Origin of the sequence: Vibrio sp. PID17_43, assembly GCF_002608565.1 — a bacterium.
Lineage (GTDB): Bacteria > Pseudomonadota > Gammaproteobacteria > Enterobacterales > Vibrionaceae > Vibrio.
On sequence record NZ_LIXM01000008.1, the window covers coordinates 1 to 57,671 of the forward strand.

The window sequence follows — 57,671 nt, forward strand, 5'->3', positions numbered from 1 at the left end:
CTGATTGATCATAATCCGCCGCTTTGTCCATTTACGAACGGATAGTTTGCCTCAGGTGGGTCAATTTTAAATCGGTGTTAGTGGGTCATTTTTACATCGGCGCTGACAATCTGTGGTGTCGTGTTTGATTTATTCCACGCCTTACGATCTTTCATCATCACAAAACTCATAACAGCGAACCTCCGCATCATTAGTGTATCTGGCTCATCGGCATCTGTCGCGTAGCTAGAATAATGCACCCGTAACGTATTACGCCCCAACAGACTCGCTGCCATCTTACGTCTAGGTAAAGACGGGGCTTCTTCAAGAAGCGGAGCGTCAACAATATCAGGAGTGAGGCGGGTAACGTGAAGATGGTTTAGTGACGCCTGTGCCTGACTCAACCCAAAAGCCATCAGTGCAACAAAAAGCCCTAGTACACTAACGAGGCAAGAACGCACGACAATCACCTAAACTACAACGAAATGCTCTTTAACCCCATGCGTATAAATTTGCAATTCAAATTCTCAATCGAGAATAAAAAAGAAATGATTGAGAGCCTATCCCCACATTTTCTCAATGTTCTCGTGAGTTAGGGGGATATCTGGCATTGGCTAGATTGTATCTAAAAGGCTACTTTTTCCCCGTAAGGATAATTTTCAAACATCTTTGCGATCTCTTCGAATATCAGCGCTTCACGTTTCTTGGTGCTCATCGACTCCGTAAGCTTACGATTTGATACTCCCTTCCATACGACTTGGTTAGCTTTAGTATCAACGAGTTCAACCACCAACTTGCCATATTTTCTTTCTTTGTAACGTTCAGGGCTTGTGGTCAGCACACCAAAGCTATTGCGGCCATAACCGACGCTAAAAGAGGAACCAGTAGAAACCAACTCAGACTCTTTAATGATGTCATAGTGAACATACAAATCCCCACCACTGCTCACCCTCGATAGTCCATTTGACTCTAACTGAGCAGCAATCGCCTGCTCGATTCGTCTTGCATCTAAACTGGTTGGAAGATCGGATTGCTTCCCAAAATCAAAGGTCTTAAAGGATGAAAAATCAGCTTGGCTATCAACATCAGTTGTTATCGTTGTGCAAGCCGTGGTTACCATTACAAGTAATGCTGCCAGTAAGCCTCTCCACATACACCGTTCTCCTGTTTCACCGTTTGATGCCACCATCGTGTATTAATACGTTAGTGAGAAAGTATTAAATCATTTCAATATTGAGTTTCGACTATGAACGCTCAGTGTTCAAACTTGGTATTTCGAAGTTACAAATTGAACGATATAAGGTAGAAAAACGTGATCGAGGACAATCTATTTCAATCAAAATGCCATAAACGTACACTAAACAACCACTTGATCAAAAAAGACTTTTCTTTTTCAATTTATGTGGCATATTAGCTGTGCCTTCACGATAAAGCGTACTTCGTATAATGGCTATTACCTCAGCCTTCCAAGCTGATGATGCGGGTTCGATTCCCGCAGTACGCTCCAAATCTTCTCGCTATTTTTTTCTTAAACAATCTCTAATTTTCAAATTGTTAGCGAATCTCATTTTAATTTTTTAACATCAATTTCTTGTATCTTTTTGGCTTCATGGCTCATTTGGGGACCAAATAGAGACCACGAGTCATCACTCAAAAATTTTACTCGCCGCTACTAAGTATTCAAAATCACTAGCTCAACATAACTAAAGCGAATCAACTAGCATCGCTTTCCTTGCTCTCATCTGCATCATCAACAATCTCTAACAGATCTGAAATTTCACAGCCCAAATAGCGACACAGCCTTTCTAGCGTATCAAAGTCAATTCGGTTATTTGTTTCATGATACAAGCGAGTAATCGTATTTCTGTTAATTCCGGATACCCGTACAACATCTGAGATTTTTAAACGCCTCGCTCCCATTAAGGTAGATAGATGGCACTTGATCATTTTTCAACTCTGATAATTATTTTCCTCAATTATTGCTGATGTTGTTCCTTTAGTTCCAATCCCTTACGCTAACTTTCTAGCCAAAACCTTACCAAAATGAACCTCTATAGGTACAAATTGAACTTACAAGGGATTCTTGTGATACCTATATTGTACCTATAGAAGGTCATTAATATACCGGAGGGAGCACACGCCATTTTCGTACAACTATTTGATGTGCGCCCAAGCAAAATACTTCTGACATAATCTCCATTCCCTATCTGTTATCAATGCTCTCAAAGGAATTTTACGCCTAGCGTTAAACGACTTGTTGTTCCCAAACTGGTGGGGAAAACATAAAACCACAATTGGTCTGAAAACTCCACTTCAGTGTTTCTTGAGCATATTCATCACAAACGCATGAATAGTGCGATGTTTGGAGCTAGATAGCGATTACCAGTATAAATATTAGCTAGTTCCATGCTGACTACATCTCTCCAAATACTTTCTTACACTGACGGCACTATCATATACAACCATGCTTAAGGGGTTAGCTGTCCCTTTAAGCATGGTTCACATGGCTCAGCACGTGTTGCCTCACAGAAACATAAGACGATACGAGACTTACAGGCACTGGCAACATTCGCAATTAGGGAATTGAACTATACAATAAGCTGATACTTACCTAATCCAAAGGTGGTTTTTCCCCCGATATGAAGCAACTCCCCCACCTTAAGCAGTGGCACAATACCATAAACCTCGCCATAAAAGCTTAGTTGACCTTTAATACCGCCAAATGGCAAATGCGATTGATGTTTAAACGAAAAACGCTGCCAATCCTCCCAATAGCAATGTTCTGCCACTTGCTGCGTTCCTGTTAGCGCTTTATGCGCTTCAATATACATCGCATCAAACAAGGCATCGTCTTCTACTACCCAAAATCGGCTTAACCCAGTTAAACGGCGCATTATCTGTGTACACCAAAAGTCGAGATGCGGTACCGCATGATGGCAGACCTTTCCTTGATATTTCACTCGCACTGGAGTTTCAAAAAGTAGCGAAAATTCTTGCTCTATGATGCTCGCTTGTGGAAGTGTTGTTAACCATTCTCCAAGCTGGCTAACAATAATGTTCGGCCGCAAACCATAAGGTGTAACGCTCGCAACGGAGAGCAACTCAAAAGGGACATTGTGCTTCCCTAGGCCTAGGTGTTTGTGCGTGGCTGCCGTAGTTATTGCATCAACGACCGACTCCCCACATTGCACCGCTTCACCAAACAAGGAAAGTTCAAAGCTGAATAACTCACCTTGCTGCCACTCCTGCTTGTGATCCCCACTTGGGCAAATCACATAGGGTTTAGGCTGACGATTATCATGTACACCAAACAAAATATGGTAAAGACGGCCATCGTAGTTTTTGACTACTTGTCCAAACCAACCATGCAGCATAGAGCCTTTAAAAGCCGGAAAGCGTGCCGACCGGTTAAGCCTTACCGTGATATGTAGCTTAAGAACTGGGAAGTGATCTGTCAGTAATTTAAGAGCTTTCATTAAAGTTTTTCCAGATACTTGATGGCTTTTTTACATGCCTCTTTCGCAACTTCAAATCGTTTAAAAATTACTATGAGCTCTTGAACTTGTCCTAGCGTTATCTCCTGCTGTTTTAACTCCTTAACTACTGCCAAAATATCCCTTTTTAGTTTATCTTTCGCCGAGTTAGTGAGTTGATGTTGATTCACCAGTTTAGCTTTAAGAATTTGAGTTGTACGCTCAACATAAGGCAAGTCCCTGTTTAGTAAAGCTTGCTTCAACTCTTCTTGGAGGCAATGGTACTTATTTTCATTATCAAACAGTACTTTAAGCCGCCCGCTATTGAATGCTAGACTGCTACGAATTGGAGTCTCTTCCTCCTTTCGTGGCAATAATACGCCATCAAAAGAAATATCAGGTATTGATTGCTTTTTCTCTTTAACATCAGAAAACTCACTCAATTTCATGTAATTAAATGTGTTACCACGATCCACATTCTTATCAGTCAACGCGACTAAATATCGAATTTGAGGCGATTCTTGCCAGCCTTTAGGAGATTTGAAATGACTGTTCATATGCTCAACAAATTGCGTTTTTAAGCGCTGAAGATCGACTTTACTCGTTCGATCTTGATGAGTAAAAACCAGTGAGCGACTTTCATCTATCTCGATAGAAACCGCACCTGCGCCTAACGGTTTACCATGACCGATAGTGTGTCGTGCATTTTTATAATCACCTAACGAAATACCCCACAACAGTGCGCCCAATTCTATAGGGTGAAGGTTATGAAATACTACTTTACCTGAAAAAGAATGACCCGGGCGAAGCGTTTCTAATGAAGAACAGACATCTAGGTTTTTGCTCTCTGGCTCATGATGCTGATATTGACTTTTTACTGGATAGCGCTTCCATCCTTTTAACTGAGCTTGATCGTTATCATATGTTGAATATTTCCTAGGCAAAGGTTGCTCAAGATAGGCACCAAGAAAAGTTGCCTTAGGTGAATTTAAAACTGTCGGTTTTAAGCGCTGTACCGATGTGTTTTCATCAAATGCATCCTTGTCGATTGTTGCATCAGAAAATGACACCCGACTTTTAAGGCCAATCCCTCCATCTCTTAGCGTACCAAACATCAACTCAGCCATATCGAAATAGGCATTCTCAAAATGCGCATTACTGGTGTTGTAAATGATGTCGTGTATTGAGTTTTTATATGTCATACGAGGCATTTTGGCAAAGCCAAGAGAATGTACTTGCCCCCTGTCAAACAAAACAAAGACTGGAATACCATATTCTGGATGAGGTTTTTTACGTAACGTTAATACTAGGTCTTCGTTGTGGTTTGCAAACAAGCTATCCACGAGATTTTGATTCACCACATCTGTTTTAGTCCCCGGAGCAAAAAACAAATAACTAAAATTGAGGCGTGTATCGCGATATGTTTTGCTACCAAATCGATAATCTGTGAATACTAAGTTACCCGTTTCTTGGCCACTACCGATTCGGTGAGCGCACTCAACGGTCACCGGTTTTCCTTTAGTCCCTTCAATTTCTATACAGTACTCGTCAAAAGATAATTGAGATCTTGGCTGATTAAGTGGATACGCTTTGTACTTATGAGTGGCGGTTTGCCCTTCCATCCCCTTATCTTTATCCGTAGGTTGATTAATTATCTCAATATTGTTAGGAAACGCGTTATTTAGGTCTTTGTTGAATATAATCGTATGCTTGCATACTTTTAGCTCCCATTGGGATTTCTCTGGATTAAATTTTAACCAAGCTGACTTGGCTAAACTTTCGTACCAATTATTACTAAGCTTACGCGTCGCGATAGACTTGTATTTTTCATTTTTAAAGTCACGAAATGAGAATATCTGATCATCAACATTGCTGAACTTACCAAATGAACTGATTTCAACCACACTTCTTATCGCCCCTTTCATGGTCGATCCAGGAATAATTGGATAATGCAGAGGGTCACGCGCCATTTCCACCAATGTTGAAGCGCCTTTTTTCCTATCCTGCTCCGCCCCCACACACAGCGGCGTATGGTTAGTCAAAGTGTATTCCAACACGCCAGATAGGCCATCTTTAAAGGGGACATCGTGGCTAACCAAATGCGCCCAATCTGGCATGTACACCCATTTAGAAAGCGGAACAAAATGGTAAGGGGTATGAACTTTGGCATTCATAATACGCGCTCTCCTTTGCCATTGGTAAACCCTAGTAATTGCTGTGCATGCGCCAACCAACGGCCTTGTAGATCTCCCTCCTCTTGGTATTGATACCAAAAACGGTACAGTGCGCCTTGTGCTTGTACTTTAAGATCGTTACGCAACCAAATGACTTCATCACGATAACAGTCACCACCATCACTGTCTGATTGGGTAATCAACCGGGTTAGCTGATACGTATCATCACCAAGGTAGCGCACGACTATAGAGCCATCTGAGCAAACAAGCTCGGCCTCAATGAGATCGATTCGGCCGAGTGTTGATGTGATTAGCTCAACACCATCGCGATAACATGCCCACCCCGAAGCTATCGTGTGACTAGTGAGAGAGTCGATTAACGCTTTGCTTGTTACCCTTTTCGAGCATACCTTTAAGGTTCCTTTTTGCATGGTTGGTAACGCCATACCTAAAGTCATAGCGCGATCGCTGATCTGATCATCGTTCTTTATACGCAACGCATTATAATGCTCTAAACTCATGCACCGACCTCCTTATTCTCTGCACACCAACTCGATAAGTTAACCTGCCACTGTTTTTCGTTATCCCGGATCACTAAGCTGTTCCCACGACCGCTGCCCGCCCCCATAGGTAAAAGCCCCATTTCTATGTCTTTAATGGTATCTTTAAGCGCAAGAAAAACATTCGGATCGCTTTGCAATGCTTTTTGCTGCTGAGCTAGAGGATTCAACCAAATTCGCAAGGTAAATTTTGGTTGATAAAGTAATTCCTCACTATAAAGGGCACCTTTACGTACGCCACCGGTGAAACGGTCAATCGCATTATGGTGCCTAATCACCAAGTGCTCAGGATCAAACGACAATTCGCAGTCGTCCACTATCAACATGCCAGCAAAGCTATTAAGGTGATTCGCTTCATCGGCACGACCAAACAGCACTTCAATCCCTTCCGGTCTCGTTTGCCATTCTTCGTGACTCGCTTGTGCCATATCCTCTGCCCATTGTTTGTTTCGTTTACGGTAATGGAATGCAACACGGTGTGCTAACATACCTTTCACGCTACTACCACATAAAACGGGCACCGATTTTTGCCAACTTGCGCGATTATCACTCCACTGCCAACGCGGCTCTGAGTAGGTCAAAATAGCGACCTTTTGCTCGCTACTGTAATTCTTTGTGAGTAAATCTGTGCCGGTTCCGCAGCGCCAATTATCTAATGCTTGGAGCGGCAACTCTGCGAGCAACGCATTTGGAATATCTACTTGGTGACGCAACTCGTTTTGCTCTGGCACATGCTGTGCGTTAATGTACTGGCTAAGTGCCTCTCCACTCTTTTCACCTAACGCGAGATCGAACACCCGCTCTTGGGATGCGACTAGATTAATCTGTCCTAGCCCGTTACGTGTCGAAGAACCAAATGCCATCTGACGCAGATTCCATAACAATAGCACCTCATGAGGGTTCCTCGCATCTGCCGCCTCCCAACGAATAGTGATGGAAAAGCGTGCCCCCGTTGGTAGCACAATTTGATCAAACTTATGTTGATCAATAGCGACTCCTCGGTCGTTAATCGACACTCGCTCACGATGGTGGGGTCGTGCCAAAATACTGCGTTTAAGCACTTCGTCTTGCTCAAACGTTTTTGGGTCGATAAAACCAATAGCAGGACGGTTGTCTTGATCGTGCAATACACCATTAGAGATAGAAAAACGAGAGCTTACGCGAAGGACGGTTCCATCTTTATCTTGCGTTTGCTCTTTGTTGTTGGCCGCTTCGCCAAACCAAAAACGTTGACATGCTTTACCGTAAAATTGTTCCGTTAAATGGCTCCATACCCCTGCAATTGCCGTTGCCGGAATAGTGGGCAGGCCATTGGCATCACGCGCTAACGCGGTATCAAAGTTAGTTTCCCTTTGTCCGGAACTGATCGCCATAGGGCTTACCGTTTCCACCACCAATTTCACTACATGAATCACGCTCATAACGTTCTCTCCTCGACTGCTAGAAAGCGATTGTGTTTGGCAAAACGGTTTAAATCCTGGAATACCGACACGTCATAGCGGCATAAGCGCTCTATCATCAAACTCATTCGAGCTTTAGTAAGCTGCATCACTTTTGCGTTAAGATCAGGACGCGATTGAGTCACATCAACACTTACCTTTTGTTCGGTAGCAACATCATTACGACTTTCAATTAACGCATGACTAATCAGCCCGTTTAACTGTTCAGCAAAGGTGACAAATTCTTGCCCATTATCCCAAGCTAACCCCCAGCCCAAAGGATCATTTTCCTCCTTACAAATGGCGCTTTTCCCCTTGAATAGGGCTTTCATCCAATCTTGCTCGTCGTAGCGAAACAACTCAGCAACCCGGCGCCATTGATTGCTCGACGGTCCAGCCTGATGAGCGTTTAAAATGCGGTTGTATTGACGCGCCGATTTGTAGGCGACAAACAGAGTGTTGAGATCGCGTTTTACACCATCTTCAATTTTCTGAGCACCGCGTTGCTCTTTAGCTTGCTCACTTACCCACGCAATCAAACGGCTTGTTTCTGGTGTTGCGGGCTTGATTATCGCTTGCTCGCGTTGCGGCAAATCAAACTGATGGGCATCAAATAGAGTACTCACATTTAACTTACGCTGCTGTGCCCATGTTGGGTTCACTGCGACCCATCCTAAGCCTTGTTGTTGGTTAATCCCAATCCCCTTACTGGACAACGCCTCTAACTGAGTTTGCGTCAATGTAGCATCGTCATACACCAATACTGAGCCTTTGCTAATCAACCATTGTTCAGAATCTAGCCCACCTCGCTTTTGATTGAACAATGTCGTTGTGTGCGAACGAATAAAGCTTAACTGGGCATTAAGCATTGCAGAACCATGGTATTCACAACCACAATCAGCAAGTACGTTCGCTAACGTTGGCGTTAAAGTCGGTAAACCGAACTCATCGAAACATTGGCTATCGCTTAAACACCATAGTGTAAGCTGGTTAGAGGCACGGGGCGCTGATGCAGACTGCCCTGACAATAACGTGATTTCAACTCGACCAAATTCACTTCCACGCGAGCGACCTATACGATGCACACCTTGTAGCGCATTGATTAAAAGATCATAAAGTTCTGGTGTCTCACAGGTTACCCAACCAATAAAGGTCTGATCCTTTTCGATATAGGTGTACGAGAAAAGTTGACTATCTGCAACCGCACCCGTGTCGCGATTGAGTGCCGTTTTGGTTATCCGCCCCTGCTTTACTTCACCTTGTTTGCCGTTTGCGGTGATGTATCCGGTTCGGCATTGCTTATACTGAACCGTCTCATTGCGCTCACCTAAAACAGCGTGATTTTCAACGCATGCTTGCAAAACATGCGTTAGGTTTTGTGCTCCGCCTTGTTTTGTAAAGACCGCTTCGCCTTTTGGAAAATGCCAACTGGCTGGGATTGGTAGCGTCATTTGCTCGTCATGGGCAACATACGCCGGGCCATACTTAACTGCACTAGAATGAAACATCTTCCAGCTTTGATCCGGAGTCAGTTCGCTATAACACTGCGCCGCTACCATTCCCAATATCGCACTGCCTGGGATGCAATCCAGTCCTTGGTGATTGTTGGTCGTGGCCGTAGTTTGACTGAGAATGATCGGGTCTAGTGTGGTTAACGAATAATACAGCCTCATATTAGTTTCCTCCCGATGGCATTTCATTCACTGTCACCAGCACTTCACCTAACCCACGATGCCGCTTCGCCCCCAAAGACAATATTAGATTTGCGCAGGCTTTAAGCCACGCTTCGAGTTCATTAGCCTGAACGTATGAATCATCTAGGTTGATCACGCTAATTTGCCCATATAACACCATGGGTATCGCCACTTCTATTTGGCGCAAGCTTGCGTTTTTTGCCACACCCGTTTGGCTATCAATTGCAGTAAAAGCAAGGACTCGTGTTAGGTAGCGAGTCTGCTCTGCGTGTTGAATAAAATATGCCTGCTCTGATACAGGCAACACCGCGTTAGCAAAGTGTAATATCCCTTGAGTATCGAATCCCTGCCCTGATTGTCCAAACAAGTAATTGATTAGCATAGGCGTCAGTTTTTGCTCAAACCAACCGTTTTCTTGCGCTTGATTGAACGCTTCCCGATATAGTCCTTTTATCGACTTTCCCGGCACATAAGGAAGTTGCTTCGCATCACGCAAAATTAGGGCATCTGCGTACGCGCCACCTTCTTCACCCGAACCGATGTGCCAATCTCTTTTTATATCTAGCGTCATTTCATAACGGCTCATGCACTCACCTCCGGTGTTGACTGCGATTGTTTAGGGGCTAACTCGTTACCCGTAACCACCGCACGGAAGTGATCGTAAACCAACAAATCACTGACAAAGCTGCTGAGCGTATTACCATGTTGCCAATACCAGTCATACATCATGTCACACTGAGTAGGGAACAGTGCTTTGATACACTGTGAAAAATTCTGGATTTTCTTCTTGTCTGCGCAAAGAGACAGCGCACGCTGATATACATGCTCCGCTTCGGCAAAATCACGTTGCGAGATCAACGTTGCCATTTGACGCCACTTCGCCATTGGCATCACACCGTCATCTTTGCAAAGTGCCGCTAAGTTTTTTAGTTGATTGGTTGAGCGAGGATGCTCAATAATATTTCCGGTTTCTTTTTCCAACGCTAGACGCGTGTGTTCATCCATATTGACGAAGTAACTCGACATCATTAGCTCTGCAATCCGACCATCTGAGATAGGATAGGACTGCGCTTGTTCTAGCAAAGTCGTTAACTCGCTTTGGCTAGCATTACTGACACGGTAAAAAGCTAATGCGGCAGGTCCAACCTTTTTACTTTGAGTGCCATAGACGGTTTTAGTTAACGCTTTAGCATGATCACAGAGCTGTTCAACTAAATGATGTGATTGCGCAAAGGGGTGACCCCCTTTGTGATACAAAATCCCTCCGCTGGCGGTCAAAAATTCTTTGATGCCTGAGCCACGTAAACTCACTAACGTTTTCCCTGATTGGTCACCATGGCCACAATTTCTTTCTTCGACTAGCTTATGGTTTTCATCAAACAGTGATTTAAGGGCATGTTCGGACTCCACTTTAAACTGTTCGCAAAAGGTTTCAGCAAATTCCAACGCAATGTCTGCTCGGCAGAACAGCGTTAAATCGTCCCCACCTAGCACAATAGGACGCATCGGCATGACCACTTCTTCACGTTGCTCTGCCGCCGCGACTTGGTTGTACACTTTTAAGGTCGCTATTTTCGCAGCGGCCTCCGTCGCTTTAGCTAAGGTATCGGAAAAACGACGAAACGTAGTACGGAAGATTGCTTCATCTGTGTCATCGTTGTTATTAAATTGAGCCATCACCACTTTTAGCTGACGAAGCAAAATGCCCAAGCCATTCCCGTCAATATGGATCATCGCCATATTCTTCACGGCTTCGCCTTCAAAGCGGGTGAGTCTCGATTTGTCACCATGGTAAGGAAATTGAGTGTCGAAATTGAGCGGGTACCGAACCAAATGCAGCAAATGATCAGGCGTGAAACGCTTTAAAAGGGGTGATATATCCGCGTCATTAACCGTGGATTCCCCTTCGCTAATAACATCCGCCGAATGGGTCTGGTTTAACCCGAATAAATGGTAAGCTTGGCGATGCCTTTCTGTATCAACATCCACAACCAAGTTATTCCGTTCCGGTCCGCTGCCCTCTTTAGCAAATTGGCTTGCCAATATCTGTGCTTGGCCCGTACGCTCACTTCTTGCCATTATTGTGGTAGACAATGGCAACGTCAATTTAGGTAAATTGCGGTCTGCTTGTAGCTTCCCCATTGCTTCGCTAATGGTTGCTTGCAGATCATCACCTTCACTAAAAGCATCAGTATACTCAAGAGAAGGAAATAGCTGGCTCAATGTCAGTGACCAAGCAGAACGGAGCATTAGCAGTGGTTGCTTTGATTTCGCATAAGCGTAAAACGCACCACCTTTACAACGGATAAAATGCACATCCAACGCTGAACTTAATTCTGCTTCGTTCTCTTGCTCATCATCAATATCAGAGGATAAGCCCGCACTTTGCAGTACTTGCCCAAGCACACTATTGTGATTCGAATCAACCAATCTATCTAAACGCTCACTGGCAGCTATAACATCACGCAGTTTATTCGTTTTAAATAAGTAAGCCTGTATCGACTTGGCTTCGAATAGATAACAATAGTACATGCCAACTCCTTCTGACATTGAAATAAAAAGAATTAAATAAGCGTAGACTTAATTTCAAAGATCTGCGAAACCAATTCATAAATCTATTTGCCACAATCGGATAAAAACACTTTATTGTCTCCAATGCTAATTTAAATAAGTGCTGAAAATAAACAAAACAAACTCAATTTTTTAATGCCATTTTTCGCTATTTGCACTTTCCAACTCATGGGCTATTTTTACCTAACATATATCCAATAACTGAACGCTACATTCGTAAACACACACAGCACACATGTCCATCTGTGTTTTTAATTCAATGTAACATTTTCAGTCCCGTATAAAACGAATAAGAACCGAGCGTTCTTTACTCTATTTCAGCGAATTACTGAACCAGCATCCAAAATGTTCGGTAGGTGGCTCGCGACGTAAAAAACACTGTGCACTCTGTCAGATTTAAGCCCAATTGCTTTTCAACAAAACAAGAAGACATCGCCAAATAATACACAGGAGCCATTATGACGATTCCGTTAACGCTTGATGATTTGCAAGCCGGCTGGAAAAAGGTCGCGGCTAATAAAGGGGCTCCGGGTGTAGATGGTGTCAGCGTCCAGACTTACCAACAGGGGGTTGACTCTCGCTTGAAGCGCTTGCTTACCCAGTGGAATTCAGGTGACTTTGTCCCTCACCCTTACAAAGTCGTTACCATTCCTAAATCTGACAATCGCACACGTAAGCTCGCGATACCAACAGTTAGGGATCGCATCCTTCACACCGCTATCGCGACGCAACTGGTGCAGTATTTTGAACCCGAGTTCGAGTCCATCAGTTATGGCTATCGCCCCAATCGATCCTATACCCATGCTATCCGACATATAGAGCAGTTAAGAAACCAAGGTTATTACTTCGTGTTAGATGCCGATATTGAAGGCTACTTCGATAACATCTGCCATGACATCCTCAAACTGATCCTCAATAAATACCTTTCGAATACTTGGACGGATTCTCTGTTGAACTTACTCCTGACTCAGCAAGAAGAGCAATCACAACTCGCCTTCGGTAGAGAAAACGGTATTGGCATTCCACAGGGCTCTCCTATATCGCCTCTGCTTGCGAACTTATATCTTGATGGCTTTGATGAAGCATTGATCGACCGAGGTGAACAAATTATTCGCTACGCCGATGATTTTGTCGTCTTGGTGGCAGACGAGCAAAAAGCACAACGTTGCCTCAATTTTGTGACCCAATACTTAGCCAAATTAAAGTTAAATTTGAACGCTGAAAAAACGAGAGTTGTCTCTTTTGAGCAAGGATTTACCTTTCTTGGAGTCACGTTTCTAGACAATATGGTACTACCACTCAAAGCGCATACCGAAAAATCGCTGGTTAGCCTTGGCAAATATGAGTTTGAACTATCTGAAGATGAAGCAGAACTGATCCGCAGTGATGAAGATCAGAGTTTGAATGCCACACTTTGGCATGCAAGCCTGCCACCCGCGCTACGAAGCTTACAGGCAGCGATTTACGATGACGATAGTTTTGTTGCCACAGAACCGGATATCGAACGGATGAAGCGACTCGCTGTAAACCACATTGCTCGGCTAAAACTGGTCTACTTACATAAACAAGGAGCCGCCGTACACAAAAGTGGCAATCGGCTCAATATCTTTTTCAATGGCAAGCCGCTTTCTTCCATTCCCGCCAATACGATAGATATGATCCTCTGCTTTGGTAGTATTCATCTTACCCACGCTGTGCAACGGTTCTGCTTAACAAATGAAATCACGGTTATCTGGCTAACGCAATCAGGGCAATACTTAGGTTGCTTGGCTGCCCCATACCAAGGCGATCCCAAGTTAACTCAAGCACAAATATACAGCCAAGCCAATAGCGAAGTTAGAATTCAACTCAGTAAGTTTTTCGTACGGAGCAAAATCAATAATAGCCTAGGGGTCATGCGTCGCTTTGGAAGAAAACAACAAAGAGACAAAAGTAGTGAAAAGCAAATCGTAGCCATAAGAGACAGCCTCGACAAGAAAGGCACGCTGCCTAGCATTAGAGGCACTGAAGGCGCGGCTGCCCGAGCATACTTTAGCTGGTATAAGCAGCAGTTTGATGCCGAATGGAACTTTACAACACGCAATCGCCAACCACCTAAAGATCCGATCAACGCGATGCTCTCCTATGGCTATACCCTACTGTTTCATAACTTGAGAGCGTTGCTAGAGGCGCGAGGTCTTTTGCCACATATTGGTTATTTACATGGGGATCAACCCAACCAACCCTCTCTGGTTCTCGATTTAATGGAAGGCTATCGTCCTTGGTTAGTCGATGAACTCATATTACAACTTGCAAGCAAAAAACTTATTACACCAGAACAATTCGCCTACAATTCGTCTGGCTGTTGGCTTAACCGTGATGGGCGCCGAGTATTGATTCAATCATTTGAACAAAAGATGCTTTCAGAACATCAGCATCCCACATTGAAAATTAAGGCTGACGTAAGGCGATTGATGGACATTCAAATTCTTGAGTTTCGGCACCAATTACTCACAGGCCAATGGAGCTTAACTCAACAGAGGATTCGTTAATGAGCGGTGAGCATTTTGTAATTTGCTATGACATCAGTGACAGACGAGCTCGTTATCATGTAGAAAAAGAGCTGCTTGGCTACGGTGAGCGCGTTCAGTATAGCGTGTTTGAGTGTCGATTAAGCCAAGCCGAATTTTTGAGGCTTCGAGCGACCTTAGTGAGCTACATTGCTGATAGCGACAAAATCAATTACTACCGTCTTTGCTCCCACTGCCAGCGAAGACGCCTAACCCAAGGCTCTATGATTGCTTGGCAAAGTACCCCTTATGAATATATTGATGGGTAAGGCGCATAATGATCTGGCTAGTCAGTTTCGACATCAGTGATAATAAACGCCGCAGGCGAGCGGTTAAAACGATACTTGGCTATGGTAACCGAGTACAATACAGCGTATTTGAATGCTTGTTAAGACGGAAAGAACTGCGTCGTTTACAGCGCCAATTGAAGCACATCATCGAACCAACAGATCGAGTGCTGTACTACCCGCTGTGCGGAAAGGATGTATTAACGCGTTATGCTGATGGGCAGGGTGAAGTGCACTGGCCAGATGCATTACACATCATTGATGAATAATACGCTATTTTGAAGCACACCATGAAAAACAATACATTAGTTCATTTTGCACTAATCTAAAATCCACCCACATGATTTAATATGCTACAATGCAACATAATTAGTCAGACATTGACATTTTTGCAGCACAGCCCCCTCAGAGAGCTTGCAACATAAGGGCTGTAGCGACTAGACTATTAAGACTGCCCGGTTTAGACGGGATTAAGACCAGTTCCTCCTAGAACGAAAACCGTAAAGATCAGCTATTAAGACTGCCCGGTTTAGACGGGATTAAGACTTACGCTCGCAACCTGTTTTGACAGTTGTTTTTTCTATTAAGACTGCCCGGTTTAGACGGGATTAAGACCTTGAGTCCGCGTGTAGCACCATGGAGTTTGCAACCTATTAAGACTGCCCGGTTTAGACGGGATTAAGACCACTTCAATTGGGTAGGCTGGATCAAGCCAAACCTCTATTAAGACTGCCCGGTTTAGACGGGATTAAGACACTCAAAAATCAATTCAGAGTAGTGCTCAGGTAGCGGCTATTAAGACTGCCCGGTTTAGACGGGATTAAGACCTATTGCCATCGGACTAAATTCAAACTCAACTTCACTATTAAGACTGCCCGGTTTAGACGGGATTAAGACTATTGTGAAAGTACCGACTCTAATTGAGCAATCAGGCCTATTAAGACTGCCCGGTTTAGACGGGATTAAGACTCATAAAATCACGGTTACGGTAGTCAATGACGCCTATTAAGACTGCCCGGTTTAGACGGGATTAAGACAGATTTGCCGTTGATAGTTGCGTTAAGGATACGCTATTAAGACTGCCCGGTTTAGACGGGATTAAGACGAACGTGCCGTTTTTAATGGCCGTATCCATAGAGACTATTAAGACTGCCCGGTTTAGACGGGATTAAGACACATGGGCAATTGTACATTGTTCAAGTGCTGCCATCTATTAAGACTGCCCGGTTTAGACGGGATTAAGACTATCATAAGCATGTTGGATCTCCTCAGCTATGGAGCTATTAAGACTGCCCGGTTTAGACGGGATTAAGACAGATCTTTTGATGTAGTACAAGACAGATTCTGGCATCTATTAAGACTGCCCGGTTTAGACGGGATTAAGACTTACTATAAGCTTCCTCAAATTTTGTGATACCTCTCTATTAAGACTGCCCGGTTTAGACGGGATTAAGACTTACTGCCTCTGGCAGGTTAATTATCGTTTTCATGATTCTATTAAGACTGCCCGGTTTAGACGGGATTAAGACTGTTAGCAATCTGCTCACAAACCCTTTTCACAACATCTATTAAGACTGCCCGGTTTAGACGGGATTAAGACATACGTTTTTCAAGTTCTGAGTATGAACGCGCTGTTCTATTAAGACTGCCCGGTTTAGACGGGAGGAGGTGTACTAGCTCATCAAACCTTGTTTGCATTTTTCAATTTCTAGGCTAAATTTACTAAACTTATTTCATAAGAAAGCACGTTAAACTGGCCTCCTAGAGTCGGCGTCTAAGGGACGAGCAACAACAAAGGTTAGTGCAGTACAATTTAGGGGGAAGGTAGCAATGCGTTGGTTTGTTTCTCGCCATGTGGGGGCTATCAATTGGATTAAATCGACCAATACCTATATTGATCGCTTTGTTGATCATCTTGATATTGAAGACATCAATGCCGGAGATATTGTGTATGGCACTTTGCCCGTCCATCTTGCGGCAGAGGTCTGCAAGCGTGACGCTCGCTACTTTCATCTTATTCTAGACATGCCAGAACACTTACGAGGCCAAGAATTAGATGCAAAACAGTTGGAAAAAGCGCATGTGAGAATGCAGGAGTTCAATATTCAACCACTTTAAAGATAGGTCTCGAGCTTTGAATATTCTTATATCACCTTACCCCGCTTTAAAAGATAAGCTAGAAAAACAAGGGATCATTATTGACCATGTACACCATCGTTTTTCACCCGAGTCTTACACTAGGTCGGATGTTATTTACGGTCAGTTGAGAGTTGAAGACAGTAGAGTTTTGTCGGAAAAACGTATCCCTTACCTCCATATTACAGCCTCTATACCTAGCAATCTGTCCCCTGATGAAGTCACAATGAAGTACCTCGATGGTATCAATATTGATATCAGTGAGCATCAATTTCAGGATCACGGTATCCCTTTAAGAATCAATATGTTCAATAGGTATAAAGTAATGAAAAAAGTGATCCGGCAAAACTGGCAAAAATGGAAAACCTCTGCTTGGTTGATCTGGCTTTTAACCACTTTATCCTTGGCCTCTTTTGCGTGGTTAGGGGATCTCTTAGCTGGGGAATCTTTATTTCCCTGGTTACCCGAAAACCTAAAGCCAAGCCAAACAGAAACCATTGCAATAGCGCCAACGTTTATCCTATTCGCTGTATATGTCTTTTGTTCGTATTCTTTAATAAAGCTTGGACGCGCATTTTTACCATCACTCCGTAGAGTCAATGTCACCAACAATCCTAAGCCTAAGAAAATCTTGCTGCTGACGGTTTCAAAAATCGAGGGGCTTTCAATTGCGCACGGAGTGGCAATCTATCAAAATCGTCAAAACACGACTATTGAACTCACCGGCTCCATTGAGCAAGATATCACGCTTCTTGACGGCCAGCGTTGGAATGGTACCCAACTACTGAGAGGGTTGAGCAAACATCTTCCCAAGGTTAAGAAAATCATTCTGTTATCGACTGAAGATGTCGGAACCTCTGATGATACTCGAGGAACTCGGCATAAGCTCGATTCAATCACCGAATTCTTGAATCTCTACATCAATCCAGAACATTGCCAGATTAGCGCTTGCCACACGTACTTAGATCCTAATGATGTTGGAGAAACTTATTATCGACTTTCTGAGATACTTGACGATTTAGTCACTAATCAAGGCCTCTCAGAGAAAGATATATGCCTTGACATCACAGGTGGCACGTCCGCAATGAGTGCAGCAGCGGCGCTCGCAACCATACATCGCGATACGAAGTTTCAATATATTAGCACCATTGGTGAGAACGAAATCTATCAGCAAGATTTGCAACTAGCTGCGTCACCAGCTCGTTATAAATAAGGATAATCATGACGACACTCGTCACTTTTATTGGACGAAGCTTTCACAACAGTGATGGCTCTGGGTATAGGAAAACGTCTTACCAATTTCCTGATGGTAGTCTTTCTGAGCCTGTCTCTTACGTAGGTAGAGTTCTTATTGACAAACTTAAGCCTGAGAGAGTAGTCATTATTGGCACACCTGGCAGCATGTGGGATGAGATCTGCTTTAACGAAATCGGGGATGATTTTCATATTGAGCTGCTTGAACATTGCCAACAACATTGTGTCGATAGCAAATTACTGCATAAGTTAGAGTCTAAAATAAATCAACAAAGCTCGATTCCTTACTCGCTTATATTGGTGCCAGATGGTGCGACAGAACATGAACAAGCTGAATTTTTTGCCACATTTACTACGGCCGTGCATCCCAATGAGTCTATCGTTCTGGATGTGACACATGGTTTTCGCTTTATGCCTATTTTGGCATTTTCATCCTTACAATTTTTGCAATTTGTAAAACAGGTAAAAGTCCAAAATTTACTCTACGCGATGTATACCCCAAACCAAGATATCTCATTGATCTTTTCACTACAGCAAAGTATTGAATTGGATAGATGGGTGAATGCACTCAGTCAATACGATCACAGTGGCGACTTAGGCGTATTTACAGAATTGTTACAAGCTCAAGACTGGCCGAAAAGTAAGATAAATCAACTTAAAAAAGGCGCATTTTTTGAACGCACGACAAATTCCAGCATCGCTAAAGCTGCGTTGAGTGATGTTTTAAACGAACCATGGAAAACCACCATTGGTCAGCTTATGTCATCTGAATTCGCAACTAGAATTGAATGGGTGCGCAAAGATGACCGTTCTTCTCGTGAATGTCTGTTGGCCATTCAGTACCTAAAACGTCACGATTATTTACGTGCGGTTATTTATGGCTTCGAAGGACTTGTCAGTCGCCACGCCACTAGCAATGATTATGCAGACAGAGAATGGAGTAAAAATAGTTTAACTGGGCTCTATGGTAACGAGTATAAAGTATTACGTGCACTGCGTAACAATCTTGTTCATGGCGTGCGAACCAAGCCAACCAATACGATGGGCAAGCAAAACCGTGAAATTCATGAACAAGTAAACAAAGCGCTCACTGACAGCGAGATGTTACCAGCGTTGATTGCGTCTCTATTTAAGTCATTAGACATTGGGTAGTGAAAAGGTAATGAGTTAATCACATTGTTTATTGCTGCCACTCTCTAAATAGTGGGTCCTTGCTTTTTTTTTGCATTCTAGTCTTACATTTCAGGGGTTGTTTCGGCAAGAAACCGAATAAACAAGCATTCTCATTTTTAATCGACGACTTTAGACTTATTGCATTCTTGTCGATCATTAAGTGTGAGCGTCTTTTAGAAAACTAAAATTAGTGATAACCCCAACGCAATTGGTCGGGGTTATTCTATTTCTTGAAGCGCAATATCCTCCGTGCATCGCAATATGTTGCGCCACAAGTACTTTCAGCGACAACTCTATTCAGCGGTTAACTCTTTTACACCAATAGCGAAACCCTGCCCTACTTCCACACCATCTTGCATATTATTATATGCACATACGAACAAATCATGGCTGAGGTTAATCGCGCAGTAATCAAACTCGTCAACTGCCGCTATTTCATCCACTTCGATGAGCAACCCATCTTCATTTAGTCCAACTTTAGTTGTCCAAGCGCCATCCCCCATTTCACCTGTATCACTGATATGATCACCTTTAACATTACCTTCAGCATCGAAAACAAGTATATCTATGTGAAATGCAAATTTATTGGCATCCAAATTACCTTCTTGAGGCAACTCGACCGAATTAGCCGAATCAATACAAATCTATAATCGGTATAGGCCACATACAGCCTTAAAATACAAAACGCCCGATGAAGTACATCGAGCATTTTAACTAAAATGTGCTTCCCCATATCAGGACAAGTCACGGTGCTTAAGAACGGTTTTGTCCCCGCGCTGAGTGAACGTCAACCCCAGCTTTGCTTTCTAACCGTCACGAACCTCCTGATAAATGCCTTCCCCAATGGAATGAGGATGAACATCATAGGCTCATACTTTGTGCCGTTAAAAGAGAACTCATACCGTGAGATACTCCTTTATCAACTGATCGTTCAATTGTTTAATATCTCCCTCTGCAACCTGACGACCACGGTCAAGAATACAGAAACGATCGCCCACTTTGCGCGCAAATGGCAGTTTCTGCTCTACCAATAATACTGTCAGTCCCATCTTCTCATTGAGCATGCGAATAATGTCACCAATCTCTTGCACGATATTCGGTTGAATCCCTTCTGTCGGCTCATCAAGGATCAGCAATTTAGGGTTCACAACTAAGGCACGACCGATCGCGAGTTGCTGCTGTTGACCGCCCGACAAGTCACCACCTCGACGATGAAGCATCTCTTTTAACACGGGGAACAAGTCAAAAATAAACGCTGGGATTTTACGATCCCCTTTTGCTCGAATTGGCAATCCAACTTCTAAGTTCTCTTTCACGGTGAGCATAGGGAAGATTTGACGTCCTTGCGGTACATATCCAATCCCTTGTCGTGGACGCTCCTCCACATTCAACTTAAGCAGTGATTGTTCTCCCATCTTAATATCGCCACTTTTCACCTTAACCAAGCCCATAATGCACTGCAACAAAGTCGTTTTACCTACACCATTGCGCCCCATTAGCACGGTACACTTGCCTTCTGGAATGGTCATATCCAAGTCCCACAAGGTGTGGCTCTCGCCATAAAATTGGTTTAGTGATTTGATCTCTAACATCCTATTCTCCGAGATAAACTTGTTTAACTTCTGGATGAGACTGCACTTGTTCCATGCTACCTTCTGCCAGTACATGCCCTTGATGCAAGACCGTCACGTGACTGGCAATCGAACGGACAAAGTCCATATCGTGCTCCACCACTACCACAGAATACTTTCCTGCTAGTGAATTAAGCAGTTCAGAGGTACGATCCATCTCTTGATGTGTCATGCCTGCAACCGGTTCATCCACGAGTAAGAGCTTGGGGTTTTGCATCAAAAGCATACCGATCTCTAGCCACTGCTTTTGACCATGAGAGAGGTTTCCGGCACTGTTGGTCGCTTCATCTTTAAGGTGAATCAGCTCCAACACTGATTCCAACTTGACTCTCTGCTCACCGCTCATGCGGGCAGTGAACGTCCCCCAAACCGAGCGAACGCCCGACATGGAAAGCTCTAAGTTTTGCCACACACTCAAGCACTCAATCACTGTTGGTTTCTGGAACTTACGCCCGATACCCGCATTGGCGATTTCCGCTTCACTCATTTTTAGGAGGTTAATATTTGATCCTAGCCAAACCTTACCGTTGTCAGGCTTTGTTTTGCCAGTGATGATATCCATCATGGTGGTTTTGCCCGCGCCATTCGGCCCGATGACACAGCGTAACTCCCCTTCTCGTATATAGAGGTTAAGGTCATTGAGCGCTTTAAAACCATCAAAACTCTTGTTTACCCCTTCCACATAGAGCAGAACGTTATGCCGCGTATCAATTGCAGGATGAACATCAGGCTTTAGAAAAGAAAACACTTCATCGCGACGCGTGAAGGTCTGATAGCCGACTTTGAAATGCTGAATAGATTGCAGGGCGCTCATGCTGTCACCTCCTTAACTTCACCCTTTTTTGCCTCTTGGTGAGCTTTGGGTTTAGGGTGAAATCGCATACGAATCGCCGCTGTAAGGTCGCTAACGAAACCAATCACACCTTTCGGGAAATACATCGTAGAAAGAACAAAAATACCGCCAAGTGCAAACAACCATACTTCCGGGAATTCCACCGTGAACCAACTTTTGGTGTAGTTGATGATCAGCGCCCCAACAATGGCTCCAAACAAAGTTGCACGCCCCCCGAGAGCAACCCATACCACCACTTCTATCGAGTTGAGTGGGGCAAACTCTCCCGGGTTAATAATGCCCACTTGAGGAACATAAAGCGCCCCTGCAAGTCCGGCAATCACAGCAGAAAGCACAAATACCCAAAGTTTGATGCCATCAACGTCGTACCCCATAAAACGCGTCCGTGATTCGGAATCTCGGATCGCTAAAGCCACTCGACCTAGGCGGCTCGTCACAACCATTCGGCACACGATGTAACTGAGTATCAAGACCACACCAGTGATCACAAACAGAGCCAGTTTAGTGCTGTCACTTTGCAAGCTAAACCCAAGGATGTCTTTAAAGTCTGTAAGACCGTTATTCCCACCAAAGCCCATCTCATTGCGGAAAAATGCCAACATTAAGGCGTAAGTCAGTGCCTGAGTCATGATAGAAAGGTAAACCCCTGAAACACGTGAGCGGAAAGCTAGATAGCCAAAAAAGTACGCTAGTGCACCGGGAACTAACGCCACCATGGCACAGGCAAACCAGAACTGGTCGAAGCCTTGCCAAAACCACGGTAACTCTTGCCAGTTTAGAAACACCATGAAATCCGGCAAAATCGGGTCACCATAAACGCCACGATCACCGATTTGACGCATTAAATACATGCCCATAGCATAACCACCAATGGCAAAGAAAGCGCCATGGCCCAAACTTAATATACCGAGATAGCCCCAGACTAAATCAAGTGCCAGCGCCAGCATGGCATAGCTAAGGTACTTCCCCATCAACGAGACTGTAAACGTCTCGACGTGTAATGGATGTCCACTAGGTAGTAGGGTGTTAGCAAGCGGAACAAAGATAACAGCAGCTAGGATTGCCAATAGGGTCACTTGCCCACCTCGGTCGCCTCGCATTGCTGAAAGAACAAAAGATTTCGACTGCATATTGTTTTCCTTAACTTTCAGCCGTACGACCACGTTCAGGGAAAAGTCCTCGTGGGCGTTTTTGAATAAATAGAATGATGAAAATCAACACTAAAATCTTCGCCAGTACAGCCCCTGCCCATGGCTCAAGTACTTTATTGAACAAGCCTAGGCTCAATCCAGCGACTAAGGTTCCCCATAAATTGCCCACACCGCCAAACACCACCACCATGAACGAATCAATGATGTAAGCCTGTCCCATATTTGGCCCCACGTTGGTTAATTGAGAGAGGGCCACACCTGCGACACCGGCAACCCCTGAGCCCAAACCAAAGGTCATGGCATCGACCCGTTCAGAGCGGATCCCCATCGCACGGGCCATACCTCGATTTTGAGACACAGCACGAACCTGCAATCCAAGCGACGTTTTTTTGAGCACCATCAACAATCCCCAGAACACTAAGGCACAGAACAATATGATGTATAAGCGGTTATAAGTCAGTGACAGCATCGGGTTGATTTCTAACGCACCCGACATCCAATCCGGAGTGCTAACCGAGCGGTTTAAAGGAGAGAAGATAGAGCGCACCGCTTGCTGCAAGATCAAGCTGATACCAAAAGTAGCTAAAAGGGTTTCTAACGGGCGTCCGTATAAGTGGCGAATCACGCTACGTTCAATCGCGATACCGACAAAGCCTGAAACAATGAACGCCATCGGAATAGAGAGCAGCAGCGCATAGCCGATGTGGTTGGGCATTAACTGCTGCATCACGTAAGTGGTGTAAGCGCCAATCATAATTAACTCCCCATGCGCCATATTAATCACGCCCATCACACCAAACGTAATAGCCAAGCCAATCCCCGCGAGTACGAGTACGGAACCAAGACTGAGACCAAAGAAGATGGTTTCTGCCCCTGCATAAAACGATTGGGATTGCTGATAACGTGTCAGCGCCAGATTGGCGGAACTCTCAATCTCAACTGGTGGCTCACTGGCTAAAATACGATTTATCGTTTGAGCCACAATAGGAAACTTGTAGTCACCCAAGGTTTCAATCGCAACCACACGCTCTAACTCGCTGCGGCTCGCATCTTGAGCAACATCGATAGCCAGTGCAAGCTCAATAATTTCGGCGACTTTGCTGTCTCTTTCGACCGGCAAACGGGAGTATAATGCATTCAGTAGTTCATCATCATTGGTACCTAGCAAAGTCATCACCGCCTCATAGCGAACGCTCGCTTCAGCGCTGTTGATCCCCAGCGAGGCGAGCTCAGTGCGGATCTCTTTGCGTAATCGGTTATTTACTCTGACTTTCTTGAACTGACGATTATTTTCAATCGTCAGAGATTCATTTCCCCAAGCGGACGTTGCCTGTTTTGCAGACTTCAGGTTGTCGACAACATACAGCGCTTGGTGATTTTCGGCGAACTTGTCACTGAAGTAGTAAAGATTGCCATCGAGCCAAGCGTTAAGGACTCGCTTTGCGATTTCCGCGTTTTGCGCTTCTACTAACCACTCAATAGCTTGTAATTTTTGACTGGTACTCTTTCCGATAAGAGCATCACTAAAACTCTCTTTTCCGGTCACGGCCGCCCAACTAACGTTTACTAAAAGCAGCATCAATAGCACTGCTTTAAACACATTTTTCATGACTTTCGTCCTTCATCAACCGAGCTTATTGTTTGCTGCCAGAGCACTTTGCCTAATATGTTGTTTTTGCTCGGGAACCCCGAGAAACGGTGCTCCACAGTGGAGCACCACATAAGCAAATTAGTTACTGCCTGCGCATTTCTTGGTCTCAATGTTGAATGCACCACAGGAGAATGGTTTAGACCAGCTTGAGAAAAGCTTTGCGGATTCAGGTAAGTATTTCGACCACGCATCACCAGCAACTAAGCCTGTGGTTTCCCATACGATCTCGAACTGACCATCGCCTTGGATCTCACCAATCAACACCGGTTTAGTGATGTGGTGATTTGGCATCATGGTTGAGTAGCCGCCAGACAAGTTGGGGACCGAAACACCGATCAGAGCATCTTGTACGGCTTCCGCATCTGTTGTACCCGCAACGGTAACCGCTTGCGCCCACATATTGAAACCAATGTAGTGCGCTTCCATCGGATCATTTGTTACGCGTCCTTCACTCTTGATAAACTTGTGCCAAGCCTCAACAAACTCTCCATTCGCTTCGGTGTCGACACTCATAAAATAGTTCCATGCCGCTAAGTGACCCACCAACGGCTCAGTGTCCATGCCTGACAGTTCTTCTTCACCCACTGAGAAAGCGATAACAGGGATGTCCTCTGATGAGATACCTTGCGCACCAAGTTCTTTGTAGAAGGGAACATTTGCATCACCATTGATCGTGGACACCACTGCGGTCTGTTTACCTTCAGAACCGAACTTCTCGATATCGGAAACAATGGATTGCCAATCAGAGTGACCAAACGGCGTGTAGCTGATCATGATGTCAGCGTCGTCAACACCTTTTGATTTAAGGTATGATTTTAGGATTTTATTCGTTGTTCGTGGGTAAACATAATCGGTGCCGGCAAGCACCCAACGTTCGACTTCTAGATCATTCATCAAGTAATCGACTGCTGGGATTGCCTGCTGATTAGGGGCAGCGCCCGTGTAAAAAACGTTTTTCGATGACTCTTCACCTTCATATTGCACTGGGTAGAATAGAATACTATTGAGCTCTTCAAACACAGGTAGCATTGATTTACGCGATACCGACGTCCAACCACCAAAGACAACATCAACCTTTTCCTTTTCGATCAGTTCACGCGCCTTCTCTGCAAATAAAGGCCAATTCGACGCAGGATCGACAACAACTGCCTCAAGTTTTTTCCCTAATAAGCCGCCTTTTTTGTTCTGCTCATCCACCAGCATCAGCACAGTATCTTTTAGCGTGGTCTCACTGATCGCCATTGTGCCTGAAAGTGAGTGCAAAACACCGACCTTAATCGTGTCTTCTTCAGCGGCCGCTGCACCAATAGAAAGTGTTAGAGAGGTCGATAGTGCAGCAAGCGTTAATTTGAACGTCTTGTTCATAGTGGAAACTCCATCTTGTGAATTATTATTCAATTAGATGGGTTACAAGAAGAGTGCCAGATTAACACCAAAGTGGCACTAATCATTTATTCTCTAATTTTCAGTAGATTAAAACAAAACACCAAACTAGGTGCAGAAGCAACGCCGTACAATGAATCATGATGGTGCAATTCCAGAGCACTTGAACCAAAATGAGGATACTCATCGCCAAGTAGTTAGTCACTTAGAAGGTTAAAGTCGACGCTTCTATGAATTTCACCTAACTGCCGTCCCTCAATCGATAGCGATAAATCGCCTTTACTAACGTTAGACACTGCCCTTGCATAAAATTGCAAGTGGATTCATGTTTTCTTTCTACTTTATCAATAGTGGTAGACACCTTGTGTAGTCTTCTTGATGGCTACGGAGCCAAATTGAATTTTCAAAAACATACCAGTGAATTCAATGGAGAGACCATTACTACAAGGATGAAAGAGAAAATGACTGCACATTCAATCGGATTAATGTCGACGATATTTTAAATCGGATGCAGCGGCGATGACGATAGCAAAAATATTGCAGCGGAGATAACTCCTCCTACCGCTGTCGAAAATTCGTCCGCGTGTTTCAATTAAGATTTGTATCGTTTGGTACTGAAGTGTTCGAAGAATATTCACTGTCATTTAATGGCGCTAAACTCGGCACCTATACTGGACAACAAACCGTGTCGAGAACATTGAGCTATGAGGGTTATAATAATGTCTTAGAGATAGAAAGCGACCACAGGTGAAACGTTCACGTCCTCTGAAGAGCTTATTTCTGCAACAATTAATGGTAATCCGATTTAAAAGACAAAAGACACCCACGAATTTTGTTCTCCAGAACTGAAGTCTGTAAATTTAAAGACTTGGGGTCACTTTTGTCTAACACGAGACCGGCTATACGTGACGATGAATAATGAAAAACCATGTGTCTATTTGAAAAAATTGGCTTTATTAAGGAAAGAATATCAGCTAAAAACGGGCTTGGTTATAACGTTTCCAGTAAGGTGTTTTGTAACGAGGCATGGAACTACAATGATTAACTGATGTAGCCGATCAGATCGTAAGTTCCTGATTTAGTTCCATCGAATTACGCAACAAACCCCTCCACTATCTTTTCCTACCATTCCAGCGCATATTGGTATCTTTATCTTCATCAATCAGCTCGAAGTACGCAAAGGGGAGCGCACTGTTTTTGACCTGAACTACTCATCAAAGCCCGAATGAACCAAAAAAATACAACTATAATGATATCTAGCAATAAACAGAATGGTGTAATGATGACTACTTAAGTAAATGATCTTATACGTGCAATCATAACTAGTGACAAAATTGTCGAAGAAAAAATAAAATTAATCAATGAGGTTAGAAAAACTCGGCCTCCACTTAATGATAGATGGCTCTATCGCTTGGTCTATGGTTCCTTGGTGGCGTTACCATGGGCACAATAATTTTTTCGTTCCATACGGATGATGGCATTCCTGATGGTACTTTAGCGCTCGGCTCTGCTGCTGTTGGGGCATTAGCGGGCTTATCTCGCCACAGACAGTGGGCAATGGTGACAGTCGATAGCTAAACGAAGCCGAAAAAAAGCATGAACGCATTCGGATTGAGTGTAAACGAGCAGCAACACGTGATGTCATTCTGGTCGGGGATCACTGAAGATTACACGGTTGGCTAGGCCGATGTGACCAAATACTTCCTAACCAACAATATTTCCGGCGCTTGGTGTGGCTCATTTTTGCCAACAGTGAACGCTGGGATGCCTTACCTGAGCACCTAAATACGTTATGCCGTTTGTGTATGGATAGCCACACGATTATCGCCAACATTGGGATTGTGGCGGCGAAGCAAAACTGCCTGTTCATGGAGACAAACTTGAGTTAACCACCATTCCAGATAAAGAGTGGAAAGCGGTCGGTCAAAATGCGCGTAAGTTCTGGGATGAAATAGCAAAAACTAGCCCAAGAAACAAACGGGTGATCGATATACGCAAGCAATATACTGTCGATATGGAAAAAGCAGGCAAACCTTACCGTTATAGCTAATCAGGTATTACACCGGATCCAGTAGCTAGTGCAAAGAGGAACAACGAATGGACGCAAGATCAGTAAAGACCATTGAAGATGCCAAAGCGATCGTTGAACATCGTAACCTTTCTCATGTCAAAGTCGGCTTATTTGATAATGATGGCATCATGCGGGGTAAATACATGTCGAGAGAGAAGTTCTTCTCCTCACTTGATAAAGGCTTCGCGTTTTGTGATGTCGTTTTAGGTTGGGATAGCAAAGACCAGCTCTATGACAACGCCACCTACACGGGTTGGCATACTGGCTATCCAGATGCTCCGGTCAAAATTCTACCAGAAACCTGCCGTGACGTGCTCGACGAAAAAGGCATGCTGCTATTTATCGCCGAGTTTGAGGAACCTGCCTCTGCTATTTGTCCACGCAGCACACTTGAACGAATCATTGCAAAATATCAAAAACTAGGACTTAATCCTTTTTCTGCATTCGAATATGAGTTTTTCATTTTCAAAGAAACACCGCAATCAGTACGCGAAAAGAATTACCAAGATCTTGAGTCAATTACGCCTGATTGGTTTGGCTATTCCATGATAAGGAACTCCACCTACATCGAGTTGTATCAACAGATCTTAGATATGGGTGAAACCATGGACTTTCCGATTGAAGGGATTCACTCAGAAACAGGACCAGGCGTGATCGAGGCCGCCATTGCGGTTGATAGTGCGATGAATGCCGCCGACAAAGCCGCGCTTTTCAAAACCTATACCAAGGTGTTGATGCAAAGAAATGACATGATGGCGACCTTCATGGCGAAATGGAGCAATGACTACCCCGGACAAAGTGGCCATATTCATATTTCACTGCAGAACGACGATGCTAGCTCCGCATTTTACGATCCTAGCAAAGAGCACAATATGAGTGAAATTCAACGCCATTTTGTCGCTGGTTTACAGCGATTGATGCCAGAGTTTCTTTGCATGGTTGCACCAACCGTCAACAGCTATCGTCGCATGATTCCTGGGTTTTGGGCGCCGACCCATTCCACTTGGGCTGTAGAAAATCGCACCACATCATTACGAGTCATCCCTGGCTCGGAAAAAAGCCAGCGTGTGGAATACCGAATTGGCGCGGCCGATGGCAATCCGTATTTAGCCTTAGCGGCCGCTTTAGCTTCCGGCCTATGCGGTATTCTCAATAGATGGGAGCCAGGAGAAGCGATCGTTGGTAACGCCTACGAACAAGAGGTACCGGAAGAGCTCAAACTGCCTGCCACATTATGGGAAGCAGCTCAAATGCTAAAAGCATCCCCTTACGCGCGCGAAATGTTCGGCAATGAATTTGTTGACCACTTTGCAGCAAGTCGAGAATGGGAAGAGCGAGAGTTTCGTAAAGCCGTTACCGATTGGGAACTCAAACGCTACTTTGAAATTATCTAACGGAAAATAGGAGTTCGTGTATGGAACAGCACACCGTCTCTCCCGTTGATGGCTCCATTTGCGTATCGCGGGCGTTGTCCTCCACCGAGGAGATTCACGCAACAATTGAGCGCGCGACCCAAAGCCAAAAAAAATGGCAATCGACCTCGCTTGAGACTCGCAAATCGATTTGCAAACAAGCCATTGCAAACTTTGTGAATAACCAGCAAGTCATTAGACATGAACTCACCATGATGATGGGGCGCCCTCTGACACAGACTCAAGGAGAGATTGCAGGGGTTAAAGAACGGGCGTTATCAATGATCGAGCAAGCAGAACAAGCTCTAGCAACCATTACGTTGGCAGACAAATCTGGCTTCACGCGCTATATCAAGCGGGTACCCTTTGGTAACGTCCTTGTTATTGCCCCATGGAACTACCCTTATTTAACCGCTATCAACGCCGTCATTCCTGCCCTTTTGGCGGGTAACTGCGTTATTTTAAAACATTCTGCTCAGACACCACTTTGCTCTGAGCGATTAGTGCAAGCTTTTGAAGGCACGGGCTTACCACATGGGGTATTTCAGTTCCTGCATACTGACCATCCATCGACAGAACATATGATCCAACACCCGCTGATTGACTACGTGGCGTTTACTGGATCTGTCGCAGGCGGCGCAATGGTAGAGAAAAATGCCGCTGGGCGTTTTATTGGTGTTGGCTTGGAGCTCGGAGGTAAAGACCCGGCTTACGTGCGCGCTGATGCCGATATTGATTATGCCGTAGAAACCTTAGTCGATGGGGCTTTTTTTAATTCTGGTCAATCATGCTGTGGCATCGAGCGTATTTATCTGCATGAATCTATTCATGATCAGTTTGTCGAAAAAGCGGTTGCACTGACTAAGCAATATCGGTTAGGGAATCCAACCTCATCAGAGACCACATTAGGCCCTGTCGTTCGCACTTCTGCTGCCGATTTCGTTCGCTCACAGGTTGAAGATGCGATTTCGAAAGGTGCCGTTGCTCATATTAACGAGTCACTATTTTCAGAAAGCAAACCAGGGACCCCCTATCTTGCCCCTCAGATATTGACCAATGTTGACCACACCATGCGCTTGATGACTGAAGAGTCATTCGGCCCTGTCGTCGGTATTCAATCTGTTTCTAGCGATGAAGAAGCCATCGCACTAATGAATGACTCTCAGTTTGGCTTAACCGCTGCGATTTTTTCCAGTGACGTACCAACGGCCACGAGTCTTGGTGAGCACATTGAAACTGGCACCGTCTTCATCAACCGGTGTGATTACCTTGATCCAGAACTGGCGTGGACAGGCGTTAAAAACTCCGGGCGCGGTTGTACATTATCCACCATCGGCTTTGAAATGCTCACTCGACCTAAGTCGTTTCATATTAAGTCTCTCAACGACTAAAACAGATCAGGGATAGATACATGACACTGACCCATTGGAATTACCCTACCTCAATTAGCGTCGGCGAAGGCGCACTAGCAACATTGGCCGATCATTGCCGACGTTTACATATCCAAACTCCGTTACTGGTAACCGACCCCTTTTTAGCTGACCTCGACATTGTAAAAAGTACCGTAGCCTGTTGTGCCGAGCGCGGAATAGACATTACTATTTTTTCTGGTGTGCAAGGTAATCCAACCGACGAAAATGTCAGTAACGGTATTGACGCATATAACGCGAAAAACCACGATGGCATTATTGCCTATGGCGGGGGATCGAGCCTAGATGCCGCAAAGGCCATTGCACTCTGCGCTAAACAAACACTGCCACTGTGGAGTTTTGAAGATATTGGCGATAATTGGACCAAGGCAGACGATCGCCAAATTGCCCCGGTGATTGCCATCCCAACCACTGCAGGAACGGGCTCTGAAGTTGGTCGAGCATCAGTGATCACAGACTCTTACAACCACACGAAGAAAATCATTTTCCACCCCAAAATGATGCCTGTCCAGGTGCTACTTGATCCGCTAACTACCATCGACCTTCCTTCGCACATTACTGCTGCTACTGGAATGGACGCCCTATCCCATAGCTTAGAAGCCTTTTGCGCACCGAGCTATCATCCGATGGCCGACGGTATCGCACTTGAATCGATGCATCTTATTAAACGCTACTTGTATAAAGCGTATATCGATGGCCACGATATTGATGCCCGAACTCAATTACTGGTTGCATCATGCATGGGGGCCACCGCGTTTCAGAAAGGCTTAGGGGCGATGCATGCATTAGCACATACCCTAGGCGGGCTCTATGACAAACATCATGGCTTACTCAATGCCATTTTAATGCCCTATGTACTGCAAGCAAACCGCACACAAATTGAAGATAAAATGCTCACGCTCGCACAGCGACTTTCATTGCCATCGCCAGGGTTTGACGCGGTCTATGACTGGGTGATTGATTTGAGAAAAACCTTAGGTATTCCGCACACACTTGCTGAGATCGGCATCGGCCAAGAGGATGCGGTCAAGATTGGTGAATTAGCCTTCAATGACGCTGCGGCTGGATGTAACCCAATTCACTTTAATTCCGCTCAATACACACAACTGTTCTTGCAAGCGCAGACCGGTGACAAGACGACTTCATAACGGAGGCAACGATGAAAATTGGCGTATTAATCTGCGATGATGTCAATCCTGCACTGGAACCAGAGCACGGCAATTATCAGATGATGTTTAGCCGACTGTTACTTGCCGTCGATAACACACTCGTTCTTCAATTTTACAGGGTGAACCACAATGAATTTCCAGAAACACTCAACGAGTGTGACGCTTATATGACGACGGGAAGTAAATCCGGTGTGATGGATGAGGCCGAGTGGATTGTACGCATGGAGGTGCTCGTTCGCCAAATTCACCACGCTCAAATTCCCTTCGTCGGTATCTGTTTTGGCCATCAGATGCTAGCGAAAGCGTTGGGCGGTGTAGTCGCGAAAGCAGACGTTGGTTGGGGCGTGGGTGTCGTGATCGCTAAAGTAAACCAACCACAAACATGGATGACGCCTTACCAAGACGAATTTAATCTATTAGTCAGTCACCAAGACCAAGTACTTCGTATGCCAGAAAGAGGACAAGTGCTCGCGGGTAACGATTTCTGTCCCATATCAATGATGCAAGTAGGGCCGACATCATTGGGGATCCAAGCACATCCTGAGTTCTGTTCTGCCTATTCTAAAGCATTAATACAAATGAGAAAGGACATCATTCCTGAAGAGGTGCAAAGAAGAGGCCTCACCTCATTACAACTGCCTACCGATGGCCTACTCATTGCTAGCTGGATGCTGAATTTCATACGCTCGGTCTTATGAATCTGACGGTGGGGAGAACAATACACGCCAGCGCTCGCCCCAGGTTAAATCTGGCTGGCTTACCTCTTTAAGCATATCTTTCCATTCTGCAAAGGTGACCGTAAAAGGATTAAAGCTGTTTACAGGCTTCGAGATCCCATAACGAACCGCTTCAACTTCTTGTTCAAACGTACCGAACATGCGATCCCAGATGATCAGCACCCCCGCGTAGTTTTTATCGATATATTGACGATTCACGCCGTGGTGTACGCGATGATGAGACGGCGTGTTAAACACCCACTCTAAAGGTCCAAGAGAGCGAATCGCCTGAGTATGAACAAAGAACTGCAGCCCTAGGTTGAGTAATACCACAAACACAACCCACTTAGGATCAAAACCGATGATGACCAACGGAAGCCAGAACAACCACATCCCTGCTAATGGGTACATCAGGCTTTGACGAAATGCCGTGCTGAAATTCATGCGCTCTGAACTGTGGTGCACCACATGCGCTGCCCACATCCAACGGATACGATGGCTTGCGCGATGAAACCAGTAATAAAAGAAATCTTGCAAAACCATGAGTAATAAAAAGGTAGATACGGTCATCTCGATATCAAACAAGCGCCAATCAAACCACCATAAATACAGTTTGGCGATCAGCAAGCCTGTCAAAATATCTGTCGCTTGATGAAGCCCTGCAAGCACAAAGTTGCACACCACTTCCGGCAAGTCATATCGTGCGCTTTCAGGCAATCTTCCCGCACGTTGACCAAACCAATACTCTGCTGCAATACAGAGAAAGAAGATTGGTGCGAGCAACATCAGCAAAAAGTCAGGGTGTTCCGTAATTTGTGACCATTCCATCGTCTCTTCCTACCATTTCGCGTAGTGATCTTCGGTGAGTCCCATCACCTCATCGAGCTCGTGCTTCGTGCCATTGCCATCAATTAAGTGACCAGAAAAGTGGCCGACAAACTGACGGAAATTACTCTTCAAAAACCAAAAGTTCTTTTTCTCTGATCGTTGGTTCTTAGGCGTGAACACCAAATCGATGCGCTTGTCTTGTGACGTGATTCGCCATAACTCTTCTGGATGAACGCGAGAAAACTCAAACTGCACTGGCGGCATTAAATGACGTTCATCATCCACCCAGATGACGTTTTCACAAAAGCCCGTTTCGTTCACGCCCGCAGCAAGGTTCAAACCAAACTTTTTATTCTCACTACGATGATTAATACTCGCCCATCGCCAACTGGTTTCTCTTCGCATGTAACCTGCCGAGAAGTCATACCCCGCAACGGCATTGGTTAAATCTTGCTGCTGCCCTTTCACATTCAGCTCACCTTGTATGTTGAGCGTGTTGTGTTTTTGAGTGTAGGTCCAGCCCGAGTATGCCGTTGGTGTACAAAGCATCAGAGGTAAGCTTTCTGGTAAAGACTGTAGTATCAAATTAGCTTGAATGAGATGCGTAGAGAGTTGCACATGCCACTGCCCGCTTTCAATATTGAATCGGATTGTGTCATTAGCTAGGTGCGCTTGGCTGTTCCAGCTAGAGGGCTGAGTTTGATAACCGACATTGAGCGGTTTTAACCATTGCTGCTCGACGAGTTCGTGCGTTTCTGTATCGAACACATAACAGAAACCAGAAGCCAAGTAGCGTATGTCCGCTATCGCCACCCCAATGATGTATTGAGGCGTTACAATGGAGACAAACTGAAACTGTTTATAATCGAAATATTTTCGCCAACGGGAAGCCGGTTTATCCATTTCATTAAGATATTGGAAAGTATCCAACTGAAGTGATTCTGGTATCGCTTCTAGGTGACCAAATTGAGGTAAGCCGTTAGCGTGAATAAAGTGTTTCAAAGGAGTCTGCACATCCATGCTCGTTATTAATCAATGACACACTATTCAATGTTAACATTAATTTAACAGAAAACTTTTTGCGCCACTGCACAACAATGGTTCACCGGCTTGACTAAAATGAACAAAAATGTGAAACCAATCACCTATATTCACGCCATTAAATGATGTATTAGAGCTTTCACTTGGGTTCAAAACGCGCGTCCAAGAAGATTAATTAGATACGGCCTGCGTTAGAAAACGGCACCTTTCTATTCTACCAACTCTGTGACAATCTCAGTTTTAACCGAATTAGCAATAAAACAGTTTTCGTGCGCCATATTGTGCATCTTCTCTATTAACTGGCGATCAGCTCAAAGTACTCGGCTTTTAAGACGTTCATACCGCGAATAGTGCCCACATGATGGCCAATTCTCTTAAATCTGGCGCAACAGATGCTGCAATCGTTGGGCTATCGACACTGAACTCGATTTAATTGCCGCGCATATCGCTATTGAAGAAAACCAGTACGTAGCGGCATTCAAGGGGTTAAGTGACTTGTATCGACGCAAGCCATTTACGCATTTTTATGCTCAGTTTCACCTCGCCTGGCTGTTGCACGAAATGAACTTTGAAACAGAATTCTCTCAAGCAATAACTTGGTATTTTGAAGGCTTAAGCTCTGACTCTAGTGACACTATTTTATCGAGCAAGATAACCTTAGGACGCGCATTAGAACAGAAAAAATAGTGAGCGCAAAAGTTGATGGAAGAACAATACAAAAAGAGAAAGGGGATTTTACCCTTTCTCTTTATTGGCTTACCTGTCTAACAACCGATTTACCCAGGTTATCTCCCCATATGCAATCAGATCAAATATAGTGAAAAAAATCACACAAATAACAATCAACTTGATTAAACGTTGAATAATAAGCATCTCGTACCCTAAATTTTTCTGTCCGCTTCCAACTTCAATTCTATTCGAAGAAGGCAACTTTCAGCATTTTAAACTAAGTCATTGTTATCAATTCAATACATAATTTTCAATTATTGTATTCATCAATCTCCAATAATCTATGGCATGAAGCTATACCCGTTCAACTTGAAGATATAGGCTTCAGAGCGTTGTCACTGATTCCCTGTTTACCGAAAGTAAGCAAGGAAAACAACGCAGCGTAATAACAAGCGCTTTCCAAGTCATTCTCGCTGACCCTAGCCCCTTGAAGTGGTTTGAGTATATATTGATAAAATAGAGAACAATATTCGGGCTAAGACACTCGTTCGTAACATCGCAAGCTTGTCACGAGAACTCGGCATGACCATTGTTGCTGAAGGCGTAGAAACACCAAACCAGGCGCGAAACTCAAAGCGTGGAAGATTGATGAGTGGCATAGGCTTCTACTTCTATAAGCCTATGCCACTTAAAGGTGTGTTCGAGCCGTTTTCAACTCGTTAGAGAAATAATCAGAGCATCATCAGAGAGAGTCATTAGAGCGTGTCGATAGGCGCTCATTCCTTTGGGTTAGGATATTTAATTCCCAGAGTCGCAAATGTCGTATCTATACTCAAAATAGTATTTTCAAAAAGTCCCGGTGATCACACAAGGAGGACTGTATGAAACGAATATGGATATGGCTTTTACCGCTCATATTTTTTACAGGTCAAGCGCTAGCAAGCACCATTTGGGTCATACCGATAAAAGGTGCCATTGGGCCTGCGACTAGCGACTACCTATCGCGTGAAATTGAGCAAGCTCAAGTCAATGGCGTTAGCTTAATCATACTGAAAATGGATACGCCAGGGGGACTGGACAGTGCCATGCGCGATATTATTCACGCCATCACGACGTCTTCTGTGCCTGTCGCTACTTGGGTCGGACCATCCGGGTCACGTGCCGCTAGCGCCGGTACCTATATCTTACTGGCTAGCCACATAGCGGCAATGGCTGAAGCGACAAACCTTGGTGCTGCAACTCCAGTCTCGCTCGGTGGTGCCCCTAAACCGCCTTCCACTACTGACGAAGAGGAACCATCAAAAACCAAAGAGTCGGACTCTGATTCGAGCCCCTCTTCAGACCAAGTTCCAGCCAAAACCGCCATGGAAAAGAAAGTCATCAACGATGCCAAAGCGTACATCAAAGGCTTGGCTCGTCTTCATGGAAGAAATGCAGAGTGGGCAGAGAAAGCCGTCAGTGAAGCGGCGAGTTTAGATGCCACAGAAGCCCTTGAGCTCAATGTCATCGACTATATTGTGAATTCTCCTGAAGGACTGGTGATGACCATTGATGGTCAGTCAGTAAAGGTGAATAACCAAGAGGTGACATTGTCACTAAAAAATCCCATTTGGGTTGAGAGGGTGCCAGATTGGCGTGCCGAAATGTTAGCGGTGATCACCAACCCTAACGTTGCTTATATTTTAATGCTCATCGGTATTTATGGCCTATTATTAGAATTCTATAATCCTGGTATCGGATTACCTGGTGTGCTTGGCGGGATCTGCTTACTTCTTGCCATGTATGCCCTACAAATGATGCCTGTCAATTATGTTGGCCTCGGTCTTGTGCTATTAGGCATCGCTCTTATGATTGCAGAAGCGTTTAACCCAAGTTTCGGCATACTGGGGCTTGGTGGCGTTGTCGCTTTTGTTCTCGGCTCAATCTTCCTAATGGACAGTGAATTACCCGGTTTCCAAGTCGCCCTACCATTGATATTTGGGATCGCGATATTCTCAGTCGCACTGATCCTGATCACCGTTGGCCTATTGCTACGAATACGGCGCAGAAAAGCCACAACCGGTCTGGAAACCTACCCGGGTAAAAGTGCCATCGTCAGTGATGATTTTATTGATGGCACTGGGCGTGTGCAATTAGATGGCGCGTTCTGGCAGGCAAAAGCAGAAGAACCGTTAAAACGAGGTGACCAAGTTACCATTCTTAAAGTGAAAGGGCTGACTCTAACGGTAAAGCCCAGTGACCGCCCGAAAGGATAGGAGGCGCTTATGATGCTCTACACTGCTGCCGTAGTTCTGGTTTTATTGTTTGCATTGGCAACGCAAATGTTCAAGGTGCTGCGTGAATACGAGCGTGGCGTGGTATTTTTCCTTGGGCGCTTTCAAGAGGTGAAAGGCCCTGGCCTGATTATCTTGATCCCGTTCATCCAACAAATGGTGCGAGTCGATTTGCGAACGATTGTCTTAGATGTTCCGACCCAAGATTTGATCACTCGTGATAACGTTTCTGTTCGTGTAAACGCGGTGGTTTATTTTAGAGTGGTCAACCCTGAAATGGCCATCAACAACATCGAAAGTTACAGTGATGCAACCAGTCAACTCGCGCAAACCACGTTGCGTTCCGTGTTAGGTCAACATGAACTCGATGAACTTTTGGCGGAGCGAGAGCGCCTTAATAAAGACTTGCAATCAATACTCGACCAACAAACCGATGATTGGGGCATCAAAATTGCCACTGTTGAAGTAAAACATGTCGATCTTAATGAAAGCATGGTTCGTGCCCTCGCCCGCCAAGCAGAAGCGGAACGTAACCGTCGCGCAAAAATCATCCACGCAACGGGTGAGTTAGAAGCTTCCAGTAAATTGAAAGAAGCGGCAGAAATGCTCAATGAAGCGCCTAACGCCCTGCAATTACGCTACATGCAGACGCTAACGGAGATAACCACCGACAAAACCTCCACGATTATTTTCCCAATGCCTATTAATTTGGTAGAGGCGGTGACCGATATTGCTAAGGCAGTAAAAGAGAATCAGCAAACGAAGCAGGATTAATCGTTACATCATGAGGAGTCGCGCAATACCGCTACTCCTTTTTCTGCCAACAGTTCATTTAGCCAGCACGTATTTTTTCTGTCTCACTACTTCCCTTGCCTCACCTTGCCATTTTCAACAAAACGTTGAAGGTGATTAAAAAAGCACGCACTATCAATAGGCAAGTCATCGCACTAGGTAGCCTCCTGCACACACTGGCGCGCCTAGGTATCGACTCTACAGCAATGAAAGGTGTGACTTAGCACTGATTGCGAAGAATTCAAAGCAGAGTTAGACGGTCACGTATGTGAAGTGGAACTGGCTATCGGCTACCACTAAGACGGCGAAGAGTACAACCACGGTCTACCAAAAGGGCGTCTACACATGGATGACATAATGACCACTCTTTAATGAGTATCGTCTCCTAGCCTCGCTATCTGAACCATTGTTCAAATTAAAAGAGCCGCACCTTTTAGTTCTCAATCTAAGGGGTACGGCTCATTTTGTTTTTTGGAGAGGGGCAAACAAACGTTTTGAGACAAGAAACAGCTAAGCTAGGCCACTTGCTTGGACTTAAAGTTACCAAGCAGCGCGTCGTACAGCTCGTTGTCGCTCAGCACGCCCACCAGCTTGTTCTCTTCCACCAGCAAGATAGGTTGATTACTGCGTAGCTTCAGTTCAATCGCCTCGCGCATGCTGATGTCTGGATTGGCTTGAACGACCGAACTTTCGCCAATGTCATCAAGCGTGGTGGAATCACTCTCCCAATTCACCAATGACTTATCGGAATCCACCAGTGTTAAACCTTTCGGTTCTTGTTCAACCCAAATCTGCTTATCAGCACACACCAATACGCGGTCATTTTGTTGCTCAAGCTCGGTGCTGGCTTGCATCAGTGAACGACCTTTCAATACGTTGAGCGGATTAGTGTGAGCCACAAAGTCCGCCACATAATCGTTTTCTGGCGCAAGAATGATTTGCTCAGGCTTGCCGTGTTGAATCAGTTTTCCCGATTCCATAATGGCAATGTTGTTACCGATTTTCAGCGCTTCATCTAGGTCGTGGCTCACAAACAAAATCGTTTTGTTGAGCTTCTCTTGCAGTTGAATCAGTTCATCTTGAAGCTGAGCGCGTATCAAAGGATCGAGCGCGGAAAACGGCTCATCCATCAACAAGATGTCAGTATCCATAGCAAAGGCGCGAGCTAAACCAACACGCTGCTGCATACCACCCGAAAGCTCATGCGGGAACTTACTCTCCCACTCACTCAACCCAACCATGTCTAGTTGTTCACGCGCCTTTTTACGACGTTCAGCTTTGCCAATGCCCTGCATCTCGAGTCCAAACGCCACGTTGTCTAACACCGTTAACCACGGCATAAGCGCAAACTTTTGGAACACCATCGACACGCGGTGAGTACGCAAGTTACGCAGAGTCTGTTCGTCACACTTGGCAAGCTCTACCATGTCGTCGCCATCTTTGATTTTGAGCGAACCACGAGAGATCTCATTCAAACCATTGACGGCACGAAGTAAGCTAGATTTCCCCGAGCCGGACAACCCCATCAATACACAGATCTCACCTTGTTTGACGCTCATTGAGACCTTATCGACGCCAACCACTTGCCCGGTTTCATCAATGATCTCTTGGCGAGACTTGCCTTGGTCTAGTAGCGCTAGTGCTTGCTCTTGCTGATGCCCAAACACAACGTCGAGGTTTTCAATCGTAATTGCATCCATATTATGCCTCCTTTTGGTTTGGCGCTTTGCACAAACGGTCAAGAATAATCGCGACCAGAACAATTGCTAAACCCGCTTCAAAACCTTGAGAAATGTTCACCGTATTCAGTGCTCGCACGACGGGTTTACCCAACCCGTCGGCACCGACTAGCGCAGCAATCACCACCATAGAAAGCGACAACATAATACACTGGGTAACGCCCGCCATAATGCTTGGCAATGCCGCTGGCAGCTCGACTTTAAACAGCAGTTTCATGCGGCTCGCACCAAAGGCTTTACCCGCTTCAATTAACTCTTCCGGCACTTTGGTGATGCCAAGGTAAGTCAGACGAATCGGTGCGGCGATGGCAAAGATAATGGTGGAAATCAGCCCCGGTACGATACCTAAACCAAACAGAACCAGTGTTGGGATCAGATACACGAACGTTGGTACGGTCTGCATTAAATCGAGTATTGGCCGCAATAAGGTGTACAACCACGGGCGATGCGCCGCCATGATACCGAGTGGCACGCCAATTAATACGGAAATCGTTGTCGCAGCGAAGACGAGAACAAAGGTTTCCAGCATTTCTTGCCAGTAGCCGAGGTTAAGGATGGTCAGCAGCGACAACACGATAAACACCATCAATGGAATGCTGCGGTGTAAGAACCACGCAATCGCAGCAGTCAGGATGATGGGTGCTGCCGGTGGCATCCATTTGAAAATATCCACCACGAAAAGAATGATGGTTTCGAGAAAGATAGAGATAGCATCAAAGAAGCCCGACGCATTCATGGTTAACCAATCCACGCCCGTTTCCATCCATTCGCCCAACGGAAGTTTGTTGTCCGTAATAAAATTCACAATAAAACCTTTGTGTTAAAAGGCGGGCATCGCTGCCCACCTGTTCCTTAAGAGAGGAATGATTAAGCGTTTGTTTTTAGGTAAGAAGTCATCGCTTGTTTTGCGTCTTTACCGTCCAGCGTTTTCACGCCTTCTAGCCACGCTTCAAATTGTTGAGGGTTGGCATTCAACCATTCTTGCGCCGCTTTCGCTGGCTTCTGTTTTTGGTTCAGAATCGCCTCCATCAACTGGTTTTCCATCTCTAGACTGAACTCTAGATTTTTAAGCAGTTGACCCACGTTTTGACACTCAGATAGGTAGTCTTGGCGTACGTTGGTATAGACATTCGCACCACCGTAATTAGGACCAAAGTAGTCGTCACCGCCCGATAGATATTCCATCTCAACGTTGCTGTTCATTGGGTGCGGTGCCCAACCTAGATAAACGATCCACTGGTTACGGCGCACTGCGCGAGACACCTGAGACACCATGCCCGCTTCGCTTGATTCCACTAGGCTGAAGTCTTTCAAGCCGAATGCATCGCTGTCGATCATATTTTGAATCAAACGGTTACCATCGTTACCCGGCTCAATGCCGTAGATGCGGTCTTTAAATTTGTCGGCATGCTTTGCCAAATCAGCAAAGCTTTTCACGCCTGCGTCATAGACGTACTTTGGCACTGCTAGTGTGTATTTCGCACCTTCAAGGTTTGCGCGAACGGTTTCCACTGTGCCAGCTTCACGGTATTTGGCGATATCGCCTTCCATGGTTGGCATCCAGTTACCTAGGAATACGTCAATGTCACCGTTTGCCATTGAAGAGTACGTCACAGGTACAGACAGAAGATCGGTCTTGGTTTTGTAGCCCAAGCCTTTTAGCAGTTCGGAGGTCACAGCAGTGGTTGCGGTAATATCCGTCCAGCCTACATCGGCAAATCGAACGGTTTCACATTGGTTAGCGTAAGCACCTGTCGCCACTGCACTCAGTGCGATAGATGAAAAGATTTTTGTCATCGTAGACATGTTTAAATTCCTTGTAATGATTGCTGACTTTATGAGATTGAGCTTAAGTCTCTTTTCGGCGGACGCATTCTTTGCGTCTCTTGCCAGTTCGGAGCAATCCAAACCGGTGTATTATTCGATTCTTCGAGCGTATTACCCAAGATCATGTCCGCGGCACGCTCTGCCACCATGATGGTTGGTGCGTTTAAGTTGCCATTGGGAATGGTTGGGAAGATGGATGAATCCACAACGCGCAAACCTTCAATGCCGCGCACTTGGCAAGTTTCATCCAGCACTGCCATTGGGTCATCATCTGCGCCCATTTTGCAGCTACACGATGGGTGATAAGCACTTTCCACATTTTGCTTCACCCACTCATCAATCGCTTCATCGCTAGAGATGTGAAGACCGGGTTGGATCTCTTCACCGCGGAACGCATCCATTGCAGGTTGATTGAGGATTTCACGCGTAAGACGAATACAGTCTCGCCAATCCTGCTTATCTTGTTCGGTCGAGATGTAGTTGAACTCGATTTTTGGCTTGTCATTTGGGTTAGCAGAAACCACTTCGACACTGCCGCGACTCTCAGGTTTGTTTGGACCAACATGCACTTGGAAGCCGTGACCATCAAACGCAGCACGACCGTCATAACGCATTGCCGCAGGCAGGAAGTGATATTGAATGTTTGGCGACTTCAAACCTTCACGAGAACGGATGAACGCACACGATTCAAAGTGGTTGGTCGCGCCCAAACCCTTGCGGGTCAGAATCCACTCGGTACCAATCAAACCTTTGCTGATCAAACCTAACTTGCTGTTGAGAGTGATCGGCTGTTTGCAGTGATACTGGAAGTACACTTCAAGGTGGTCTTGCAGGTTCTTACCCACGCCTTCGAGCGCGTGATTCACTTCAATGCCCGCTTTCTCAAGTACAGACTGTGGACCAATACCCGAAAGTTGAAGTAACTGTACCGAGCCAATAGAACCTGCGCTCGATACCACTTCTTTATTGACGAAACATTGTTTAATTTTGCCAGATTGCTCGAACTCAATACCGACCGCTTTTTTACCCTCAAGTAAAATTCGATGAGCGGTCACGCCTTTCATCAAAGTGAAGTTGCTGCGTTTTTTCGCACGGCTTAAGTAAGCGTTAGAGGTAGAAGCACGCACGCCTTTGTCTACCGTCATGTGCATAGGACCGAAGCCCTCTTGCTGATAGCCGTTGTAGTCTTGCGTTTCTGGGTAGCCTGCATCTTTACCTGCTTCTATAAAAGCTTGGTAAAGCGGGTTCAGCTTCATGTCGTTACCATTGCACGTCCCTACAGGACCGCTGTCACCACGGTAATCGTCAGCACCGCCCGTCCAAGTTTCCGCTTTACGGAAATACGGCAGACACGCTTGGTAGTTCCAGCCTTTCGCGCCTTCTTCTTCCCATTCGTCAAAGTCACAAGCATGACCACGAACATAAACCATGCCGTTGATCGACGAGCTGCCGCCTAACACTTTGCCGCGTGGGCAATGCAGTTGACGTCCATCTAACCCATCTTCAGCAACAGTTTCGAACTGCCATGCGTACTTTTCGCTGTTCATTGGGTAAGACAGCGCCGTTGGCATCTGGATGAAGATGCTCTTGTCTGAGCCACCCGCTTCCAACAGCAAGACTTGATGCTGACCGCTTTCACTCAGGCGATCGGCCAAGACACAGCCTGCCGAGCCCGCACCGACGATGATGTAATCGTAGTGTTGTTGCATTACAAATCCTCCTGACTGGTTACGCGTAAGGGCTGTCGAAATCACCCAAATGCACTAACACGCTCTTAGTTTGGGTGTAATGCTTAAGGGTCTCGACGCCGTTTTCACGTCCAATGCCAGACAATTTGTAACCACCAACTGGCATTTCAGCTGGGGAATCACCCCACGTGTTAATCCAACAAATGCCTGCTTGGATTTGGTGAATAACACGGTGTGCACGAGACAGATTTTGCGTAAACACGCCTGCTGCAAGCCCGTAATCGGTGTTGTTGGCACGAGCAATCACTTCGTCCTCGTCACTGAACTTCAACACTGACATCACGGGACCGAAGATTTCTTGCTGCACATGCGGCATGTCGTCTTGGCAATCAATGAAAACCGTTGGCACAACAAAATTACCGCTCGCCAAGCCGTTTTCTGTGACTTTATAGCCGCCAGTCAGCAACGTTGCATTGCTTGCTTTCGCTTGTTCAATGGCGGAAAGGACTTTTGATTCGTGCTCTTTGGAAATTAGTGCGCCGATTTGAGTTTGTTCATCAAGCGGATCGCCAACCACCAGCAGCTCAGTACGCTTCTTAAGTTGAGCGACAAACTCATCATAAATAGCTTCATGAACGAACACGCGAGTACCGTGCGTACAAACCTCACCTTGGGTATAGAAGTTTGCGACCATTGCAGCAGAAACCGCGTCGTCTAGCTTGGCATCATCAAAAATGATCATTGGCGATTTACCGCCAAGTTCCATAGTGACTTGCTTTAGCGTCGCAGCGCTGTCACCCATCACAACTTTGCCAGTTCCGGATTCACCCGTGAAGGAGACTTTAACGATGTCTGGATGTGCAGTGAGCATTTGCCCTACTCGGTAGTCACCTTGAATAACGTTGAACACGCCATCAGGCAATCCAGCTTCGCTGTAGATTTCTGCCAATTTGAGTGCGGTTAACGGGGTTTCTTCTGATGGCTTAAAGATCATCGCATTACCCGCAGCCAGCGCAGGGGCAGATTTCCACATCGCGATTTGAATTGGGTAGTTCCACGCGCCAATACCCGCACAAATGCCCAGAGGCTCGCGGCGAGTATAGAAAAACTGCGATTCATTCAGCGGTTGCTGTTCACCATGCATGCTAGGCGCAAGACCTGCGTAGTATTCGATCACATCTGCGCCCGTTGCAATGTCTACGCAATTCGCTTCTTGAATCGGCTTGCCCGTATCCGCAACTTCTAGTGCCGCCAGTTCGTCATTTCTTTCACGAAGTAGCGCCACCGCTTTAAGCAGGATGCGACTGCGCTCTGTCGCCGTCATGGCTGACCAAATTGCAAAACCGCGCTTGGCAGATTCAATTGCCGCTTCCATATCTTGCTGGTTAGCCTGCTTCACATTCGCAATCGGCTCACCATTGGCGGGATTGTATGTGGTGAAGTGTTCTTCTGAGCATCCTAGGTGCGTGGCACCATCGATGTAGTGTGCTTTCATATCCATTTTCAGGTTTGACTCTTTATTTTTGTTTTGAGTAGAACGTGAGTTGTTTATCGAGATAGTCGTTAATGATGACGCGTGCTTTCTCGGCATCGATGCCTTGCGGGTTGAGCGTGCCGCGTAGCCAAATGCCATCAATTAATGACGCAATACCATGCGCCACCAGCTCAGCTTGGTTTTGATCCAGCAAAGCTTTTAATTCTTTTTTCAGGTGTGAGATGAGACGTCGTTCATTGACTCGTTGCAGACGTTTGAGCTGTTCGTCATGCATCGAGTAGGACCAGAAAGCCAGCCAAGTTTTTGCTACTTGGTTCTCGGCCTGGAAGCCGACGAAATTAGCGTCAATGATGGCATTAATTCTTTGGTGGTGCGCATCACTAGGGATCTGGCTTAGATTGATTTTAGTGGTGGCGGAAAGCTGGCGAAGGATTTCACGCATGGTTTCTTCGAGCAAACCGTGCTTACCACCGAAGTAGTGATTAATGATCCCTGTAGATACTCCTGCTTCTTTGCTGATCAACGAAATGCTCGCAGCGTGTAAACCTACTCTGTCAATGACCGACATCGTCGCTTTGACTAGCTGAGGTTTTCTGATTTCAGGCATCCCAACCTTGGGCATTTTGCATCCTTGTAAATTTTAATTGAACGGTTAGTTAAATATAAAATGCCTGAAATTTAGTTCGAGTTCAAATTATTTTTCTGTTTTTTACTTATATAAACCCTCCTAAACATCCATTGAAATAGAGAATATGTCAATTCGTACACATACAATAAATAAGAAGAAACGCAAATAAATACCACTATATAACAACAAGTTAAATAAACATTCATTCAGAGCAATACTGATGTCAGCGTCATTCAACTAATCACGGAACATTTCTCATAAAGACGCTCTCGACACAATTAAGATTTGAACTGAATGTATTTTTTGTAACCAGTGTCTTTGGTTTAATGAAGGTTGTATGGTATCGAACTAAGCGTTTTAAAAGCGCAAAGCGCAAAAAAGGGGCCTATGCCCCTATTTGTCGATATTTGATGATAGATTAGTAGCCTTTCCAAGGTACCAGTTTCTTCTCTAGGTAGCGCATCAGCAAATCAAATGAATACGCAATCAGTCCGATGATAATGATGCCGGCAATCACCACATCTGTCACAAGAAACTCGGCCGCATTAAGCACCATGTAACCGATCCCCGCTTCTGCAGCGACCATTTCACTTGCTACCAAGGTTGTCCAACCAAATCCAATCCCAATTCTTAATCCGGTTAGAATTTCAGGTAAAGCACTTTTAATGATCACATGATAAAGCACCTGCCCTTTGGATGCGCCCATCGAGTAAGCCGCTTGTATTTGCTCGCTTTTGGCTGATGCAACGCCGGCACGCGCACTGAGCGCGATCGGTGCAAACATAGCGAGATAAATCAACGTGACCTTGCTCGTTTCATCGATCCCAAGCCAAATAATCACTAAAGGTAAGTAAGCCAACGGTGGAAGAGGACGATAAAACTCAATCAGTGGATCGAAAACGCCTCTCACCCACACATTTGATCCAATTAAAATGCCAATTGGCACAGCAGTGACAACGGCCAAAGCAAAAGCCCCAAATACTCTGCCCAAACTCGCCAAGAGATGAGCTTCCAACGATACCCCAGAGAATCCGTTCACAAAAAGGTCGACAAATCGCTCCAGTACCGCATTAGGGGAGGGAAGAAACAACGGCTTAACCAAACCTAGTTCAGTCACAACCGCCCATAGCCCAATAAAAAACAGGGTAGAAATGACTGAGATCACGCGCGAGTTACCTTGACCAGGCTCTCCGTAATAACTTCCTGGGGTCTGGGTTTTGTTTTTTACCCACTGTACAAGCCGATAAAAAGGCGGGGTTGAATGCATTTCACTTTGTTGTGCGACGTTCGCTTGTGGCTCACCAGCAGCTTCTGACGTATGCTCTCCTTTCGCCTCTGAATGTTCAAGGCGTTCATGGTTTATTACGGCTTCACTCATAACGCTACCTCCACAATTTCATCTTGATGGATGATGGAAAGAATTTTTTCTCGCATTTCTATAAAATCAGGCATCGACTTAACCGCACGCGCATCTCGACACTCAAGAAAACGTTGATTGAAGTCTAAATTGAAACTGTGCGTTATACGCCCCGGTCGGGGGGACATCACGATCAGCTTCGAAGCCATGAACAGCGCTTCTTCGACACTATGGGTAATGAAAAACATCATTTTATTGGTCGCTTGCCATGCGTCTAACAGCAGCTCCTGTAACGTTTCTCGCGTTAGTGCATCCAGAGCACCCAAGGGCTCATCCAGTAATAGGATACTAGGGTCATTGGTTAGCGCTCGTGCAATTCCGACTCGCTGCTGCATGCCACCAGATAGCTGATAGACTTTATGCTGATGGAAGTCTTCTAGCCCAACGAGCTGTAAATACTTCGCAGCCCTTGCAAGTCGCTCTTTTTTCGCGACACCTTGGAGCTTTAAGCCAAATGCCGTGTTCTCAATCACATTCATCCATGGAAACAGCGCATGTTTTTGAAACACCACGCCTCGGTCTGCACCCGGGCCGATGATTTGATCGCCAATGTCTCGTCCCATGGTCACCCTAGGTAACCCTTCCACTTGTGAGTTGCCTAACGTAAGATAACCGGATGTTGGCGGGATGAATCCAGCCATCAAATTTAGGAGCGTTGTCTTACCACATCCTGATGCGCCAAGCGCGACAACGAGTTCACCTTGCTCAATTTGAAGATTAACTCCCGAAAGTGCCGTCACGGGCTCTCCCCCTTCCCTGCCTTCATAGATGACAGAAACATCCTCAATTTTTAGTGTTTTCTTCAAAGACATGCGCCTACTCCTTTCACGTTCATTGACTAAGTGTTGCTATTTCGCCTTCGCACTCTTTGCAAAGCTCGGATTGACAAATACGCTGTAGTCAGGCTGAAGAGCAGAGATTTTCTTTTCTTTCAGTAGGAATTCTGAAGTGGCTTTCAACGCTTGAACCGCACCACCTTCACTGCCACAACCAAGCCACTGACAAGAAAGCTGGGTATTAATGTCCATGAACTCATATAGTTTCATGGCTTCAACAACCCCTTCAGGTTCACCACCTGCAAGTTTCGCTACTGAAATCGCCATCGGGTTATCGGCTGTGAATGTCTCTTTTTGATCACGGTATTTCGCGTCCACTTCGGCTACGACCTTAATCAAATCCGTGACGAATTCTGGATGCTTTGCCGTAAACTCTTTACTCGCAATCATGCCATCAAAGGTGGGTTTTCCCCATGCACTCAATTGTTTTGAGGAAATCAATACACTGCCATCTTGCTTAATTTTGCCAAGTGCAGGATCCCAAATAAACGCACCATCAATATCACCACGCTGCCACGCTGCCATAATGGCATTCGGCTGCATGTTAATGAGTTTCACCTCTTTTTCTGATAAACCAAACTGCTCCAATGCGAACAACATGTGGAAGTGCGTGGTGGAGACGAATGGAACCGCTATACGCTTACCCTTAAGATCGGATGGAGAGGTGATTCCGCTGCTATTTTTTACCACCAGTGCCTCAGCATCAGCGATGTTTTCCGTCACCCATACCAGTTCCATTTCAACACCATTGCTTGCTGCACTCGCAATTGGGCTTGATCCTGCAACGGTCATGTCCACCGCTCCAGCCGCCATTGCGGTAATGGCCTTCGCGCCAGAATCAAATTTGCGCCACTTGATCTCATAGCCGGTTTCTTTCTCAATCAACTTCTGATCAATGGCGTATTTCAAAGGATTAAACATTCCTTGGTAGCCTATTGTGACTTCCTCTGCGCCGACTTGAAACGAACACGCCAATACGCTAGTCATGGCTAGAGTTTTAACGAGTGTGCTTTTCAATAATGTTTTCATCTTCACTTCCTCATGTGCTGTATGACATCTTCCACACTAATGAGAAGTCACTCGCAATGTTAGTACCAGAGTATTTCTTTATTGGTCCAGATGCGCACCAAAACTAGGCTCAGAAATGCACCCAAATTGTGCAAAATCTCTACGCAACCGGAGCTAAGAACAATCGAAGCTAAGAACAATTGAAGCTAATCAAAGAGTTTGAATTATTTGAGAGGACAATGGAAAAGAAGAAGAAGGCAACCGAGATAACAGATATGATGCAAGATACAAGAGACACACAGTAAAAAGCGAACTAAGAAGGACTATCTCGCACAGGCAACACCTAGATAAACACATTCTTACGCGTTACATCGAGCAAACTTGTTTGACAGATACGATGACGCAGTAGTATCACTGCTGCGTCATCGTGCCCTATAAGCTTTGGGCGAAAATTACGGTTTAATTAGCCGTTACAACTGATGAAAAACTTTTGCCATGATCGCCACGATCTCATCCGCTTGTTCCATTGACAAGGTTAGTGGAGGACTCAAACAGATGGTGTTGTTCAACGATGAAAACGACCGATTAGTGCGTCCAACGAGCAAACCATTTTGCATACACTTCGCAGAAAATTGCGCTAGAACGCTCTCATCTACCGGTAACTTTGTTTCGCGATCCTCTACTAATTCAAGGCCGATAAATAGCCCTTTCCCACGTACGTCCCCAATAATAGTAAACTGAGTTTGAAGCACTTCAAGCTGAGTTTTTAAGTATTCTCCTACATGGGCAGCATTCTCGACCAGACCTTCTTCCTCAATAATTTTCATGTTCTCAAGCGCGGCCGCCGGACCTATGGTGCAGCCGCCAAAGGTGCTGATATCTCGGAAGTAATCAAATTTATCACTAGGATCTTGCTTAAACAGGTCAAATACCGCTTCCGTTGTCACCGTGCAAGAAATTGCGGCATACGCCGAAGCAACGCCTTTCGCCATCGTGACAATGTCAGGCTTTAAGCCATAATGCTGATAACCAAACCAGCTTCCAGTACGTCCAACGCCACAGACAACCTCATCAACATGAATCAGGATATTGTACTTGTTACAAATCCTCTGAACTTCTTGATAGTACCCTTCTGGAGGAGTGATGACCCCACCTCCCGCCGTAATGGGCTCAATCACAATTGCACCTACCGTTTCCGGTCCCTCTCTCAGGATGACCTCTTCTAATAGTTGTGCCGCTTTAATACCATAGTTATCGCTATCTTCAAATTGACTACGATATTCACAGCAATGAGGAAACTCGACAAAACCAGGCGTAAACGGTCCGTACTGTTGACGTCGCTCCTCCTGTCCCGTTGAACTCAAGCAAGTGATGGTGGTGCCGTGATAATCTCGCTCACGATATAAGATTTTGTGTTTCTTTCCGCCATATTTCTTGTGCGCAATTTGACGCACTATTTTATAAGCTTTTTCATTCGCTTCTGAGCCTGAGTTAGAAAAGTACACTCGACTCATTCCGGGCATTTTTTCAATCAACTTGTTGGCAAACTCTGCCATGATTGGCGAACCTGCCGTGCCCGCAAAGAAGTTAAGGCGCATTGCCTGTTCCTTGATCACGTTAGCAATTCGCTCTCGACCATAGCCAACGTTGACACACCAAACACCGCCAGAACTCGCATCAAGGTAGCGATTACCATTCACATCCCAAATATATTCACCTTTGCCCGATGACATAATCAACGGCGCTTGCTCTTCAAATGGTGCATGTTGAGTGATGTGGTGCCAAACGTGCTTTTTGTCCCACTCCACTATTTGCGCTTTCATCTCTGGGGTTAGCTGCTGATCCATATTCGTTCTCCTTCCTTGCTTTATTTCAACCTAAAGCAATGCAAGGCCTCATCAATAGATCCAGTCGCATTTATTTATGGTGACAGGCGTCGGGGAAGCTATGGCACAGTTCCTGCGTTGCCATTCATTAGCGTGATAACGCTGATGGCTATAAACAATGGATATCAAACTGCAAAGGATGCGAACATTGAAAAGCGATTACTTAATGCACATACAATTCTCGCCAGAAAGAAGCTTACAAGAACAGATTCGAGAGCACTTACTGGAAGCAATACGAAACGGCATTTTTGGAAATAATGCCCTGCCATCGTGTAGAAAGCTCGCATCCATGTTAAGGGTGTCGCGCAACACTGTTGTACTTGTCTATGATCGACTCGTCGATGAAGGGTATCTAATTTCACAAGAGCGGAGTGGTTATTTCGCCAATCACAATGCCCTCTCAGAGAATCCGTTTCCTACACCCAACCAGCTAAATCACCTTAATCCCGACCAATTTAGTGCAAAACCTGCGCACTTTTGGTTCAAGCGCGTTAAGCATGACGTGACAACACAGCGAAACATTGCGAAGCCTTCAAACTGGAAGGATTACCCCTACCCATTCTTATTTGGGCAGCCTGATCATGCTCTATTTCCATTAAATCATTGGCGAGAGTGCTGTCGATTGTCACAGCGTGCCGGGATAGTCAAAGATTGGATTTCAGATTCGATTGACAATGACGATCTCGCGTTAGTAAAGCAACTACAAACGAATGTATTACCCAAACGATCCATTCAAGCCTCGCAAGACCAAATCCTCATCACCATTGGCACGCAGAATTCGCTTTACCTTCTTGCTCGGCTACTCGGTGACAAAGAAACGCGTTTAGCCGTTGAAGAGCCCGGATACCCTGATGTTCGCAATATTTTTTCATCTCATGGCGCAACAATTGTCCCTATAAACGTCGATTGCCAAGGCATCGAAATCAATGACAACCTTAAAAGCTGCGACTATGTTTATGTCACGCCTAGCCATCAAGTACCGACAAATGTCACCATGTCAATGCAGCGACGCCAAGCACTGCTTCACGCTGCTGAAAAATACGATTTTGTCATTATAGAAGATGATTATGAAAGCGAAATCAATGTCCTTAGCCAAGCGAGCCCCTCGTTAAAGAGCCTGGACACTAACGGCAGAGTCATTTACATCGGTAGCCTATCAAAATCACTGTCTCCCGGATTACGACTTGGTTACATGGTTGCCGATGCGCCTCTTATCGACGCAGCAAGAGCATTGCGGCGGTTAATGTATCGCCATCCCCCAGCCAACAATCAGAGAACTTGTGCACTGTTTATCTCACTAGGCTATTACGATGCCTATTTGAGGAAACTGCGCAAGTGCTACCAACAGAGATGGACCACCATGCGGCAAGCCCTCATGAACCATCTTCCGCAGTGCATCACTACTGCAACCGTTGGTGGAAGCGCATTCTGGCTAAAATTACCAAATCACACAGATTGCGAGCAATTCACTGCCGTGGCAAGGGACATCGGCGTTTTGGTCGAACCCGGGACGATTCATTTTTCTCGATTTCAAAAAGATCATCGCCGTTATATTCGTCTAGGTTATTCCGCTATCGATAGCGACAAAATTGAACTAGGGATCAAAAAGCTAGCTCAGTTACTCAACGAAAAAGCGTAACCAGATATTTGTACCAACAAATATGACTAACTGGTACTAATAGAATCACAAGCACTTACCTACTATTCCCGTAACAACTTCAATTAAAGGGAGAGAGTATGGTAAGTGAGGTCGTTATCGTTGGCACACTGATCCTAGCCGGACTCATTCGTGGATATACCGGATTTGGCTTTTCTGGTCTTATGATCGTGGCACTGTCCATTTTCTATCCTGTTGCTGATTTGGTGCCGGCCATACTACTGGTGGATCTATTCATTTCCTTACCATTAGTTGCGACTTGCTGGAAACAAGCAGATTTCACCATCCTTACTCCATTGCTGTGGGCCACAATGTTAGGTATTCCTTTTGGCTTGGGTCTCCTGTATGCCTTGTCTGATGAACTTTTGAAAGTATTGGTACCAAGCACTATCTTGACCTTAGCTTTCCTATCCCGGCACCCTAGCCTAGTTATTCAAAAGCTGTCGCAGTCAAAACTGTTATGCGGGTTCACCTCTGGTTGGACGACAAGTGCGGTCTCTTCTGGTGGAACGCCAGTAGTTATGTACATGCGACAACAAGCGTTAAGCAATAGCGTAAAACGCGCCTCTCTCATTTGCTATTTCTTTCTCGTCAACTGTTTAGCGGTCGGTGGAAATTATACCATCACCAAACAATGGGCGATGTTGCCGAGCAATCCGGTGATTTATGTATTGATCGCGTTCTTATCCGCATTAGCGGGTCGGCGGCTATTTATTTACAAGGACTTCGAATCTATCCATGAGGTTGCCTTTTACCTATTGCTAACGGTTTCCAGCGGCACCTTAATCATCGCGGTCTGGTCATTATTTTCTTAAGGAGATTACACATGAATACACGATCAACACCAACCGTTTTCATTACTGGTGCCACCTCTGGCTTTGGACGCGCAGCAGCACGTCGATTTGCGCAAGAAGGATACTCACTGGTATTAACCGGACGACGAAAAGTGCGACTTGACCAACTTGCGGACGAGTTAGCCATGGAATGCAATGTTTATACGGCTCAACTGGATGTAAGAAGCAGCGAAGAGATTGCAACCCTCATCGCGGATCTACCCTCTGAATTTGCGAACATTGAAATATTGATTAACAACGCTGGCCTAGCGCTAGGAGCAACACCCGCTGACCAAGCCTCGATAACCGACTGGCACACCATGATAGACACCAACGTCACTGGGCTCGTTAACGTCACCCATGCGTTATTGCCTACACTGTTAAAACAGCCCAAAGCCACCATCATTAACCTAGCCAGTATTGCGGCGAACTGGTGCTACCCAGGAGCCCATGTTTATGGAGCAAGTAAAGCTTTCGTGGCCCAGTTTTCCCGTAATTTACGCAGTGATTACGCCGGTACAAAACTGCGTGTCACGAGCCTTGAACCCGGGTTATCAGAAAGTGAATTTAGCCTCGTACGCTTTAACGGTGACCAAGCGAAATACAATGAGATTTACGATGAGACGAATCCTCTCCAACCCGAAGACATCGCTGACATCATGTTGTGGATTGCAGAACAGCCATGTCATATAAATATTAACAGCTTAGAAGTAATGCCTACCAGCCAAGCATGGGACAACTTTAAAATAGTGAAATCAAAATAGTGTTTGCGAATGTTCAGTCTGCACTTATCTTAAGCGCAATGCATTGTAATCTGTCTATAAGTATGGTTACCAATAAAAAACCGCGCTATCAAAAGCGCGGTTTACCGTGTGTTTTTATATACCACACCATCTTTCATGATGAGTTTCCGTGTTTGCGACATACTCAACGCCAGCAAGTGGGTTACCGTCGATGATCAACAGATCAGCATAAGCCCCCTCAACGATTTGTTCCAATTGACCGTTTTGGTAAGGGTGCTGATACGCTCTCTAATCAATTTGTTGTCAGTGCCATTAAAAACATTTGCGTTGATGATGAATTTTTTCATTTCGCTTTCCTCAGTAAGGTTGTTTTACTTAACTAATGGCGCCAGTTTAGCGAGAGCTTCGATTAATTAATTGCTATTACGCGACAGTCAAAAGCAAGCTCGAGAGAAAAACTTGCCATCCGTTACTACACTTTGAGAACACTCACTCAGTTAGGAAGCAAAACATGAGCGATAAGAGCACACATTCCAAATGTCCGGTTATGCATGGTGCGAATACCAATCAACAATCTGCAGAGTTCAATTGGTGGCCAAAAACTCTCAACCTTGACATTCTTCATCAGCATGATCAAAAGACCGATCCAATGGATTCTGGCTTCAATTATGCTGAAGCTTTTGACTCTCTCGACCTCAACGAGGTAAAAAAAGATCTGATCGATCTCATGACCGACAGCCAAGATTGGTGGCCAGCAGATTGGGGCCATTATGGGGGGTTAATGATCCGTATGGCGTGGCATTCCGCAGGGACCTATCGTATTGCCGATGGCCGAGGTGGGGCCAGTCGCGCGAATCAACGCTTTGCGCCAATCAATAGTTGGCCCGACAACGGCAACCTTGATAAAGCACGTCGCCTACTTTGGCCAATCAAAAAGAAATACGGTAACAAAATCTCATGGGCAGATTTGATCATCCTAGCTGGTAATATGGCCTATGAATCGATGGGCTTTAAAACCTTTGGCTTCGCAGGCGGACGAGAAGACATTTGGCATCCAGAAAAAGACATTTATTGGGGAGCAGAAAAAGAGTGGCTTCAGCCAACTGGTGGGGAAAACAATCGTTACTCTGGCGAGCGCGACTTAGAGAACCCGCTTGCAGCCGTAATGATGGGCTTAATTTACGTGAACCCTGAAGGGGTAGACGGTAAACCAGACCCCATTAAAACGGCACACGATATGCGAATCACATTTGCTCGTATGGCAATGAATGACGAAGAGACCGTTGCCTTAACCGCCGGCGGTCACACTGTCGGTAAAGCACATGGTAACGGGGATGCATCTGTACTCGGCCCAGAGCCTGAAGGGGCAGAGATCGAAGATCAAGGCTTCGGCTGGCTAAACAAAACGTCACGTGGTATTGGCCGCGATACTGTTACGAGTGGCGTTGAAGGAGCATGGACAAGCAACCCAACCAAATGGGACAACGGTTACTTCCATTTGCTCTTTACTTACGACTGGTGGGTGACAAAAAGCCCCGCGGGCGCTTCACAATGGGAGCCTGTAAACATCAAAGAGGAAGACATGCCAGTTGATGTCGAAGACCCAACCATTCGCCGCAATCCGATAATGACCGATGCGGATATGGCCCTTAAGTTTGACCCAGAGTATCGTAAAATTGCAGAACGCTTCCGTGATGATCCTAAGTACTTCGAAGAAACGTTCGCACGCGCATGGTTTAAGCTGACCCACCGCGATTTAGGCCCGAAATCACGTTACCTTGGTCCAGATGTGCCAGCGGAAGATTTAATTTGGCAAGATCCCGTCCCGCCAGTCTCATACCTACTAGCAGATGATCACATCGATTCACTTAAGAAAGCGATCCTCAATAGCGAACTGTCGATTGCTGAATTAGTGTCTACTGCTTGGGATAGCGCGCGCACTTACCGTGGTTCTGATCGCCGAGGAGGGGCAAATGGTGCACGTATTCGCTTCGCGCCGCAAAAAGACTGGATCGGTAATGAACCCGAAAGATTGTACAAGGTGCTTAGCGTACTCGATTCTATCCGCTTGACGCACAACTCCCCGATTAGCATGGCCGATTTGATCGTGCTTGCCGGTGGTGTTGGCATCGAAAAAGCAGCATCTAACGCAGGGTTAAACATTACCGTACCATTTAACCAAGGACGCGGTGACGCCACTGAGGATATGACCGATGCGGAATCATTTGATGTACTCGAACCGATTCATGATGGTTTCCGTAATTGGCTAAAATCGGATTATGTCGTCAGTGCAGAGGAGCTCTTACTAGAGCGAAGCCAATTAATGCAACTGACCGCCGTTGAAATGACGGTACTGGTTGGTGGTATGCGCGTGTTGGGGGCGAACTATGACGGTACTGCACACGGTGTGTTTACTGACAATGTTGGTGCATTAAGCAATGATTTCTTCGTTAATCTGACAGACATGAATTACTCATGGCATCCAACGGGTGACAATCAATACGAAGTTCGTGACCGACAATCTGGGCAAACTAAATGGACCGCTACACGGGTAGATTTGGTGTTTGGTTCCAATTCCATACTGCGCTCTTACGCTGAGGTTTACGCGCAAGATGACAACAAAGAGAAGTTCGTGAAAGACTTTGTGGCCGCATGGGTGAAAGTGATGAATGCGGATCGCTTTGATTTATAATTCATATGGTGAATAAATAACACCCATTGACAAAGCAGTGCTACATATTGCACTGCTTTCCTCATTTTACACTCTGGTGCTATATACCACTACTGAACAATAACGCTTCACGCAACGTTATTTCACTCTCGATGTTATTTCACAAAGGACGCCACACGTTGACCAAATTGTTTTGCGGTTTCCAAATCCCCAGCACAAGGAGCTTCTTCTGGTAAAGCATCCGCAGGGCTCTGCGCCAGTAACCCGGCGGACCCACCAAGATAGTTAATATCGTTACGCTGCGCGTCTTTCGTATTAGCAGGCAATGCACCTATGCCTATCCAAACCATGCCATGTTGCATCGCCAATGTGATTAGGTATGAGATTGTCACGCCTTTATCGCCATTCATTGATGCTGAGTTAGTAAAACCTGCGGCGAATTTATCTTTCCAATCCATATTGAACCAACGCTTACTTGACGCATCGGCAAATTTTTTAAATTGCCATGAAACCATGCCCATGTACGTTGGTGAGCCAAATACAATGGCGTTCGCCTCATCTAACTGCTTCCATTGTTCTTCTGTAAGTTCACCATTTTCATCGATCTTAACCAAAACGGCATTCGCGCCCTCAGCGACTGCGTGAGCTTGCTTCTCTGTATGTCCATAACCACTATGATAAACGACTGCAACTGACATGCTTATTCCCTCAATGTGAATGATTCAAACTACATTGTAGAATCGTTTATGTGCCTCACAAGGCATCTTAGTTGTAATCTGCGAAAGTAAGCAATATCGACGAGATATTATGTCGTTGTTTTTTCTCAACCAACGTTGCGTGCCACCATAAACACCTCATCTGCTGAATACAGGTTAGAGATGGTC

At 45.3% G+C, this 57,671-nt stretch carries 46 protein-coding genes, 1 tRNA gene, 7 pseudogenes and 1 CRISPR repeat array (1 of these 55 running past the window's edge); of the genes and pseudogenes, 22 read left to right on the forward strand and 32 right to left on the reverse strand.

From position 1 onward, the window contains the following. Positions 1–77 precede the first annotated feature (77 nt). Complete coding sequence (locus AK965_RS07035; RefSeq protein WP_099078959.1) at positions 78–440, reverse strand: hypothetical protein; 363 nt, start codon at positions 438–440, stop codon at positions 78–80. Positions 441–604: 164 nt separating this feature from the next. Beyond that, entirely contained in the window at positions 605–1,132 is a 528-nt protein-coding gene (locus AK965_RS07040; protein WP_099078960.1) for a DUF4136 domain-containing protein, read from the reverse strand. Positions 1,133–1,411: 279 nt separating this feature from the next. Between AK965_RS07040 and AK965_RS07045 the strand changes: the two genes are divergently transcribed. After that, a tRNA-Gly gene (locus tag AK965_RS07045) sits at positions 1,412–1,486 on the forward strand. A gap of 206 nt (positions 1,487–1,692) precedes the next feature. On the opposite strand, the gene AK965_RS07050 is transcribed toward AK965_RS07045, so the two are convergent. From AK965_RS07050 to AK965_RS07085, 8 genes are all read right to left on the reverse strand, one after another. Beyond that, complete coding sequence (locus AK965_RS07050) at positions 1,693–1,926, reverse strand: helix-turn-helix transcriptional regulator (RefSeq protein ID WP_099078961.1); 234 nt, start codon at positions 1,924–1,926, stop codon at positions 1,693–1,695. Between the two features lie 641 nt (positions 1,927–2,567). After that, the gene (gene cas6, locus AK965_RS07055; protein WP_099078962.1) at positions 2,568–3,455 is read right to left on the reverse strand and encodes a CRISPR system precrRNA processing endoribonuclease RAMP protein Cas6; all 888 of its coding nucleotides are present in this window, start codon (positions 3,453–3,455) and stop codon (positions 2,568–2,570) included. After that, positions 3,455–5,626: a TIGR03986 family CRISPR-associated RAMP protein gene (locus AK965_RS07060; protein WP_099078963.1), complete on the reverse strand. Its 2,172-nt coding sequence runs from the start codon at positions 5,624–5,626 to the stop codon at positions 3,455–3,457. Before AK965_RS07060 ends, cas6 begins: the two co-directional genes overlap by 1 nt. Further along, on the reverse strand, positions 5,623–6,147 hold the full coding sequence (locus AK965_RS07065) for a hypothetical protein (protein ID WP_099078964.1): 525 nt from the start codon (positions 6,145–6,147) through the stop codon (positions 5,623–5,625). The genes AK965_RS07060 and AK965_RS07065 overlap by 4 nt, the downstream gene beginning before the upstream one ends. After that, entirely contained in the window at positions 6,144–7,607 is a 1,464-nt protein-coding gene (locus tag AK965_RS07070) for an RAMP superfamily CRISPR-associated protein (protein WP_099078965.1), read from the reverse strand. The genes AK965_RS07065 and AK965_RS07070 overlap by 4 nt, the downstream gene beginning before the upstream one ends. Then, positions 7,604–9,298: a hypothetical protein gene (locus AK965_RS07075; RefSeq protein WP_099078966.1), complete on the reverse strand. Its 1,695-nt coding sequence runs from the start codon at positions 9,296–9,298 to the stop codon at positions 7,604–7,606. Before AK965_RS07075 ends, AK965_RS07070 begins: the two co-directional genes overlap by 4 nt. Position 9,299: 1 nt before the next feature. Next, positions 9,300–9,905 carry an RAMP superfamily CRISPR-associated protein gene (locus tag AK965_RS07080; protein ID WP_099078967.1) on the reverse strand — a complete coding sequence of 202 codons (606 nt, stop codon included), beginning with the start codon at positions 9,903–9,905 and terminating at the stop codon, positions 9,300–9,302. Further along, a complete protein-coding gene (locus AK965_RS07085; RefSeq protein ID WP_099078968.1) occupies positions 9,902–11,851 on the reverse strand; it encodes a hypothetical protein in 1,950 nt (649 codons plus the stop codon). Before AK965_RS07085 ends, AK965_RS07080 begins: the two co-directional genes overlap by 4 nt. Positions 11,852–12,348: 497 nt before the next feature. On the opposite strand from AK965_RS07085, the gene cas1 reads away from it, so the two are divergent. The 6 genes from cas1 (at position 12,349) to csx2 (ending at position 19,268) form a co-directional block, all read left to right on the forward strand. Then, positions 12,349–14,421, forward strand: a complete 2,073-nt coding sequence (gene cas1, locus AK965_RS07090) for a CRISPR-associated endonuclease Cas1 (RefSeq protein ID WP_099078969.1) — start codon at positions 12,349–12,351, stop codon at positions 14,419–14,421. Continuing rightward, positions 14,421–14,708: a CRISPR-associated endonuclease Cas2 gene (gene cas2 / locus AK965_RS07095; RefSeq protein WP_172438099.1), complete on the forward strand. Its 288-nt coding sequence runs from the start codon at positions 14,421–14,423 to the stop codon at positions 14,706–14,708. Before cas1 ends, cas2 (AK965_RS07095) begins: the two co-directional genes overlap by 1 nt. 8 nt (positions 14,709–14,716) lie before the next feature. Then, on the forward strand, positions 14,717–14,995 hold the full coding sequence (gene cas2 / locus AK965_RS07100; RefSeq protein WP_099078971.1) for a CRISPR-associated endonuclease Cas2: 279 nt from the start codon (positions 14,717–14,719) through the stop codon (positions 14,993–14,995). Positions 14,996–15,168: 173 nt separating this feature from the next. Further along, positions 15,169–16,397: direct repeats of the CRISPR family, unit length 35 nt; unit sequence CTATTAAGACTGCCCGGTTTAGACGGGATTAAGAC. Positions 16,398–16,556: 159 nt separating this feature from the next. Beyond that, positions 16,557–16,844, forward strand: a complete 288-nt coding sequence (gene csx16 / locus AK965_RS07105) for a CRISPR-associated protein Csx16 (RefSeq protein WP_099078972.1) — start codon at positions 16,557–16,559, stop codon at positions 16,842–16,844. Positions 16,845–16,860: 16 nt separating this feature from the next. Continuing rightward, entirely contained in the window at positions 16,861–18,075 is a 1,215-nt protein-coding gene (locus AK965_RS07110; protein WP_099078973.1) for a hypothetical protein, read from the forward strand. A gap of 8 nt (positions 18,076–18,083) precedes the next feature. Continuing rightward, on the forward strand, positions 18,084–19,268 hold the full coding sequence (gene csx2, locus AK965_RS07115) for a TIGR02221 family CRISPR-associated protein (protein ID WP_099078974.1): 1,185 nt from the start codon (positions 18,084–18,086) through the stop codon (positions 19,266–19,268). A gap of 314 nt (positions 19,269–19,582) precedes the next feature. Here csx2 and AK965_RS07120 read toward each other — a convergent pair whose 3' ends face one another. Beyond that, the gene (locus tag AK965_RS07120; protein ID WP_099078975.1) at positions 19,583–19,885 is read right to left on the reverse strand and encodes a hypothetical protein; all 303 of its coding nucleotides are present in this window, start codon (positions 19,883–19,885) and stop codon (positions 19,583–19,585) included. Between the two features lie 28 nt (positions 19,886–19,913). Here AK965_RS07120 and AK965_RS20900 point away from each other — a divergent pair. Then, positions 19,914–20,003, forward strand: a pseudogene (locus AK965_RS20900) (hypothetical protein); the annotation flags it as partial. Between the two features lie 182 nt (positions 20,004–20,185). Here AK965_RS20900 and urtE read toward each other — a convergent pair. The 5 genes and pseudogenes from urtE to urtA form a co-directional block, all read right to left on the reverse strand. Next, positions 20,186–20,881, reverse strand: coding sequence for an urea ABC transporter ATP-binding subunit UrtE (gene urtE, locus AK965_RS07125; RefSeq protein ID WP_099078976.1), 696 nt, complete (start codon positions 20,879–20,881; stop codon positions 20,186–20,188). A gap of 1 nt (position 20,882) precedes the next feature. Further along, on the reverse strand, positions 20,883–21,734 hold the full coding sequence (urtD, locus tag AK965_RS07130) for an urea ABC transporter ATP-binding protein UrtD (RefSeq protein ID WP_099078977.1): 852 nt from the start codon (positions 21,732–21,734) through the stop codon (positions 20,883–20,885). A gap of 86 nt (positions 21,735–21,820) precedes the next feature. Beyond that, positions 21,821–22,903, reverse strand: a pseudogene (gene urtC, locus AK965_RS07135) (urea ABC transporter permease subunit UrtC); the annotation flags it as partial. Positions 22,904–22,913: 10 nt separating this feature from the next. Beyond that, on the reverse strand, positions 22,914–24,533 hold the full coding sequence (urtB, locus tag AK965_RS07140; RefSeq protein ID WP_099078978.1) for an urea ABC transporter permease subunit UrtB: 1,620 nt from the start codon (positions 24,531–24,533) through the stop codon (positions 22,914–22,916). Between the two features lie 120 nt (positions 24,534–24,653). Continuing rightward, a complete protein-coding gene (gene urtA / locus AK965_RS07145) occupies positions 24,654–25,940 on the reverse strand; it encodes an urea ABC transporter substrate-binding protein (RefSeq protein WP_099078979.1) in 1,287 nt (428 codons plus the stop codon). Between the two features lie 1,458 nt (positions 25,941–27,398). Between urtA and AK965_RS20420 the strand changes: the two genes are divergently transcribed. From AK965_RS20420 to AK965_RS07175, 5 genes are all read left to right on the forward strand, one after another. Further along, positions 27,399–27,536, forward strand: a complete 138-nt coding sequence (locus tag AK965_RS20420; RefSeq protein WP_172438100.1) for a hypothetical protein — start codon at positions 27,399–27,401, stop codon at positions 27,534–27,536. 519 nt (positions 27,537–28,055) lie between these two features. Continuing rightward, positions 28,056–29,423, forward strand: a complete 1,368-nt coding sequence (locus tag AK965_RS07160; protein WP_099078981.1) for a glutamine synthetase family protein — start codon at positions 28,056–28,058, stop codon at positions 29,421–29,423. A 20-nt stretch (positions 29,424–29,443) separates the two neighbouring features. Beyond that, positions 29,444–30,832, forward strand: coding sequence for an aldehyde dehydrogenase family protein (locus AK965_RS07165; RefSeq protein ID WP_099078982.1), 1,389 nt, complete (start codon positions 29,444–29,446; stop codon positions 30,830–30,832). Positions 30,833–30,852: 20 nt separating this feature from the next. After that, on the forward strand, positions 30,853–32,019 hold the full coding sequence (locus AK965_RS07170; RefSeq protein ID WP_099078983.1) for an iron-containing alcohol dehydrogenase: 1,167 nt from the start codon (positions 30,853–30,855) through the stop codon (positions 32,017–32,019). Between the two features lie 11 nt (positions 32,020–32,030). Further along, on the forward strand, positions 32,031–32,738 hold the full coding sequence (locus AK965_RS07175) for a GMP synthase (protein ID WP_099078984.1): 708 nt from the start codon (positions 32,031–32,033) through the stop codon (positions 32,736–32,738). Here the strand turns inward: AK965_RS07175 and AK965_RS07180 are convergent. From AK965_RS07180 to AK965_RS20645, 3 genes and pseudogenes are all read right to left on the reverse strand, one after another. Continuing rightward, positions 32,733–33,584, reverse strand: a complete 852-nt coding sequence (locus AK965_RS07180) for a sterol desaturase family protein (protein WP_099078985.1) — start codon at positions 33,582–33,584, stop codon at positions 32,733–32,735. The two genes, AK965_RS07175 and AK965_RS07180, sit on opposite strands and share 6 nt — an antisense overlap. Before the next feature lie 9 nt (positions 33,585–33,593). Beyond that, positions 33,594–34,604: a DUF2804 domain-containing protein gene (locus AK965_RS07185; RefSeq protein ID WP_099078986.1), complete on the reverse strand. Its 1,011-nt coding sequence runs from the start codon at positions 34,602–34,604 to the stop codon at positions 33,594–33,596. A gap of 230 nt (positions 34,605–34,834) precedes the next feature. Continuing rightward, a pseudogene (locus AK965_RS20645) lies at positions 34,835–34,927 on the reverse strand (OsmC family peroxiredoxin); the annotation flags it as partial. A gap of 118 nt (positions 34,928–35,045) precedes the next feature. On the opposite strand from AK965_RS20645, the pseudogene AK965_RS20905 reads away from it, so the two are divergent. The 5 genes and pseudogenes from AK965_RS20905 to AK965_RS20650 all read left to right on the forward strand — a co-directional run. Next, positions 35,046–35,309 (forward strand): annotated as a pseudogene (locus AK965_RS20905) (response regulator); the annotation flags it as partial. 501 nt (positions 35,310–35,810) lie between these two features. Next, positions 35,811–36,017, forward strand: a complete 207-nt coding sequence (locus AK965_RS07195) for an EAL domain-containing protein (protein WP_367379304.1) — start codon at positions 35,811–35,813, stop codon at positions 36,015–36,017. 158 nt (positions 36,018–36,175) lie between these two features. Beyond that, positions 36,176–37,549 (forward strand): nodulation protein NfeD, encoded by a 1,374-nt coding sequence (locus tag AK965_RS07200; protein WP_099078987.1) that lies wholly within the window; start codon positions 36,176–36,178, stop codon positions 37,547–37,549. Positions 37,550–37,558: 9 nt separating this feature from the next. After that, positions 37,559–38,341 (forward strand): slipin family protein, encoded by a 783-nt coding sequence (locus tag AK965_RS07205; RefSeq protein WP_099078988.1) that lies wholly within the window; start codon positions 37,559–37,561, stop codon positions 38,339–38,341. 167 nt (positions 38,342–38,508) lie between these two features. Next, a pseudogene (locus AK965_RS20650) lies at positions 38,509–38,731 on the forward strand (NAD(P)H-dependent oxidoreductase); the annotation flags it as partial. A 143-nt stretch (positions 38,732–38,874) separates the two neighbouring features. Here AK965_RS20650 and choV read toward each other — a convergent pair. The 10 genes from choV to AK965_RS07260 form a co-directional block, all read right to left on the reverse strand. Then, positions 38,875–40,059 carry a choline ABC transporter ATP-binding protein gene (gene choV / locus AK965_RS07215; protein ID WP_099078989.1) on the reverse strand — a complete coding sequence of 395 codons (1,185 nt, stop codon included), beginning with the start codon at positions 40,057–40,059 and terminating at the stop codon, positions 38,875–38,877. Position 40,060: 1 nt separating this feature from the next. After that, the gene (gene choW, locus AK965_RS07220; protein ID WP_099078990.1) at positions 40,061–40,903 is read right to left on the reverse strand and encodes a choline ABC transporter permease subunit; all 843 of its coding nucleotides are present in this window, start codon (positions 40,901–40,903) and stop codon (positions 40,061–40,063) included. A 62-nt stretch (positions 40,904–40,965) separates the two neighbouring features. After that, positions 40,966–41,904, reverse strand: coding sequence for a choline ABC transporter substrate-binding protein (locus tag AK965_RS07225; RefSeq protein WP_099078991.1), 939 nt, complete (start codon positions 41,902–41,904; stop codon positions 40,966–40,968). A 29-nt stretch (positions 41,905–41,933) separates the two neighbouring features. Next, the gene (betA, locus tag AK965_RS07230) at positions 41,934–43,634 is read right to left on the reverse strand and encodes a choline dehydrogenase (RefSeq protein ID WP_099078992.1); all 1,701 of its coding nucleotides are present in this window, start codon (positions 43,632–43,634) and stop codon (positions 41,934–41,936) included. Between the two features lie 19 nt (positions 43,635–43,653). Then, on the reverse strand, positions 43,654–45,114 hold the full coding sequence (gene betB, locus AK965_RS07235; protein WP_099078993.1) for a betaine-aldehyde dehydrogenase: 1,461 nt from the start codon (positions 45,112–45,114) through the stop codon (positions 43,654–43,656). A gap of 16 nt (positions 45,115–45,130) precedes the next feature. Next, positions 45,131–45,730 (reverse strand): transcriptional regulator BetI, encoded by a 600-nt coding sequence (gene betI, locus AK965_RS07240; RefSeq protein ID WP_099078994.1) that lies wholly within the window; start codon positions 45,728–45,730, stop codon positions 45,131–45,133. A 424-nt stretch (positions 45,731–46,154) separates the two neighbouring features. After that, positions 46,155–47,114 carry an ABC transporter permease subunit gene (locus tag AK965_RS07245; protein ID WP_216360610.1) on the reverse strand — a complete coding sequence of 320 codons (960 nt, stop codon included), beginning with the start codon at positions 47,112–47,114 and terminating at the stop codon, positions 46,155–46,157. Then, positions 47,111–47,965 carry a taurine ABC transporter ATP-binding protein gene (locus AK965_RS07250; protein ID WP_099078995.1) on the reverse strand — a complete coding sequence of 285 codons (855 nt, stop codon included), beginning with the start codon at positions 47,963–47,965 and terminating at the stop codon, positions 47,111–47,113. Before AK965_RS07250 ends, AK965_RS07245 begins: the two co-directional genes overlap by 4 nt. 36 nt (positions 47,966–48,001) lie before the next feature. Then, positions 48,002–49,018, reverse strand: coding sequence for a taurine ABC transporter substrate-binding protein (gene tauA, locus AK965_RS07255; RefSeq protein ID WP_099078996.1), 1,017 nt, complete (start codon positions 49,016–49,018; stop codon positions 48,002–48,004). A gap of 449 nt (positions 49,019–49,467) precedes the next feature. After that, complete coding sequence (locus AK965_RS07260) at positions 49,468–50,844, reverse strand: aspartate aminotransferase family protein (RefSeq protein WP_099078997.1); 1,377 nt, start codon at positions 50,842–50,844, stop codon at positions 49,468–49,470. Positions 50,845–51,049: 205 nt separating this feature from the next. Here AK965_RS07260 and AK965_RS07265 point away from each other — a divergent pair, with 205 nt between their 5' ends. From AK965_RS07265 to AK965_RS07275, 3 genes are all read left to right on the forward strand, one after another. Beyond that, positions 51,050–52,522, forward strand: a complete 1,473-nt coding sequence (locus AK965_RS07265) for a PLP-dependent aminotransferase family protein (protein ID WP_253252676.1) — start codon at positions 51,050–51,052, stop codon at positions 52,520–52,522. Positions 52,523–52,620: 98 nt separating this feature from the next. Further along, the gene (locus AK965_RS07270; RefSeq protein WP_099078998.1) at positions 52,621–53,355 is read left to right on the forward strand and encodes a sulfite exporter TauE/SafE family protein; all 735 of its coding nucleotides are present in this window, start codon (positions 52,621–52,623) and stop codon (positions 53,353–53,355) included. Positions 53,356–53,366: 11 nt separating this feature from the next. After that, complete coding sequence (locus tag AK965_RS07275; protein WP_099078999.1) at positions 53,367–54,137, forward strand: SDR family NAD(P)-dependent oxidoreductase; 771 nt, start codon at positions 53,367–53,369, stop codon at positions 54,135–54,137. A 101-nt stretch (positions 54,138–54,238) separates the two neighbouring features. On the opposite strand, the pseudogene AK965_RS07280 reads toward AK965_RS07275, so the two are convergent. Beyond that, positions 54,239–54,398 (reverse strand): annotated as a pseudogene (locus AK965_RS07280) (amidohydrolase family protein); the annotation flags it as partial. A 229-nt stretch (positions 54,399–54,627) separates the two neighbouring features. Between AK965_RS07280 and katG the strand changes: the two are divergent. Further along, a complete protein-coding gene (gene katG, locus AK965_RS07285; protein WP_099079000.1) occupies positions 54,628–56,808 on the forward strand; it encodes a catalase/peroxidase HPI in 2,181 nt (726 codons plus the stop codon). 134 nt (positions 56,809–56,942) lie between these two features. Here the strand turns inward: katG and AK965_RS07290 are convergent, their stop codons facing one another. Then, on the reverse strand, positions 56,943–57,485 hold the full coding sequence (locus tag AK965_RS07290; RefSeq protein WP_099079001.1) for a flavodoxin family protein: 543 nt from the start codon (positions 57,483–57,485) through the stop codon (positions 56,943–56,945). A gap of 125 nt (positions 57,486–57,610) precedes the next feature. Further along, positions 57,611–57,671 (reverse strand): annotated as a pseudogene (locus AK965_RS07295) (N-acetyltransferase) (its annotated part continues 155 nt past the right edge of the window); the annotation flags it as partial.

Coding starts and splice junctions, on each gene's coding strand:
- AK965_RS07040 (WP_099078960.1), bottom strand. CDS start 1,132: ATGTGGAGAGGCTTACTGGCAGCATTACTTGTAATGGTAACCACGGCT.
- AK965_RS07050 (WP_099078961.1), bottom strand. CDS start 1,926: ATGATCAAGTGCCATCTATCTACCTTAATGGGAGCGAGGCGTTTAAAA.
- cas6 (WP_099078962.1), bottom strand. CDS start 3,455: ATGAAAGCTCTTAAATTACTGACAGATCACTTCCCAGTTCTTAAGCTA.
- AK965_RS07060 (WP_099078963.1), bottom strand. CDS start 5,626: ATGAATGCCAAAGTTCATACCCCTTACCATTTTGTTCCGCTTTCTAAA.
- AK965_RS07065 (WP_099078964.1), bottom strand. CDS start 6,147: ATGAGTTTAGAGCATTATAATGCGTTGCGTATAAAGAACGATGATCAG.
- AK965_RS07070 (WP_099078965.1), bottom strand. CDS start 7,607: ATGAGCGTGATTCATGTAGTGAAATTGGTGGTGGAAACGGTAAGCCCT.
- AK965_RS07075 (WP_099078966.1), bottom strand. CDS start 9,298: ATGAGGCTGTATTATTCGTTAACCACACTAGACCCGATCATTCTCAGT.
- AK965_RS07080 (WP_099078967.1), bottom strand. CDS start 9,905: ATGAGCCGTTATGAAATGACGCTAGATATAAAAAGAGATTGGCACATC.
- AK965_RS07085 (WP_099078968.1), bottom strand. CDS start 11,851: ATGTACTATTGTTATCTATTCGAAGCCAAGTCGATACAGGCTTACTTA.
- cas1 (WP_099078969.1), top strand. CDS start 12,349: ATGACGATTCCGTTAACGCTTGATGATTTGCAAGCCGGCTGGAAAAAG.
- cas2 (WP_172438099.1), top strand. CDS start 14,421: ATGAGCGGTGAGCATTTTGTAATTTGCTATGACATCAGTGACAGACGA.
- cas2 (WP_099078971.1), top strand. CDS start 14,717: ATGATCTGGCTAGTCAGTTTCGACATCAGTGATAATAAACGCCGCAGG.
- csx16 (WP_099078972.1), top strand. CDS start 16,557: ATGCGTTGGTTTGTTTCTCGCCATGTGGGGGCTATCAATTGGATTAAA.
- csx2 (WP_099078974.1), top strand. CDS start 18,084: ATGACGACACTCGTCACTTTTATTGGACGAAGCTTTCACAACAGTGAT.
- urtE (WP_099078976.1), bottom strand. CDS start 20,881: ATGTTAGAGATCAAATCACTAAACCAATTTTATGGCGAGAGCCACACC.
- urtD (WP_099078977.1), bottom strand. CDS start 21,734: ATGAGCGCCCTGCAATCTATTCAGCATTTCAAAGTCGGCTATCAGACC.
- urtB (WP_099078978.1), bottom strand. CDS start 24,533: ATGAAAAATGTGTTTAAAGCAGTGCTATTGATGCTGCTTTTAGTAAAC.
- urtA (WP_099078979.1), bottom strand. CDS start 25,940: ATGAACAAGACGTTCAAATTAACGCTTGCTGCACTATCGACCTCTCTA.
- AK965_RS20420 (WP_172438100.1), top strand. CDS start 27,399: ATGGGCACAATAATTTTTTCGTTCCATACGGATGATGGCATTCCTGAT.
- AK965_RS07160 (WP_099078981.1), top strand. CDS start 28,056: ATGGACGCAAGATCAGTAAAGACCATTGAAGATGCCAAAGCGATCGTT.
- AK965_RS07165 (WP_099078982.1), top strand. CDS start 29,444: ATGGAACAGCACACCGTCTCTCCCGTTGATGGCTCCATTTGCGTATCG.
- AK965_RS07170 (WP_099078983.1), top strand. CDS start 30,853: ATGACACTGACCCATTGGAATTACCCTACCTCAATTAGCGTCGGCGAA.
- AK965_RS07175 (WP_099078984.1), top strand. CDS start 32,031: ATGAAAATTGGCGTATTAATCTGCGATGATGTCAATCCTGCACTGGAA.
- AK965_RS07180 (WP_099078985.1), bottom strand. CDS start 33,584: ATGGAATGGTCACAAATTACGGAACACCCTGACTTTTTGCTGATGTTG.
- AK965_RS07185 (WP_099078986.1), bottom strand. CDS start 34,604: ATGGATGTGCAGACTCCTTTGAAACACTTTATTCACGCTAACGGCTTA.
- AK965_RS07200 (WP_099078987.1), top strand. CDS start 36,176: ATGAAACGAATATGGATATGGCTTTTACCGCTCATATTTTTTACAGGT.
- AK965_RS07205 (WP_099078988.1), top strand. CDS start 37,559: ATGATGCTCTACACTGCTGCCGTAGTTCTGGTTTTATTGTTTGCATTG.
- choV (WP_099078989.1), bottom strand. CDS start 40,059: ATGGATGCAATTACGATTGAAAACCTCGACGTTGTGTTTGGGCATCAG.
- AK965_RS07225 (WP_099078991.1), bottom strand. CDS start 41,904: ATGTCTACGATGACAAAAATCTTTTCATCTATCGCACTGAGTGCAGTG.
- betA (WP_099078992.1), bottom strand. CDS start 43,634: ATGCAACAACACTACGATTACATCATCGTCGGTGCGGGCTCGGCAGGC.
- betB (WP_099078993.1), bottom strand. CDS start 45,114: ATGGATATGAAAGCACACTACATCGATGGTGCCACGCACCTAGGATGC.
- betI (WP_099078994.1), bottom strand. CDS start 45,730: ATGCCCAAGGTTGGGATGCCTGAAATCAGAAAACCTCAGCTAGTCAAA.
- AK965_RS07245 (WP_216360610.1), bottom strand. CDS start 47,114: ATGAGTGAAGCCGTAATAAACCATGAACGCCTTGAACATTCAGAGGCG.
- AK965_RS07250 (WP_099078995.1), bottom strand. CDS start 47,965: ATGTCTTTGAAGAAAACACTAAAAATTGAGGATGTTTCTGTCATCTAT.
- tauA (WP_099078996.1), bottom strand. CDS start 49,018: ATGAAAACATTATTGAAAAGCACACTCGTTAAAACTCTAGCCATGACT.
- AK965_RS07260 (WP_099078997.1), bottom strand. CDS start 50,844: ATGGATCAGCAGCTAACCCCAGAGATGAAAGCGCAAATAGTGGAGTGG.
- AK965_RS07265 (WP_253252676.1), top strand. CDS start 51,050: ATGCACATACAATTCTCGCCAGAAAGAAGCTTACAAGAACAGATTCGA.
- AK965_RS07270 (WP_099078998.1), top strand. CDS start 52,621: ATGGTAAGTGAGGTCGTTATCGTTGGCACACTGATCCTAGCCGGACTC.
- AK965_RS07275 (WP_099078999.1), top strand. CDS start 53,367: ATGAATACACGATCAACACCAACCGTTTTCATTACTGGTGCCACCTCT.
- katG (WP_099079000.1), top strand. CDS start 54,628: ATGAGCGATAAGAGCACACATTCCAAATGTCCGGTTATGCATGGTGCG.
- AK965_RS07290 (WP_099079001.1), bottom strand. CDS start 57,485: ATGTCAGTTGCAGTCGTTTATCATAGTGGTTATGGACATACAGAGAAG.